Below are 57,671 nucleotides of genomic sequence, written 5' to 3'. Positions count from 1 at the left end.
TGCGGTACCGGTGGGGTTGTTGCCTGCTGAGTTGTGCCCGGTTTTTATACACAGGTTATTGTTTGCAGGCCGCCCGAATTTCAAACGACTGGTATTTCAAATGACTAGTAACAACGGATTGATTGCCAAAAATAATTTGCAAAAAATGCTACTTGTTCAAAGACTACTGTTTAAATTACCAATACAAATACGTCATGGTAGCCTGCTATATTAGCAGTCCTTTATGAGCATGTCAAGCTAAATTATTGATATATTTCATTATTTTCTCAGGCGCCGGCAGTTGCCCGGATTTCCCCATAGCGCGCTTCTAGTTCCTGGCGCAGCGAACGCCGCATTTTTGCCGCTTCATAACGGCAACGATCCAGACCATTGTCGGGGGTCAACGCCGGAATCTGAACGGGATTGCCATTGTCATCAACGGCGACCATGGTAAAAAAACAGCTATTGGCGTGGCGAATTTGCTTGCTGCGGATATTTTCGGTCACCACCTTGATGCCGATTTCCATTGAAGTGTTACCAGTGTAGTTCACTGAAGCCAGAAAAGTGACCAGTTCCCCAACGTGGATAGGCTGGCGAAACATGACCTGATCGACGGACAGCGTGACGACATAGCGGCCGGCATATCGGCTGGCACAGGCGTACGCGGCCTGGTCAAGCAGCTTCAGAATGGTGCCGCCGTGGACATTGCCCGAAAAATTGGCCATGTCAGGCGTCATCAAGACAGTCATGGTAAGTTGGTGATTAGGCAGATCCATGTCGGCAGTCCGGTAAAAGTAGGGAAGGCGTCAGTTTACCCATATTGCCGGGCTGGCGCCATATGGACGTTATGATTGTCTGCCAGAAGGGTCTCGGGCCGAATTTGACCCTGAGATCGACATGAGCATCAGACGCTTGACCTTCCCATCATGGTAAGCTTTACAGTGAAGATTATAAACTGTTTGCGCTGTCAATATTGCCCGGCTGACCGCGTTGACAGACCCGTGCCGCGCTGGCCTGGGCGATGCCACTATCGACCCAAATGTACCACAAGCGGCGGTTTTTCTTCGAAAGGACGCTAATCATGAGCTCTACAACCCTATCCCGCGGTGTGGCGGGCCATCCTGCCCCCAGGGCAGATAATGAAAGCCGGCTGATAGAATTGTCGGTGGCCGGCATGACCTGCGCTTCCTGCGTGCGGCATGTTGAGAACGCCCTGTCTGCCGTGCACGGCGTACAGTCAGCCAGTGTCAACCTGGCTACTGAAAGGGCGCAGGTGCGTGCGCCGCTGGACCTGGACAGCACTTTGCTGACCCAGGCCGTGGTGCGCGCCGGCTATGAGGCCCAGGTGGTCAGCAATCCTGCGCAAAGCAGCAATACAGAAGCAGTCCGGCGCGAGGCCGACAGGCTTGCACTCAAGCGTGATCTGCTGTTGGCCGTGCTACTGGCGCTGCCGGTGTTTATCCTTGAAATGGGCGCTCACGCAGTACCGGCATTCCACCATTTTGTGGCAGAAACCATTGGCACGCAGAACAGCTGGTATCTGCAATTTATCCTGACCAGCGCTGTTCTGGCGGGCCCGGGACGTCGTTTCTTCGTCAAAGGGATACCGGCTCTGCTGCGCTTGACGCCAGATATGAACTCTCTGGTCGCCGTGGGCACGACCGCTGCCTATCTGTATTCGGTGGTGGCCACATTCGTTCCTGCCTGGCTGCCCAGCGGCACCGTGAATGTTTACTACGAAGCGGCGGCGGTGATTGTCGCGCTGGTGCTGCTTGGGCGTTATCTTGAGGCGCGGGCCAAGGGCAATACATCGGAAGCCATCAGACGGTTGGCCGGACTGCGGGCAAAAACGGCTAGGGTACGGCGCGGTGAGCAGGTGAGCGAAATTGCCATCGAAGAGGTGGTGGTGGGTGATCTGGTTGAGCTGCGTCCTGGCGAGCGCATTCCGGTTGACGGGCAAGTGACCGATGGCAATAGTTTTGTAGACGAGTCCATGATCAGCGGCGAGCCGATGCCGGTTGAAAAAACGCCTGGCGCGACTGTTGTGGCGGGCACAGTGAACCAGAAGGGGACATTGAATTTGCGCGCCACCGGTGTCGGTGCAGATACCGTGCTGTCGCAGATTATCCGCATGGTTGAACAGGCGCAGGGCGCAAAACTGCCGATCCAGACCATGGTCGATCGCATTACCATGTGGTTTGTTCCGGCGGTCATGTTGATTGCGTTGATCACATTTGCGATATGGCTGGTATTCGGACCGCAACCGGCGCTGGGTTTTGCCCTGGTCAATGCGGTCGCCGTGCTGATCATTGCCTGCCCTTGCGCGATGGGCCTGGCAACGCCCACCTCTATCATGGTGGGTACGGGTCGCGCAGCGCAACTGGGTATTTTGTTCCGACAGGGCGAAGCGCTGCAAACATTGATGGATGTGCGGGTGGTTGCGGTCGATAAAACCGGCACGCTGACTCGTGGTTATCCCGAGCTGGCCGATCTGACCGTGGCCGACGGTTTTGATCGTGACTACGTACTGGCATTGGTGGCTGCTGCCGAAAGCCGTTCCGAGCATCCTATTGCACGCGCCATTGTCGCCGCTGCAGAGAAACAGAACTTGCCCATCGCGCCGGTCCACAATTTTGAGTCCCTGACCGGGCTTGGCCTTCGCGCCCAGGTCAATGCAAAACAGATTCTGATCGGTTCGGACCGGCTGATGACACAGCACAAGCTGGATCCGGCGGTCTTTTCGTCAATTGCCAGCAAGCTGGCCGATGAAGGCAAGACGCCACTTTATGTTGCGATCGACGACAAACTGGCTGCCGTCATCACGGTTGCCGACAGTATTCGCGAGACGACGCCTGAAGCGATTGCGGCCTTGCATGAACAGGGGCTCAAGGTGGTCATGGTCAGTGGTGACAACCAGCGTACGGCACAGGCGATTGCGCGACAGTTGAATATCGATGAGGTGATAGCAGAGGTCATGCCCGACGCCAAGGCCGATACGGTCAGGCGGCTGCAGCAAGCCCACGGGCCGGTCGCCTTTGTGGGGGACGGCATTAACGATGCGCCTGCACTGGCGGTTGCCGACGTTGGGATCGCTATCGGGTCAGGGACCGATATTGCGATGGAGTCGGCCGATGTGGTGCTGATGTCTGGCGACCTGACTCATGTGTCTGACGCGATTGCCATGTCGCGGGCGACCATGCGCAATATCCGGCAGAACCTGTTCTGGGCGTTTGCCTACAATGCGGCGTTGATCCCGGTCGCCGCAGGTGTGCTGTATCCCTTCAATGGGGTGCTGTTGTCGCCCATATTTGCCGCGGGCGCCATGGCGCTTTCCAGTGTGTTCGTGGTTACCAATGCATTGCGGCTGCGCCGTTTTGCCGCCTGAGTGAAGATGATCAGGGAGAATGCAATGAATATCGGAGAAGTGTCGGCTGCCACCGGTGTGAGCGCCAAGATGATTCGCTATTATGAAAAAATCGGCTTGATAAATGCAGTCAACCGCAGCGATGCGGGTTACCGGCAATATACGGTTCAGGATCAGCGCATGCTCGCCTTTATTCGGCGGGCACGCGAGCTGGGATTTTCACTTGAACGCATTAAAACCCTGATCGGCCTGTGGGAGGATACCTCGCGACACAGCGCCGATGTGCGGCAACTGGCGCGCCAGTATATTGGCGAGCTGGATGACGATATTGCCAAATTGCGTTCCATACGCAATGAGCTGGCCTATCTGGCGGATCATTGCCATGGTGACAACAGGCCTGATTGCCCCATTATTGAAAGGCTGGCCAAGGGGGGCTGACCTTGGCGTATTCCCTGCGGTGACCAGGTGTGCTACAGTAAATCTGCTGGTGCATCTTGCACCCGGCCTCTGGCTGTTGCGCGATATCAGACCACATTAGCGATGTCGTGACAATAGGCCATGTTACCAGAACGTAATAACAGGCCACATTATCACGCCACGATATCAGGCCGTGACAGCAGTGACAAGCAGGCTGTGTATTGTGATCCACTAGCTAACGGAGGTTCACATGGTTACCACGACATTCATAACGCCGGATAATCAGGTTCCGGATCTTGAAGACTATAATCTATTCAATTGTGATCCGGCGCTGCGCGAGGCGCTGGATGCGTTCTCTGCAGCAGACGCGAAACAAGCGTGCCAGAGCTATGGCGAGCGCCTGGGTTCAAAGCATGTTTTGCAGCTGGCGCAGCTTGCCAATATAAACGGGCCGCAAGCGGCCATCTTTACCCGCACCGGCGAGCGACAGGATGTGGTTACCTTCGATCCCGCCTGGCATTCCCTGCTGGCGATGCTGTTCGACATGGGTGTGCATTCTGCCGCCTGGCAGGACGGCCAGCATGTGCGGCGCGCGGCGCTGTTTTATTTGCATGCGCAAACCGAAGCCGGCAGCCTGTGTCCGGTCACCATGACCTTTGCCGCCGTTGCGGCGTTGCAGGATCAGCCTTTGTTCGGACAACTGGCACCCTTGCTGTACAGTCGTGATTATGATGGCGCCAATGCCCCCATCTCGCAAAAGCGCAGCATGATGATCGGTATGGGAATGACCGAGAGGCAGGGTGGGTCCGATGTGCGCAGCAATACCACACGTGCCGTGGCCATCGGTCACTCAGAGCCGGTCTATGAATTGCATGGGCACAAATGGTTTTTTTCCTCTCCCATGTCGGATGCGCATCTGGTGCTGGCCTATGAACAGGCGCAACTGAGCTGTTTTTATCTGCCGCGCTGGCGACCGGATGGCAGCATGAATACGGTGCATATCCAGAGGCTGAAGAACAAGCTGGGCAACCGTTCCAACGCCAGCGCGGAAGTGACCTTTGATGGCGCGTGGGCGTTACGGGTAGGCGAGCAAGGGGCAGGCATTCCCACCATCTTGCGCATGGTCAATCAGACGCGGCTCGATTGCGTGCTTGGCAGTGCCGGATTGTTGCGCCAAGGGCTGGTGCAGGCCATGCATCATACCCGCTATCGCATGGCATTTGGCAAACGGCTGGCAGATCAGCCACTGATGCAGGCTGTGCTGTGCGACCTGGCCATTGAGAGCGAAGCTGCGCTGTGGCTCGGCATGGCGTTGGCTCATGCGGTGACACAACAGAACGACCCCATACAGAAAGCATTTTTGCGTATCGTTGCGCCCGCGGCCAAGTTCTGGGTCTGCAAGCGCAGTATCGCGGCCATTGCCGAATGCATGGAGGTATGGGGTGGCAATGGCTACATCGAAGATGCGCCGCTGGCGCGACTGCTGCGCGAAGCGCCCGTCAATTCCATCTGGGAAGGCTCTGGCAATGTGATGTGCCTTGATGTCTTGCGGGCGCTTTCGCGGGATCCTGATGGGGCGGCGCTGTTGCTGGAACACCTTGCCGACGATTGTCGTGCCGATCCGGTGTTGTCGCAGGCGATGGTACAACTGAAACAATGGCTGTCGGAGTCGGGAGATGTGCAGCAATCGAGGGCCCGCGCGATCACGCAGCGCCTGGTGCTGCTAGTGGAAGCCACATTGCTTTATCGGCATGCGCCTGCATGGCTGGCAGAAGCGTTTGTACGCGCACGTTTCGAAGAAAGCGCAGGTGTGTTCGGCGCCTCCATCTACACAGATGCGGTCGCGATACTGGAGCGGGCCTATCGCCCGGTATAAGCAGCGGCGGTTATGGCTGCTGGTGCGAAACAGTTAATGCAGCTTGACTTTGGGTGAGCTGCGTTTTAGCAGCAGGCGACCCAGGGCGACCGCGCCGGTACGGGCAATACCCAGAATCGCCATGTGATGCATCAAATGCAGGCTCATGTACATCAGGCGTGCCAGCAAGCCTTCGACAAAAAGGCTTTTGCCGGTCAGCACGCCCATCAGGCTGCCCACGCCCTTGTTATGACCTATTGAGACCAGCGACCCGTAATCCTTGAACACAAACGGCTTGCCGCTGCTTGCCGTGCCGTTTATACGGGCCGACAGTTCGCCAATCAGATAGTCTGCCTGCTGGTGGGCCACTTGCGCCCGGGCAGGCAGATAGCGACCCTGTTCCCATTCGACCTGGGCACAATCGCCCATGGCATAGATCGCCGGGTCGCTGGTGCACAGGGTTTTATCGGCAATAACCTGGTTGATTTTGTTGGTTTCCAGGCCCAGTTCCGTCAGAAAGGCCGGCGCCTTGATGCCTGCCGCCCATACCGTCAGGTCGGCCGGATACCGGTTGTCGTTGGAGTCGGTCAGGCTTTTTTCCTGCACGGCCGCGACCAGCACTGATGTCTTGACGGTGATGCCGCGTTCCTTGAGCAGTTTTGTGGCTGCTGCCGATGTTTTTTCGGGAAGGGCCGCGAGTATGCGAGGGCTACCTTCGAGCAGCGTGATGTGAATATCTTCTTCAGGATTCAGTTCGTTGATGCCATAGAATCCCAGATTCTTTCCTGCTTCCAGCAGTTCTGCGGCCAGCTCCACACCGGTTGCCCCGCCACCGACAATGGCAATATTCAGAGAGTGGGTGGGGTCGGTTTTTTTACGCTGATCGGCGGCAACCAGCTCGCGCAGAAATTTCAGGCGAAATTTTTCGGCCTGTTCCGTGGAGTCCAGCGCGGTAGCGTATTGTTCGGCGCCCGGTGTGTTGAAAAAATTCGAGCGGCTGCCGACGGCGAGCACCAGGGTGTCATAAGGCAGGTCTCTGGCTGCAAATACTTCCTCCCCTTCGTTGTAGACCGCTTTGACGTGAATGCTGCGAGCCTGCCGGTCGATGCCGTCCATTTCGCCAGGTACGAAAGTGAATCCGTGGTCCTTTGCCAGCATGGCATAAGACAGCCCTTCACGGTGAATATCCAGCGTACCCGATGCCACTTCATGCAGCGACGGCTTCCATATATGGAACACGCCTGCATCTACCAGAAAGATGTGTCGAGGACCGAACTTGCGTCCGAGTTTGGCAGCCAGTTCCAGGCCGCCCGCGCCACCACCGACTATGATGATCCTGTGTTCCGGTATTTGCATCGTGATTTCCTGATGTTTCAGTTGAAATAGAACGAACTTTGTTTCATTCTAGTAGAAAAACGCCAGGACAGGCACATAAAAGCCGGCCTTCGTGCGTGTTGGCCGGCCTGGCTATGCCTGGATCGGACCAGTTATTTGGCTTGCAACAGTTCGGGTGTTTTCAGCAGGATGAGCTCATTGTCATCCTGCTTGTTGGGCTCTCGGCTGGACGAAAATGGAAAGTTGTTATCGTTGCCCACAACGATATGCTCGCCGTCAACAATATCTACATTCTCGATGGTAAAGAACGGGAACTGCAGCACGCCGTCGGTCAGGGGTTTGCGCGCCACTTTGGATGGATCGGCAATGTTCAGCAGGTCAATGTATGCGACTTTGCGTACCGGCTTGCCTGCATTTTCAGGACCGAACTGGACTTTGTAAACCCGTTTGAATTTGGGCAGATCGGCAAAGCACGCTTGCGGATTTTCGCCTTGTTTGCATGCTTTGTCTGGTGTGCCTTCACCATTGTCCCGTTCGATGATCAGGCCCGTAGTGGCGTCGATCATATTGAAGTCGCCAATCGCGTGGTGCGCCGCCTCCAAAGGATATAACCAGGAGCGGCCTGTCCATTTTTCAGCAGCAACATCAAATTCAAGGACCCGCAGCACGGTCTTGCCATCTGCCGATTCCCAGGCTTTCTGGCCTTCATCCCAGACCGGCCCTTCCAGCAGCGGATAGAGATACTTGCCATCGGACGAGGCAGCCATTCCTTCGAATCCCTTGGAGCGTTTCAGATTGACATCTTTGTAGCTTTCCCCGGGCGCGCCGGGCGTGGCGACCAGATAATTGTCGGGAGATTGAATTTTACGACCGTCAACTTCTGTTTCGAAGACGGCCTGAACTTTGCCGTCAAGATCTGCCTTGATGAGAAACGGACCGAATTCTTCGCCTATCCACAGCGTGTTGTCGATAATCTGAAAGCTTTCCGTATCAAAGTCGGAACCGGTCAGATAGCGTTGCGGCGTACCTTCATGCACAATACGAAAGGGTACTTTTTTGTCAGGGTCGCTCAAAAATACAGATTTCAGATGCTTGAAATCACCAGACTTCCAATCGATGGTGTATTGATTCAGATACAGCATGGAGTCTGGCGAGTTTGCTTTGTTGCCCGAGCCGTTATCGGTCAGGATCCAGACACTGCCGTCTTTCATTACCTGAATGCCAGAGTGGCCCTGCAGGGGCTGGCCCGAGATCGGCAGGCTGATGCCAGTCTCGCGACCGTTTGATTTGCCCATGACGGACGCCAGTTGTTCAACGCGGCCGCGCGTGGTGTATTTTCCAGCAGATTTAAGATCTTCCGGCGCATCATCCGGCGCCGCAATGGTGCTGTCGGCCGGCAATATGGCGTGCCCTGCGAGAACGGCGGGCATTTCGGTCTGCGCCTGGGCGATGCTGCTGGCTGCGGCCAGACCAAGCGCCAGTGCCAGCGCCGAAAAACGGTATCGGAATGTCATGGAGTGCTTCCTGCATGAAGTTGGAAAGCCGCAAGAATATAGGACGAGTATGACAGGTGTGTGTAAGTTAAATTGAGGGGGCAGTTGCACTGGCCATCAAGGTGCTCTGATGACATGTCAATATCTGAACCGTTTGCCTGCGGTACGATCTGTGGTCCCCGTGAGGGCGCTGCTGCCTGTCATGCGCCTTATGCGCTATTTTTTGCCTATTTTTTGCGTAGGGTGAGCTTTATCCTCGCTGCCTGATGCATTAAGACAGGCGTGTCAGCGGCAAGGGACGAGATTTCACGCCAGGACTTGGCAACCATCTCTATTCCGTGCTCGCAAGAACCGGTCCGCAGGCAGCCAAGTTTCGGATGAACTATTATTTTTTTATATATTGAGCGGCGAGCGCATCCAGTTCCCTGCTGTTGAACAGATCAATGCATTTCATCGACTCATAGCTGCCGCCGGTAGAGCCGCTGCGCGTGGTTGACTTAAGAAATTTTTCAATAAGGGCCTGGGCAGCTTCATTGGCTTCTAGGGGGACTGTGGAGTACTCCAGATATGCTGCAGCGGTGTTGCTCCAGTCTTCTTCGAGCGCCGCGCTGCCAGCCTGTTTGCTTAGCGTTGCGCCACAACGGGCCAAAGCCCAGTATTTGAACAGCTTGACCTGATTATCGTAGCTTTTCAGCGCTTGTTGGGTCAGTTGGGTAAACGATTGCAACTCACCGGCCGGCTTGGCAGCGTCAGTTGCCTGAGCCGCGCCCCCAGTCATGAAGCCAATGGTGCAAAGCATCGCTGCAAAGAATCGTCTGCTGTTCATTTCAATTCCCACAGGTAGGCTTTTTCCGGAACAAAGGTCCCGTTGTCCGGATCGGCATACAAATGGCAGGAGTCGGCGCACTGCGTGCCGTTCCAGAGTGTGACATGGCCTGCCGCATTATCCCAGCCATGGCCCTTGACCACAAGCAATCCTTTTTTACCAGCCAGTTGAGCTGGTGTGGGAGCGCCATTGATGACAATGTCCGCCTTGCCGAATGTGCTTTCCAGAAAACGGATCATGTCGTTAACGCGGTACATGTACCATTGGCCATCGGCGCCACTGCTGGCTGCGTAGCCGGCTGCGTTCGACGGAATAGAGATGCCGCTGCGGTTGAGCACATAGCTCATGCGGATGGGGCAGGCATTACGAAAAATCAGACTGTCGGTATTGAATTTGACCTTGCCGCCGATCATCTCGCCCACCATTTTGACTGGTTTGTTCACCTGCGCAAAGGTGTTCCATGCGTGGTCGAATTGTGGTCTGGTGGCCATCGGACAGTCTCCGGTCAGTGTGCGTTCGTAATTGCTAGAGTTTCGCATATTGTCGTTGCAATAAATTTAAATTGCAGATGTCATTTTGTTACTATGTGTTTGATTGTCTGTATCCAATTTTCGAGGGATCAAGGTAAAAATGAATACGAATGATGTCGCACAGCAGTCTTTACGGCAGGCCTGGATGCTGCAGGCCCGTCAAAGTCCGCGAGTCACAGCGGGTCTGCTAATCGCGGGAGCATGCCTGTTGGTGCTGTTGCTGACCGGCACCTATCGTGCCGTGACGTCGGTTGACGATACCGCCTTTGACTATGCGCTGATCGGCGGTTTTGCCGGGTTCGGCGCCACCGCGCTGGGCGCGCTGGCTGCATTCGGCTTGCGCAGCATCCCGGTTCGCACTCAGGATACGATGCTTGGGTTTGCCGCCGGCATGATGCTCGCAGCCAGTTCTTTTTCCCTTTTACTGCCTGGGCTGGAGGCAGCCCAGGAGATTACTGGCAGTGCGTTGCTGGGATCGTCAGTAGTCGTGCTGGGATTGGCCTTTGGCGTGCTGCTGATGTTGGGGCTGGATTATTTCACGCCGCATATGCATCAGGAGTTGGGCACGCAGGGGCCCGAGTACAAACGTCTTAACGGCGTCTGGCTCTTCGTGCTGGCCATTGTTTTGCACAATTTGCCCGAGGGCATGGCCATTGGGGTCAGCTTTTCCAAATCCGATATGTCGGTTGGGCTGCCCCTGACAGCGGCGATTGCCATTCAGGATATTCCGGAAGGCCTGGCCGTGGCGCTTGCGCTGCGGGCTATCGGGATACCGGTAGGGCGGGCAGTTTTGCTTGCCGCAGCTTCCGGCGTGATGGAGCCGCTCGGCGCCATTGTGGGGGTGGGGATGTCCAGCGGTATGGCCGTGGCCTATCCAATGAGTCTTGGGCTGGCAGCAGGTGCAATGATATTTGTGGTATCCCATGAGGTCATACCGGAAACGCATCGCAACGGCCACCAGACTTTTGCAACCATCGGACTGATGGCCGGGTTTGCGGTCATGATGTTTCTGGATACCGCGCTGGGTTGACCAGCTGCCGATATCCATAGATCACGACTACGGTTTGATGATGTGCCAGACGTCCTTGACGCCATCGCCGGTCATGTCGCCGGGTTTGCTATCTTTCTTGAACAGGTATAGCGGCTGTCCCTTGTATGTCCATTGTGATTGGTCGTCATCACGTTTGATCACATCATAATCGCCGGATTTTTTATCTTCCGCGGTGGCCATCAGCGGTGGCCAGTTCTCTGCGCATTGGCCCGAGCATGCACTTTTCCCCGGGGTTTCTTTGTCCTTGTCAAAGGTGTATAACGTCATGCCTTTGCTGTCGACCAGTATGTCATTTTCTGTTTTGACCGGTGGTTCGGCCGCTAGGGCTGCGTTGCCGACAAATCCCACACCGGCCAGGGCCAATATGCAGGACAGTAGTGCTTTGTTCATGAGAATCTCCTTGAAGATGATCGCCGCCGCCGGCGATACACTGCAAAGGATACGCCTTATCGGATTAATTGCATACAGCATGGCAAAGACCGGGTGAGTATTTTTCTAGTGTGGAAGGGCCGCACTGTTCCAAGTGCCTGCTATATTTCAATTGTTATTTATGCGGGCAGCTCCTGTCTTGCCTGCATAACGAACTGCGCGGTTTCCTGTCACAGGAAGGTAGTGATAAAGGCGTAGTATAGTAGGCCTTTGTTTCCTTTTGCATATTGTTTTTCTGGAGAACCTGCCGATGCCCTCTCATGATCCCCACCACATTGGCACCATAGAACAACTGACCGCTTTGTTTGGTACGCCCGGCGCCGCGTCACTGAAAAAGGAAGTGGACCATATACATCCATTGTACCGGCCGCTGATCGAGGCCTCTCCATTTGCCATTCTGGCCACCAGCGGCCCGGAGGGTCTGGATGTTTCACCGCGTGGCGATCCCGCCGGTTTTGTCCAGATTGAAGACGAGCGAACGCTGTTGCTGCCTGAAAGGCGGGGTAACAATCGCATCGATAGCCTGCGCAATTTGCTCACCGATCCGCGTTTGGCTGTCCTGTTTCTGGTTCCCGGCATGGGGGAAATGCTGCGCGTTAACGGTACTGCACACATCAGCGTCGCGCCGCCGTTGTTGGAGCGCCTGGCCATGCGCGACAAGCCGCCGCAATGCGTCATTGTCATGAAAGTAGAGCGGGTCTTTTTTCAGTGTGCCCGTGCTATCCAGCGCTCTGGTTTGTGGAATCCTGCGCCGGAACGAGACCAGTTGAACGTACCAACAGCGGGCGCAATTTTGGCGGGCCTGACTCACGCGCAGATCGACGGGGAAAAATATGATCGGGAGCTGCCGCAACGGCAGCGCGATACGCTGTATTGAATGCTTCAGGCTGGCGCAAGCCCCAACAGGCGCTTGCCGGCATTGACGCTCCTGCATCAAGCGGGCCTTGCCAGTCCCTGCGCGAGTATTCCCGATGCGTTCAAAATAAACCGACAGATTCACCCGACAGCCCTTTGTGCGTGACGTCTATCGCAACAGTATCACCCGTGGACAGGCATCCCCCTTGAATCAGGGTAATTACTATGTATTTCAATCATCATACGTATTATGATTGTGATCATGATACCTAGACAAACAATACACGATGACGTTCTGAACCGCCTGGGCGCAGATATCTGCACTGGGATATACCCCGCCGGGACAGTGCTGCCGCCGGAGCCGGACCTGTGCGAGCTGCTGGGTGTAAGCCGCATTGTCGTACGGGAAGCGGTCAAGTCACTTAGCGCACGCGGCCTAGTGTCGGTGCGTCGCCGTACTGGCACCCTGGTGCAATCCCCAGAGAACTGGCAGCTTTTCGATCCCAAGGTTGTTGTCTGGCGAGCCAGCACGGGCATGGTCGATGAAAAGTACATTGCCGATCTGATGGAGCTGCGGCGCGTGATTGAGCCTGCGGCCGTTCGGTATGCGGCGCAACGGGCCAGCGCAGAAGATCTTGCGGCCATGCGTCACCATCTGGACGCCATGACACGTGCAATTAATGGCAAGGGCGAGTATGTGCCGGCAGATCTGGCTTTCCATGGCGCCATTCTGGATGCTTGTCATAACCAGTTCTTGCGTCAAATGCAGCAGGCGATTAATGCGATTCTTCAAGTCAGCTTTGATCTGTGCATACAGGTGCCGGACGGACCAGCCCGTTCCCAGCCTTTGCACGAAGCGCTGCTTTCGGCTATTGCTGCGCGCAATCCTGAGCGGGCGGAACGAGCTGTGCTGGAAATTATCGAGCGTGCGGAAAACGATTTGCATGCCAGTGTAAATAGATTCAATGGTCATCGATCCTTATGAAAATCACCAAAATTGAAACGCTGCGTACTCAGGAGTTTTTCAACGTCATCTGGGTGCGCATTCATACCGACAGCGGTGTGGTGGGCCTGGGGGAAACGTTCTATGGCGCAGGCGCTGTGGAGGCGCACATTCATGAAACCCTGGCCATTCGTTTGCTGGGGCAAAATCCATTGCATATTGAGGCCTTGCATAAGGAAATGCTGAACCTGCCCATGGCGCAGTCCTCGACCGGCGCGGAATACCGGGCGGCTTCGGCCATCGATATCGCGCTTTGGGACCTGTTTGGCAAAGTTTGTAATCAGCCTGTGCACCAAATGCTCGGCGGCCTATGCCACGACAAAATCCGGGTGTACAACACCTGTGCGGGCTACAACTATGTAAGAGCAAAAAATATCAAGCCGGTGTCCAACTGGCAGATCAATAAAGGACAGGTGCAAGGTCCTTATGAAGATTTGGACGGTTTCATGAATCGTGCAGATGAACTGGCGCTGGACCTGCTTGAACAGGGCATCACCGCCATGAAAATCTGGCCGTTCGATCCACCGGCCATTGAAAATAAAGGCTTGTTCATTGACGCCCGGCAAATGAAAAAATCACTGGAACCGTTTGAAAAAATTCGCAAGGCGGTCGGTGACAAAATGGAGATTATGGTGGAGTTTCATTCCTTGTGGAATTTGCCCGCCGCCAAAGAAATCGCGCGTGCCATAGAGCCGTATGCGCCACGCTGGTATGAGGATCCCATTCGCATGAATTCACCGCAGGCATTGGCCGAATATGCAAGATCTACGCCGGTCTGGGTGTGTGCGAGCGAAACCCTCGGTTCCCGTTATCCATACAAGGATATGCTGGAGCGTGATGCTATGCATGTGGTGATGGTAGACCTGTGCTGGAGTGGTGGATTGACAGAGGGCCGCAAAATAGCCGCGCTTGCCGAGACCTGGCATCGGCCATTCGCTGCGCACGATTGCATCGGGCCGGTGGGCTTTGCGGCCGCTGTGCATTGTTCGTTCAGTCAGCCCAATACGCTGATACAGGAGTCGGTGCGCGCGTTTTACAAGGGTTGGTACAACGAACTGGTGACCGCAGTGCCGCGGATTGAAAACGGCTATGTCTTTCCGATGGAGGGACCCGGCCTGGGCGTGGAGTTGCGCGACGACGTATTCGAGCGGGAGGACTTGACCATTCGCGTCAGCATCCCGGAATCACTATAAGAGTAGAGAAGAAAAAATCATGTCTGAATTATTCAATTTAAATGGAAAGACAGCGCTTGTCACCGGCTCTTCGCGTGGGCTGGGATTTGCCTTTGCCCAGGCACTGGCAGAACATGGCGCCGATGTCATCCTTAATGGCACCCGCGTAGATCGCCTTGAACAGGCGGCACAGCTGCTTGCCGACCGGGGCTTTGCTGCCGACGCACTGGCTTTTGATGTGGCAGACGAACATGCAGTGGTCGCCGCCTTTGAGTCACTGGACCGCCAGAACAGGCAAGTGGACATACTCATCAACAATGCAGGCATTCAGCTTAGAAAACCGTTGACAGAGCTGGCGGTGGCCGAATGGCATCGCGTACTTGACACCAATCTGACCAGTGCTTTTCTGGTGGGGCGTGAAGCGGCAAAACGCATGATCACACGTGGCAAGGGCGGAAAAATCATCAATATTGGTTCGCTGACCAGTGAGTGCGCCCGTGCGACGGTGGCGCCCTACACTGTTTCCAAGGGCGGCATCAAAATGCTGACACGCGCGATGACAGCTGAATGGGCCGCACACAAGATTCAGATCAATGCCATTGGTCCCGGGTATATGGCAACCGATATGAACGAAGCGCTGTTGAGCAATCCGCAATTCGATGGTTGGGTAAAGAGCCGCACGCCGGCCGGCCGTTGGGGTTTGCCGGAAGAGCTGGCTGGCGCTGCCATCTTTCTGGCCTCACGGGCTTCCGACTATGTGAACGGTCAAATCATTTATGTGGATGGAGGGATGCTGGCCGTCTTGTGAGGCCGTTAAGGCTGAACAAGGACCCTGTGCTGCCATTGTGGCTACGCGCTTTGTCTCTGCGACCTGTATCCTGTTGCGGGCGTATTGTCTTGAACGCTGCGGCGCACCGGCCGTAGCGCGCCCTGATGGTCAGCCAGCCCGGTAATCCGCCTGCCTTGATTCAGGGCTGCAGGCACCCGGCAAACATCTGATTACAACTTCCTGACGGTTCTTGATGTTCAATTGATGTCCGTTGCCAATATAATGCACTTTGTCAACAAACTATTATAAGTGCATGATTTTTCGCATATTAAATATTCTATACGTGTTTGCTTTTTTTGGGTGCCGGGGTGTTGCGCCACACCCTGGTCGCGCCGGCTTCCTGCGCCGCTATTGCATTGCATTCAAGCTGCTGGGTATGTCGCTTGTGATGGGGCTGGCGGGCTGTCAGTCGCTGGTGCTGGAGGGCTCTTCGGCTGGTGCCGGGATTGCCGGCGCCGCGCTTGCCCAAAAAGTCACCGATAACGCGGCGGTCACAACCGGTATCGGCGTTGGCGTTCAGGCGGCCACCCGTTCTGCCGTGCAATATGTGCAGCGAGAAATGCATGGCTATACCCAGGAAGTGATTGCCACTGCGGCCGGCAGCCTGAAAGAAGGTGAGGTGGCCAACTGGAAGTCGATTCATTCCATCCCCATGGAGCCCAATGAACAGGGCCGGGTGACGGTCAGTCGTGTGATCAGCCAGGGTTTGCTGGAATGCAAGGAAATTGTCTATTCGGTCGACAGTGAAGAAAATTCGATGCCTCGCAACGAGTTTTATGTGGCCTCGATCTGCAAAGACGGACCACGCTGGGCATGGGCCACTGCAGAGCCGGCAGTCAGCCGCTGGGGGGCCTTGCAGTAATGCAGTTACGTGCCAATCTTGCAATAATCACACTTGGCGTTTGTGCCGTGGGCAGTCTAGCCGGTTGTTCTGTGATTGCGACCTTGCCGGGTATTACTGCCGGTGCGGCAACATCATCGGTAACGGGCAATCCCGCGCTGGGCCTGACTGTGGCCGTTGCCACCAACGCTGCGGTGGATGCCGGCGTCAAGTATGTAATGAAGCGGTTCAGTGCAGCAGAACAGCAGGAAATTGCAAATGCAATTGCGCAGAGCGTACCCGGGCAGGAGCGACGCTGGCGGGTTGAACAGCCAATCCCATACGGAAACAACAAGGGCCGCACAATTGTTGTCAGCGAATCGGTTAATGCACTAACAACCTGCAAAAAGGCCTTGTTTTCAGTAGAAGGCACTGTAGATGGCAAGCCAGCCGAGCACTGGTATACGCTGGATGTCTGCAAGAACGGACAGTATTGGCTATGGGCGCAGGCAGAACCATCGGTCAAGCGCTGGGGATCGCTGCATTGATGGGTCATGAAGCCCGGGTCATGTAAGAGCCTGACATATTTTATCCGGCGCGCGCATTGCAAGCTGCGCGCTTGCAATGCGGCCAGGCAACATCGCCGGTCTGAAATAGCTGCGTCTGCCGGGCAAACCAGCTATTTATCCAACCGCAGCCTGTGCGCGGGCGCAATAAAGCACCCGGCAACTATCAGCTGCTTTTTCTCTTTTTTTTGCAATCTGCACGTTCCTGTCTCAGTCCGACAATTCGATGTATATTGTTATAGTCGTGTCTGCCAGGGTCGTTTAGAACCGCAACAAAGTCACAGTATAAAAAATACCTCGCGTGCCAATTACGCCGCGGTAAAGTACAGAGAACGGAACATGTTCATTGAGGAGGTTCACATGTTACGCAAATCAGTCATGCTGATCAGTTCTGTCATGATCATCTCGCTGTCCTCGCCCTCGCTGGCTGGGGTCGATGCGCCTGCCTGGGATAAGGTCAACAGCAGCTTTTTTGCCGGGAAAAAACTGGAGGACGGCCCCTTTATTCATATTGCCGCGCCCAAAAGGGCAGCCAGCGGCGCACAGGTGCCGTTTGCATTTTCCATCGACTATCCGGCAACCAAGGACGACTACATCAAGAATGTGACACTGGTTGTCCCGGAAAATCCTGTGCCGCTGACCGCTGTCTTTCACTTTACGCCGGAAAGTGGCAAGGTCGATATTGCTACTCGCATTCGGCTTGAAGTAGATGACTACGTTCACGTTGTCGCCCAAACCAGCGATGGCCGCTATTTTCGCAACGCAGTACCGGTCAAGGCATCGGGCGGCTGTGGTGGCACGGTCGGTGGCGATGCTGATGCAGCCAGAAAAAACGCCGGGCAAATGAAACTGGCCGCTGTCGATCCGGTTCATGCGGGAAAACCAGCGCAAGGACGTTTGATGATACGCCATCCCATGAACACAGGTTTGCAGCGCGACCTGATGACTCAGGGTTTTCGTCCGGCCTATTTCATCAAGAAGATAGACATCCGCTATAACGATAAACCAGTCATGCAGGCGGACACTTATATCGGTATCAGCGAAGATCCGAATTTCCGGTTTTTCTTCGTGCCCGATAAAAGTGGGAAACTGACGGTGTTCGCAGAGGACAACGAAGGCAAACACTTTCGTCATGAAACAGATGTGACGGTGCAGTAATGCGTTCCGGGATTTTTCGGCTCGCGCTGCCATGGTTGATGGCATTGGCCTGCGCCGTGGCCACTGCAGCACCGCTGCAAATGCATGAGGTGGCTCCGGGCGTATACGTGCATCAGGGGGCGCATCAGGATTTTGATGATGCTGATTACGATGGTGATATTGCCAATATCGGGTTCGTGGTTGGCAAACAGGCAGTGGCAGTGATCGATACGGGTGGCTCCTTTGACATCGGCAGCGCGCTTGCGCAGGCCGTGGTAAAGACCACCGCGTTGCCGATCCGCTATGTCATCAATACGCATGTGCACCCTGATCATATCCTGGGCAATGCGGCGTTTGCCGACGGCAATGTCCGGTTTGTCGGACATGCCCAACTGGCGCAGGCCATGTATGAAAGCCAGGACGCCTATCTGCGCGCGGCGCCAGCCCGCGCCGACGGCGGCAAGAATACGATTGTCCTGCCAACCATCAAGATCTCCAAACCGCAGCGGCTGGATCTGGGCGGGCGAACCCTGTTGCTGCAAAGCTGGGGCTCCGCGCATAGCACGACAGATCTGACTGTTCTTGACGAACAGACAGAAACGTTATGGACCGGCGATCTGCTGTTCACCGAACGCACCCCTTCGGTTGATGGCGAGGTCAAAGGCTGGCTCCAGACGATCGATATCATCAAACAAAAGCCGGTGGCGCGATTGGTGCCCGGGCATGGTCCCAGTCCGAAAGACCAGGCCGCGGCCTGGGATGCGCAGCAACGCTATTTGCAGACACTGCAGTCCGATATTGCGCAGGGCATCGATCAGGGGCAGGACATGAGCCAAGTGATGCAACACGCGGCTGTGCAGGAAAAGGATAAATGGCGGCTTTTTGATGTGATCAATCCGCGCAATGTGAATTTGTTGTTTCCGAAAATGGAGTGGCAATAGGGTTGAACATGATTACATGGACCGGTATCACAATGCGTTTATGGACTCTGGTATTGCTATTGGACGCCACGCAGGCAATGGCGCAGGCGTCACAATCTGATCTGCATATCCGTGTCCTGGCCGCGTCCTGTGCGGCCTGCCATGGTACGAACGGGGTCAGTGTGTCGGAGACACCAAGTTTGGCGGGGATGTCTTCAACCCAGTTTCTGTCACGCATGATGGCGTTTCGCACCAGCAAGACAGACACCGATGTCATGACGCAACACGCCCGAGGCTTGACCGCAGATGAAATCGATCGCTTGGCCGTCTATTTCTCGGCCTTGCCCGCGCCCCGATGAGCTGCTTCTATACTCAGTTTATTTCAAATGAAATAAAGATCGGGCTGCATCATGACTTGCGGTATTTCAGCATACAGACGGAACATCAACGATGAAGCGCAGGCAATTTATCAATACCTTGGGGGCGGCCTGGCTTGGCGCCGGTGTCTGGCCGTTGAGCGCGAGCGCCGCGCGCAGCTTGCGGCAGGCGCATGTTGTCATTGTGGGGGCAGGCTTTGCGGGGGCGACAGCGGCAAAATACTTGCGCATGTGGAGCCAATACCAACTGTCGGTCACGCTGATTGAACAAAATGCGCAGTTTGTTTCCTGTCCTACTAGCAATTTGGTGCTGGGCGGGTCTGTCCCGCTATCGGCGATTACCCGCTCTTATGACAACCTGATTCGCAAGCATGGCGTGACAGTGCGCCAGGAAACGGTACTGGCCGTAGACCCCGACCGCAAGCAGGTGCGTACTGCAGCCGGGCCGGTCTCCTATGATTATCTGATTATGGCGCCCGGCATCAGTTTTGACTATTCGCAGTTGCCCATGACGCAGACCGATGCGGCAAAAGCACGTGTTCCTCATGCGTGGAAAGCCGGCCCCCAAACGCAGGCACTGGCCCGGCAACTACAGCACATGCGCAAGGGGGGCGTTTTTGCCATCACGGTGCCGCCGCTACCGTATCGCTGTCCGCCCGGACCTTACGAGCGGGCCTGTCAGGTGGCGTGGTATCTCAAACAGCATAACCCCACAGGCAAGGTGCTGGTGCTGGATGCCAACCCCGGCATTACGTCCAAGCGCGCATTGTTTGAACGCAATTGGGCCGAGCAGTACGCGGGGCTTATAGACTACCAGCCGGGTAGCGAGCTCTCGGCCATTGATGTTGACACCGGGACGGTCAAAACAGTATTCGATACCTGGAAGACCGATGTATTGAATGTAATTGCACCCCAGGCTGCAGGCCGGCTGGCGCTCGATACCGGATTGTCCAACGAAGAGGGCCGCTGGTGCGATGTGGATTTTGTGACGTATGAATCGCGCAAGGCGCCTGGTATTCATTTGCTGGGCGATTCCGTCGATTCGGGGCTTCCCAAATCGGCTCATATCGCCAACTCCCAGGCCAAGGTGTGCGCCAGCAGCATGATTGCGCGACTGGCCGGCGCTCAACCTGATCCGCTGCCGGTCTTTGCCAATACCTGCTATAGCTATGTCGACGATACATCGGCCATGCATGTGGCCAATGTCTACCGTTACGACCCGGAAAAAATGGACATGGTTTCGGCCCAAGGGGGCGGCCTGTCCGCGCATCCTTCCGAAAAAGAGGGCGCCGATGCGCGTTCCTGGGCAAAAAATATCTGGAGCGATACGCTGGACTGACTGGACTTATGCGCGTTCATTGTCCTGTTTCTATCCGCTGGCGCTGCGCCGAAATAGCGCAGCGCACAACCGGCGCGCGCCTTGTGCACCGTCAATGAGCAGGCTGGTACGCTGCAATGCTCAGCCGCTTTGTACTGGCGCACAACTGTGCCATTGTGGCTCATTGCGGGCCGCTGGATCTGGACTCAACGAAGTGCGGAAACTGGACCTAGACCGTCAGGCAAACTTCTTCTATCTTTGATTGAAATATCAAAGCAGGAGAATGCAAAATGAGTAACGCGGTAAATATCCAGACCCTTGAAGCCTTTTCCCAGGCGTGGAACGACCATGACATTGAAGCCCTGATGTCGTTCATGCACGATGATTGTGTTTTTGAAACCGTGGCCGGCGATCAGGTTTGCGGCAACCGGATCGAAGGGCGTGAGGCTGTAAGAAAGGCTTTTCAGGCTGCCTGGGAAAACATTCCAGACGCACAATGGCGCAATGGCAAGCACTGGATCAGTGGCGATCGTGGGGTATCGGAAACGACGTTTACCGGCACTCAGAAAGACGGCGCTCGCATTGAAGCCAATATGGTGGACCTGTTCACATTCAAAGACGGAAAGATTCTTGTGAAGAATGCATTTCGCAAGAGCCGTCCTGCAATTGCGGCTGGAAAATAGGCGGGAGCATCGTCATGGCAACTTTGATGCGCGCATACGATCCGCTGTTTGATCCGCTTACCGATACCCCAACGCAAGGCCAGCAGTATGCTCCGACGTACTGGGTTGCCACTGCAGGTGAGCCGCCGCCCGATGACGGCCCGGCCCCGGACGGACTGATTGCAGATGTAGTTGTGGTAGGTTCCGGTTTTACCGGGCTGTCTACTGCGCTGCATCTGGCTCAGGACCATCAGGCCGAGGTTGTGGTGCTGGAGGCCAATGCCGCCGCCTGGGGATGCACCAGTCGAAACGGCGGGCAGGGACAGAATGCCATGGGTCGCCTGTACCGTTCCCAATGGATTGCCAAATGGGGTGAGCAGACGGCCAAACGGCTGGATGCAGAAATACGCTCCGGTTTCGAGTATTGGGAGTCACTGGTGGCGCAATTCGATTGTGATGCGCAAACCGGTGGCCATCTATACACGGCGCATCGAGACAAGAAAGTCGATTTTCTACGCAATGAAAGCCGGTTGATGAATGAGGTCTTCGGCTACAAGACGCGCATGCTTAGCCGGGACCAATTGTGTGAAGAATATGTGAACGACCAGGAAGCGAAGGCGGCCTTATGGGAGCCCCAGGGCGTCGGCGTACACCCGCTGAAGCTGGCTTTCGGTTATCTGCGACGTGCACGGCAACTTGGGGTCAAGGTGCATACGTCCAGCCCGGTCATGAAAGTGGAAACGCGCGATGGCCTGCACCATTTACATACGCCGGGCGGTATCGTCAAGGCGCGCAAGGTGGCTTTCGCCACCGGCGGCTATACAACGCAGGGGGTACATACCACGACGCGTTCCAAGCTGATGCCGATCCAGTCCAACTCCATGGTGACCCGTCCGCTGACCGCGCAGGAACTGGCCGAGGCCGGACTCAAATCGACTGTGTTCATTACCGACACCCGTACGCTGCGCTTTTATTATCGGCTGTTGCCCGATGGTTCAGTACAAATTGGCAGTCGCAGTGCGATTACCGGCAAGGACGCGGCCAATCCCAAGCATCTGGATTTGCTCAAAAAAGGTCTTTACCGCAAATTCCCATCGCTCGAGGGAGTGCCCATTGCGTACAACTGGAGCGGGTGGGTCGATGTCAGCCACGATATGATGCCGCGTATCGTCCAGCCCGATCCTTCGTTGTCGCTGTATTATTCGTTCGGCTATGGTGGTAACGGCGTGTCTTCCTCGGCATGGGCGGGGCGACGCCTGGCGCAGCGCATTGTGGGACAGGACGGGGCCCAATGGGATCTGCCCATCTACAACTCGCCGCTGCCCGGACATCTGTTTTCTCCTTTCCGGCGCCTCGGACAGGCCATGCTCTATCACTGGTATTACCTGAGAGATGAGGTGATCTGATGAACCTTCGGCACTGCTTACGTCGCAAGTCTATTGGCCTGGCTCTGGCAGCATTCGCTTTTCTGATGCTGTATTCAGTGATACCGCCAGGCGCCCGAGCGGCGCGGGCAGAAACGCTGGTGGTTGCCACCGATACCGCTTTTTTGCCATTCGAGTTCCGTGAGAACGGCAAATATGTAGGCTTTGATATGGACCTGCTGGACCTTATCACACGCGAAATGGGCGTGTCCTATTCCCTGCTGCCCATGGATTTTTCCAATATCTTTGCGAATCTGACGGCCGGCAAGGTGGATATGGCCATCGCCGGCATCACCATTACGCAAGATCGGGAACGTAGCGTAGATTTTTCCGATCCTTATTTTCGCAGCGATATTTCCTTGGTGGTCGCCAATGGTAATACCGATATCAATGGCTTTGCCGATCTGGCCGACAAACGGGTGGGGGTCAAGCGCGGCACCGAAGCGGCCGACTATGTCAACCGCATGCTCCCGCAGGCGAAGGTCATGTACTTTCAGAACATGGATGCCGGCTTTCCGTATCTGGAGGTGGCCGCCGGCAGACTGGATGCGTTGGTTCACGACACGGCAAATGTGCGTTATTACAGCCAGAACAAAGGCCAGGGTCTGATCAGGGTAGCGGACAGTCTGGCCACTCCCAATAATTTCTACGCAATAGCCATGCCCAAGAACAGTGCCCTGACGCAGCGGGTCAACGCCGCGCTGCGCAAGGCGATCGAATCCGGGAGTTACGCCACGATCTATCGCAAATGGTTTGGCGTGGCGCCCGATCCGGCAAAGTTGATGATTCGCTGACTTTGCCACCAGCAGGACCATGAGGTAATACAGGAGGTAGCAGTACCGCAGCAAGAGAGACCCCCGACAAATGCAATTTTAATAAATTCATAGCAAAACATCGTCGCGCCTACCTGGCGCACCTACTACAACGTTGTAAACCACCACTCGTGGAGTCAAACATGAAAAACACGTTTCTGAAAACATTGTTGTGCACTTCGGCAACCGTGGCAACGCTTGCCTGGTCCACCCACGCAGCGGCGCAGGAAGAAGTCACCATTGGCTACCAGCAGATCGTTGGGCCCTATGTGTCGGCCATTGCGATGAAAAAATTCGACGAGCCGCTCAAGGCCGCAGGCTATACCGTCAAATGGCGCCAGTTCAGTTCGGCCGGTGATATTTCCAGCGCCCTGGCTTCCGGCGGCATCCCTATCGGCGTGCTTGGCTCGACCGGGATTGCGGCCGCAGCGACGCGCGGCGTGAATATGCAGCTGTTCTGGATTCTTGACAACATCGGCCATTCCGAGGCGCTGGTGGTCCGCAAGGAGTCGGGCATCAGCAAGCCGGAAGACCTCAAGGGCAAGCGGATTGGCGTGCCGTTTGTCTCGACCTCGCATTTTCATTTGCTGGTTGCGCTCAGCAAGGTGTGGAAAATGAATCCGCGTGATGTGCGTATTCTGAATATGCAGCCACCGCAGATCGTGGCAGCCTGGCAGCGCGGCGATATCGACGCGGCCTATGTTTGGCCTCCGGCACTGACCACGCTGCTCAAGGATGGCACGGTTCTGACCGATTCCGAGGAAGTAGGCAAGGCCAGTGTCCCGACGTTTGACGGTATTGTGGTCGACAAAGACTGGGCGCAGAAAAATCCCAAGTTCATGCAGGCCTACACCAGGGTCCTGGCCGATGCCTATGACGACTATAAACAGAATGGCGCCAAGTGGACGCAAAGCAGTCCAGAGGTCAAGGGCATTACTCAGATGATTGGCGGCGACTCAAAGGATATTCTGGAAGCGATGAAAATGCTGGTCTTTCCGACAGCGGCAGACATGGCCTCCAATACCTGGCTGGGTGGCGGCGCCAGTTCCGGTGCGGTCAAGGCGCTGACCGAGAGCGCTGCGTTCCTCAAGGAGCAAAAACAGATTGACTCTGTGCTTGCTGACTACAGCGGCGTTGTGAATGCCAGTTGGGTAGAGCAGGCCGCAAAGCAGAAATAATTGCGGCTGTCATAAGCTGAAAGGTGGCATTCCACCTTTCACAGAACGAATGTGTAGTTGGAGACAATCGCAATGCAAACTGTAGCCGAGAATTTATATGTAAAAGACGTCAATGTGGTGTATCCCGGGATTCGCCAGAATGACAGTGTGGTCGCGCTCAAGGATGTCAACCTCACCATCAATAAGGGCCAGTTCGTGGTAGCGCTCGGCGCCTCGGGCTGCGGTAAAACAACCTTTTTAAATCTGCTGGCCGGCTTCATGTCGCCATCGTCCGGTTCGATCATGCTGGGTAATGAGCCGATCTCCGGTCCCAGTGCGGATCGCGGCGTGGTGTTTCAAAAGCACGCGTTGCTGCCCTGGCTCAATGTCATAGAGAATACCGAATTCGGCCTCAAACTGCAGGGTGTGTCCAAGGCCAAGCGGCATGAGATCGCAGCACGCAATCTGGAGCTGGTGGGGCTCAAGGACTTTCATCAACATATGATTTATCAGCTTTCCGGCGGGATGCAGCAGCGGGTGGGAATCGCCCGCATCCTGACCTGCAATCCGGCCATGTTGTTAATGGATGAACCCATGGCGGCACTGGACGCGCTGACCCGCGAAACCATCCAGGAATTGTTGCTCAAGGTGTGGGAAGTGACCCACAAAATGTTCTTTTTTATTACCCATAGCGTAGAAGAAGCACTCTTTCTGGGCTCCAAGCTGATTGTGATGTCACCACGGCCGGGCCGCATTACCAACACCTACGACCTGTCATTCAACCGGGAGTTTCTGGCGGGAAAAAATGCCAGGGAAATTAAATCAAGCCCCGAATTCATCCGTATGCGCGAGACAGTGCTGAACATCATCTACAGCGACGAACGGGAAGGAGGCCACCATGCTTAATAAACTGTTCGGCAGAGCTGCTGCTGTACCGGGGCAAGTTTATGGAGCGCCGGGGGCGGGGGCCAGCGTGTTTATCAGTATCGCAACTGCGATTTCATTGCTGGTGGTCTGGTCCATCATTACGTATTTTGGCTGGGTGAAGCCGCTGTTTCTGCCGTCGCCTGTAGCGGTGTATAACAAATTCATCGTGGGTATGACAGATGGCATTGCCAATGCGACGCTTGTCGAGCATACCGTGGCCAGTCTGACCAGGGTGTTTTCGGCGTTCGCTCTGGCGCTGCTTACGGCCGTACCGGTGGGCATCATGATGGGGGTCAATCGCGTCGCTCGCGGGCTGTTCGATCCGGTCATCGAGTTCTACCGGCCCTTGCCGCCGCTGGCCTATTTGCCGCTAGTCATCATCTGGTTCGGTATTGGCGAGTTTCCAAAGGTTTTCCTGATCTACCTGGCTATCTTTGCGCCCATGGCGATTGCCGCCAGGGCCGGCGTCAAGTCGGTGTCAATGGAGCAGATCCATGCTGCCTACTCCATGGGCGGCTCAAACAGACAGATTGTCTGGTATGTGATATTGAAGTCGGCCCTGCCGGAAATATTCACAGGCATGCGCATTGGTATTGGGGTGGGCTGGAGTACACTGGTCGCTGCCGAGATGGTGGCGGCCGATCGCGGCCTGGGTTTCATGGTGTTGAATGCCGCGCAGTATCTGGCCAGTGATACCGTCATTATGGGTATCATTATTATTGGGTTTTTTGCGTTTATTTTTGACGCCCTGATCCGCTATATAGAGAAGGCCATGGTGCCCTGGAAGGGCAAGGTATAGATCGAACCTGTACATGCCAGATTTGCCGACATGGATCGCCTTTGCATGGCGGCCATGTCCGTTTCAGGGATAATCGCAAGCTTCTATTGCATTTGAAATTATCGTGATCCGGCACACGGATACACCCATCACTTGCCGGATCACGCCATCATTGGCCTGTTACAAGAAAAAAGCAATGAGTAATTACAGAAAACGTGTCAGCCCGGGATTGGACAAGGTCAGCGCGCCCAGTCGGGCAGCCCTGAGTGCGCTGCTTTGGGAAAAACTGTTTCGTGAGACCAGTGAATCGCTGGGGCTGCAGGGCCGGATCCGGCAGATGCTGGTGGCCGCCATTACGCAGGGGCACCTGACGCCGGATGCGCCGGTGCCTTCCAGCCGTTTCCTGTCGGATACGCTCAAGGTGGCACGCAATACGGTTGTGTTTGCCTATCAGGAACTGGTCAGCGAAGGCTATCTGGTGACGCGCAATCGTAGTGGTCATTTTGTGGGGCAGGCAGCGCAGCAGCGCAATATGCTTGATATTATCGCCAGCGCCGGTGGCGATGACGAAACCGATTTCTGGCACGGACGCATTCATGCGCGGCCCAGCCAGCAACGCAATATCCGCAAGCCGGCCAACTGGCAGACCCAGCCCTATCCCTTTGTGTACGGTCAGTTTGATCCCGCCTTGTTTCCCACTTCCGAGTGGCGTGAATGCTGCATGAAGGCGCTGTCCATTGTGGACATTCGCAGCTGGGCCCAGGACCTGATCATGATGGACGACCCGGAGATTATCGCCGCGATCCAGAACCAGGTCCTGCCGCGACGGGGTTTTTCGGCGACCAAGGATGAAATCATGGTGACAGTGGGGGCTCAGCACGCGCTGTATCTGCTGGCCGATTTATTGGTCAGGCCGGGCAATAAAGTGGGTATGGAAGAACCCGGCTATCCGGACGCGCGCAATATTTTTTCCAGCCGCACCCGTCACGTGGTGCCGGTGCCGGTCAATGAAGAGGGCGTCGATGTCGCGGGTATTACCGTTGACATGGATATGGTTTTTGTCACGCCAAGCCACCAATGCCCCACCGGGGTCACCATGTCCATGGCGCGGCGCCAGGCGCTTCTTGAAAAAGCCAATGCCTGCAATACGGTGATTGTCGAAGACGATTTTGAATTTGAAAACAGCTTTATTGATAAACCCTTTCCGGCGCTCAAGAGTCTGGACCAGAACGGGCGTGTGATTTATGTAGGCAGTTTGTCAAAAACATTTGCACCCGGCTTGCGGCTGGGATTCATTGTTGGCCCCAAGCCGCTGGTCGACGAGCTGCGTGCACTGAAACGGCTGATGTTGCGACATGCCCCTTCTTTTCTGCAACGGGCCTTTGCCCTGTTCGTCTCGCTGGGCCATTACCAGTCTTTTTTGCGCAAGCAATCACAAATCTATGGCCAACGCGAACGGGCGCTGCGCGATGCGCTAAAGGAGTATCTACCGACGTTTCAGATCATCTCCTCGCCGGGCGGATCATTCTGCTGGGTAAGGGCGCCGGAACATATCGACACCACTGCGCTGACGGCAGTGGCGTTGCAAAACGGAATTGTCCTTGAGCCGGGAGAAGTATTCTTCAGCAGGGTATCGAAAGGCACCCGACGCTACATTCGTTTTGGTTATGGGTCCATTGACGAGCCCAAAATTGCAGTTGGCATTAAAACCCTGGCTGAACTGGTTGCGCAGCATTTTCCTGTCATTTCAAGAAAACGTTGATCAATATTCCGGTTATTGGTATAATTTATTTCAGTATTTGAAATAAATTGCAAAATAATTGGAATAAATGGCGATTTCTATGGATATGATCGAATCTGAACGTGTCGAAGGCAACACCCCAACGCTACGGCTGTTTGCGCTTCTTGAGGTCATTGCCGAAAAAGACAGTTATTTTTCGCTGCAAAGCCTCAGTGAAGAGCTGGGTATTCCCAAGCCAACCCTGCACCGTATGCTACAGCAACTGGAAAGCGCAAGGCTGATTATTCGCGACGGCGATGGCAGGCAGTACAGCACCGGTCGTCGCTTGCACCAGATGGCCGAAAAGCTGCTGCTGAACAACACTATTCACGGCTCACGACGTGCAGTCTTGCGGCACTTGGTTGAGGAAATCGGTGAAAGCTGCAACATTACCGCCTGCACCGGCAACGAGGTGTTGTATCTGGATCGGGTGGAAACGGTCGCGCCGCTTCGGTTCTATCTACACCCGGGCTCGCGCGTCCCCTTGCATTGCTCGGCCAGTGGCAAACTGTTTCTTGCGCAAATGTCGCCCTCGCAGTGTCGTCGTCTGCTGGAAGCAGCCCCACTGGAACAGTATACCCCGAATACCCTGACGCGCTATGACGCGATCGAACAGGAAATAGAACAGGTGCGACGGCAAGGTTACGCCATGGACAACGAAGAGTTTTTGCCCGGCCTCATTTGTATTGCTGTGCTGGTCCCGGGAGAAAATGGCAAGTCGAACATGGGCATCGCGGCGCAGTCTCCCATCATGCGCATTACCCGTGAAAAGGCATTGGGATTTTTGCCGGTATTGCGTCGTGCAGCCGATTCGCTGGCAGAAATTGAAAAAGCCAACGCGGCAGCGTAAATCATTCACGCGCAGTGGTCCGCCATTGCGATCTGCAACGGAGGCAGTATTTCATGACCACCCCGCAAGATTCACACCGCGCCATCCGCGAGATTTCCGTCAGGCAAGTCTTCGGCCTTGATACCGACCTGACCGTCCCCGCATTTTGCGAACCCACGGAACATGTGCCGCAGATCGACACCGCCTATCATTTCAATCATGATGTCACGCTTGCCATCCTGGCCGGCTTCATTCAGAACAGGCGGGTATTGATTCAGGGCCTGCACGGCACCGGTAAATCCACGCATATCGAACAGGTCGCCGCCAGGCTGAACTGGCCTTGCGTGCGGGTCAACCTGGATGGCCATATCAGCCGCCTGGACCTGGTCGGCAAGGACACCATTGTGTTGCGAGAAGGGCGCCAGGTCACCGAGTTTCAGGAAGGTATTCTGCCGTGGGCGTTGCAGCAACCCATGGCGCTGATCTTTGACGAATACGATGCCGGTCGGCCCGATGTCATGTTTGTCATTCAGCGGATTCTGGAGCGCAACGGTCATTTCATGTTGCTGGACCAGAACCGCAGCATCGCCCCGCACGCCGATTTCAGGCTGTTTGCGACGGCCAATACGCTGGGGTTGGGCAATTTGAACGGCCTGTATCATGGCACGCAATCGCTCAATCATGCGCAGCTGGATCGCTGGAATATTGTCGCTGCTCTCAATTATCTGCAACCCGAGGACGAGGTGCAGATTACTGCAGCCAGAGTGCCGCAGATGGACAATGCTCAAGGGCGCCAGACAATTCGCAAAATGGTGGATCTGGCCAACCTCACGCGCAAGGGGTTCGAGGCAGGTGATATTTCCGTGCTCATGTCGCCTCGCACCGTGATTACCTGGGCAGAGAACCGGCAGATTTTCGGCGATACCGGCCTGGCATTTCGATTGTCATTCCTGAACAAATGTGATGACGCCGAGAAAGAACTGATTGCCGAATATTATCAGCGCTGTTTCGAACAAGAGCTGCCCGAAGCATTTATGGGTACCATGCTGACGTGAACGATATTGCGCACAGCATATTCCAGCAACATACCGACCAGTTGTGCGGCGCTGCCGTGCGTGCCATTAGCGGACGCACCAATGCGCATTTCAGGAAGGGCAGACTGTATCTGGATGACAGTCTGGTGCCGGTGCTGGCGCCACATCTGCGGCTGGATCCCGACAATCAGACCTTCAAGGATTTTCGTGCCGTGGCCGACGGGCTGGCATTGCGTCTGCTTGCCTGCGATCCGACCATCTATGAACAGGCATGTCCGCAAGATGAGACTGCCCGGCTTCTCTATGATTTTTTCGAACAAGTGCGTCTGGAGGCGACGGTCGCTTCAGACTGGCCAGGGGTGCGCGCGAATGTGCAGACGCGCTTTCGTGCCTGGGCCGAGGCATTTGAACATTCGGCCTTGATCGAGTCCAGCCAGGGTATTTTGCTGTTTACGGTCATGCTTACCGTGTGGTCAAGAGTAACCGGGGGCGTGCTCAGCGAGGCCCAGCAGGATCTGCTGGAAGCCACGCGCGCTGGTATGGCTGGTGAAATAGGCGAAGAGCTGTATGCCTTGCGCCGTCTGCGCAATGATCAGGCAGCCTACGCTGCGATGGCTGCACGGCTTGCCGAAAAGGTCAGCTTGAATCTGGCGGCGGAAATGGCGCTGGATCGCCGGCCAAAGGATTCCGATAAAAATAGCCGGTCGCTGTTTTCCCTGCTGCTCACACCGGATGCGCAGCCCGAAGATGGGTTTGATGTGGCACCGTTCGGCCAAAGCCGGGTATTCGATCAGCACCAGGCCAGCTACCGCGTATTCACCCGTCGCTACGACCGTATTGAACTGGCAGCCTCGCGAGTAAGGCGAGCAGAGCTTAAGCAGTTTCGCCAGCAAATGGACGAAGATCGTGCTTCATTGTCAATCGGCGTGGCTCAACTTGCCAGGCTGTTTCGCCGCATCTTTCGCATGCCGCAGGACGACGGCTGGATATTCGGCCAGGAGGAGGGCATTCTTGATGGCCGTACGCTCAGCCAGTTGATTGCCAGTCCTGCCGAGACACGGATATTTCGCCAGGACCAGGTCATTGAGCGGGTCGACCAGGCGGTTACTGTTTTGCTCGATTGCTCCGGTTCCATGCGCACGCATGCGCGCCGCCTGTCGGTATTGCTCGATACCTTGTTGCGGGCTTTGGGAATGGCAGGCGCGAAAACCGAATTGCTTGGCTTTACGACCGGTGCCTGGAATGGCGGTCGTGCCATGAAAGACTGGCAGCGCCAGGGCAAGCCGGCTCATCCCGGGCGCCTTAATGAGCTATGTCATTTGCTATTTAAGCAGGCCGATACGAGCTGGTCGCGCGCGCGTCTGGATATCGCTGCATTGCTCAAGCATGATCTGTATCGGGAAGGGGTGGACGGTGAGGCGGTCCTCTGGGCCTCGCAGCGGCTGCAGGAGCAGCCGGTCAGGCGCCGCACCCTGATTGTGGTCTCTGACGGTTGCCCGATGGACAGCGCCACGCAATATGTCAACGATGATTATTATCTGGCCAGCCACCTGCAACAGGTCGTGCGGCAATCCATCAGCCAGGGTATTGACGTTGTCGGACTGGGTGTGGGGCTGGATCTGAGTTCGTATTATCCAAGAAGCCTGGCGGTAGATCTGCAGCAAGCATTGACGCCTGCTGTCTTTTACGATATTGCGCGATTACTGGCCGGCGGACACCGACGATAATTCACTGGCATGGGTTTGCAGTTGCTGCTGTTGTGCCTGTACGCAAGTGACGGCAATGACATTGTAAACGTCGTCGGCACTACAGCCCCGCGACAGGTCATTGGCCGGTTTGTTCAGTCCTTGCAGCAGCGGGCCGATAGCGATGGCGCCCCCCAGTCTTTCGGCAAGCTTGTAGCCAATATTGCCGGCATTCAGGTCCGGAAAAATCAACACATTGGCGCGCCCATGAATCTGAGAATCACTGAGTTTGCGTGATGCGATGTCGGGAATAATGGCGGCATCCAGCTGCACTTCGCCGTCGATCAGAAGATCCGGCTGCGCTTGCTTGACCAGACTAGTGGCGTGCTGGACTTTGGTCACGTTGACATGTTGCGCACTTCCCAGGGTCGAGAACGATAACATGGCAATGCGTGGCGCCTCGCCCAGCAGCGCGCTTGCGCTTTTTGCCGAGTCAAGGGCAATACGTGCCAGTTGTTGTGCATCCGGATCGATGACCAGGCCGCAATCGGAAAAAATCATGCCACCCTTGGTTGGGTGGTGCTCGTGTTCAAAAATCATCAGAAAGAAACTGGACACGATGCTGCCGGCAGAGGCGCTGGCGCCCACCACCTGAAGTGCAGTGCGAACCACATCTGCTGTCGTGTGAACGGCACCGGCGACCGAGCCGTCGGCGTCACCCATCTGCAGCATGAGATTGGCAAAGCACAGCGGTTGTGCAATGGCTTGCTGTGCCTGTTGCAGTGTCATGCCTTTTTTCTCGCGCAAGCGGTACAGCTGTTGAGCATAATGTTCACGCGCTTGGCTGGTCGCTGGGTCGGTAATGGTCATGCCCGAGATATCCAGGCCATGCTGGCTGGCGATCGCGGCGGTTTGCACCGGATCGCCCACCATTATGACATCAGCAATACGGTCCCGCTGTGCCCGTATTGCTGCTTCAAGCACGCGCGGATCCTGGGCTTCGCACAGCACGATGCGTTTCGGGTCGGCTTTCGCCGTTTCGACGATGCGTTGCAAAACGCCCATGATGTGCTCCTCAGGTTGCGCTAGTGGATTAGACGTAGTCTTTGTATTTGTCCAGGAACCGTACAGGTTTGGACAACGCATCGCGGCGGAACGGGTCACCCAGTTCACGTGTACACATGATTTCAATGACGCAGGTTTTGCCTTCGTTCATCTGCATGTCCACGGCTTTTTTCAGGGTTGGGCCCACGTCTTCCAGTTTGTCGACCACGAAACCGGTTGCACCCATGGCTTGCGCAATCTCTGCAAAGCTCTGGTTGTCCAGTTCGCCGGCAACAAAGCGGCGGTTATAGAAATCCACCTGGTTTTTCTTCTCTGCACCCCACTGACGGTTATGGAAGACCACTGCGGTGACCGGAATGTCATGGCGTACGCAAGTCATGATTTCCACCATGCTCATTCCCCAGGCGCCGTCTCCGGCATAGGCGATAGCAGGACGATCCGGAGCGGCCACTTTGGCGCCGATGATCGTGGGCAGGGCATAGCCGCAGTTGCCGAAACTCATGGGAGCAAAGAAGCTGCGCGGTTTTTCGAAACGCAGGTAGCTGTTGGCCACAGAGTTGATGTTGCCGATATCGGTCGAGACCATGACGTTTTCCGGCATGGCTTTTTCCAGTTCACGCAGCACCTGACGTGGATGCAGATATTTGCCGCCTTCTTTTTTGGCTTCTTCGATCATGTCCAGGCTGTACGCATCTTTCTCGTGCGTCCATTCATCCAGCTCTTTTTCCCATGCCGCTTTTTCGTCTGCAATGGTTTTGGCACGCGCTTCTTTGGTTGCATCCGAGGCCAGCGTCTTGTCCTGCAGGCGCTCCAGCAGAGCGACGGCCGCGGCCTTTGCATCGCCACAAATGCCAACTGAAATTTTCTTCACCAGGCCGAGCATTTTGTTGTCGGCATCAATCTGGATGATCTTCGCTTCCTTGGGCCAGTAATCCATGCCATGTTGTGGCAGGGTGCCGAATGGGCCCAGGCGTGAGCCCAGCGCCACCACGACATCGGCCTGTGCGATCAGCTTCATGGCTGCCTTGGAGCCCTGGTAGCCCAGCGGACCGGCCCACAGCGGATGGCTGGCGGGGAACGAGTCATTGTGCAGATAGCTGTTGACCACGGGCGCGCCCAGCCGCTCGGCCAGTGCTTTGCATTCTTCGACGGCATCGGCCATGACAACGCCACCGCCGGAAAGGATAACGGGGAATTTGGCGGTAGCCAGCAGTTCGGCCGCTTCGTTCAGGCTTTTTTCACCACCGGCACCACGATCCAGGCGCTGCGGCTGTGGAATTTCGGTTTCGATTTCACCATAGAAATAATCACGCGGAATATTCAGCTGGGTCGGGCCAATTTCGGACAGAGCCCGGTCAAAGCAGCGGGCGGTATATTCGGCCATGCGTTTCGGATTATTGACATGTCCCTGGTATTTGGTGAATTCCTGGAACATCGGCAGTTGGTTGGCTTCCTGAAAGCCGCCCAGCCCCATGCCCATGGTGCCGGTTTCCGGTGTGATCATCACGACAGGAGAGTGTGCCCAATAGGCAGCGGCAATCGCTGTCACGCAGTTGCTGATGCCCGGTCCGTTCTGGCCGATCACCACGCCATGGCGGCCGCTGACCCGCGCATAGCCGTCTGCCATGTGCGCGCCGCCTTGTTCGTGAACCACAGGAATCAGCCGGATGCCCGCCGGGGCGAAGATATCCATGGCGTCCATAAAGGCGGAGCCCATGATGCCAAAGATATTGGTGACGCCATTGGCGACCATGGTTTCAACAAAAGCCTCCGATGGTGTCATTTTCTGGACGCCGGTAACGGCTTTCTGGTGGGACTGCTGGGGTGTTGACGTGTTCATGATTGACGTATCCTCACGTTGTTCGTGTAAATATGAATATTCGGTATGAAAGGTTCCGATTTTTGTTAATGATACGAGGCAAACTGGGTTTTGGTCAATATAAATTTTAAAAAACGAGATAAATAATCTCGTAATATAGAATTTTTATATCCGCCTATAGTAATATGTGCAGGTCAAAGGAGGAGTAAACATGTCGCCATCTATATCGGACAATGCTGAGATACGCATTTATCGTGCGCGCAGTATTATCACCATGAATCCTGCGCAGCCGCGGGCCACGCATGTGGCGGTCAGGGATGGCCGCATTCTTGGCGCCGGCGATCTGGCTTCATTACAGGGCTGGGGCGGCGCGGTGGTGGACGACCGGTTTGCGGATAAATTCATCATGCCCGGCTTGATTGAAGGGCATAGCCATCTGCTAGAAGGCGGCATGTGGAGTTTTGTCTATGTGGGGTTTTATGACAGGCGCGGTCCTGACGGGCGCCTGTGGAAAGGTCTGAAAACGCTGCAAGCGGTTGTTGCGCGCTTGCAGCAGGCCGAGCAGGCCATGACAGACCCCGCCAAAACGCTGTGCGCGTGGGGTTTTGATCCGATTTATTTCCAGGGTGAACGGATAACCACCGAACACCTGGACCAGGTCTCCCCCAGCCGGCCGGTCGTGGTGCTTCATGCCAGTATCCATTTGATGAACGTAAACACAGCCATGCTGCAGATGGCCGGGATCACCGCTGATTCGGGTATCGATGGCGTCGAGTGTGACGACTCGGGCAAGCTGACGGGCCAATTGCAGGAATTTGCCGCCATGTATCTGGTGTTCCGCAAGATTGGCAATGTCTATTTTGATGAGGGACAAACTTCCCATGGCATCTGGAACTTTGCCCGGGTTGCGCAGCTGGCTGGCGTCACGACAGCGACCGACCTGGTTAATGACCTGAGCGAGGAAACACTGGCCAGCCTGGCAGAGACTACCGGCGGCGATACGTTTCCGCTGCGCCTGGTGCCGGCGTATGCGCCCTTGCGTGACCCGCAAGGTAAGGGCCTGGATCGGGTCCTGCCCAGCATTGCGCGCAACACGGACAAACTCAGTTTTGGCATTGTCAAACTAATCGTGGACGGCTCCATTCAGGGCTTTACCGCCAGGCTGCGTTGGCCGCATTACTACAAGCCACCGGCAGGTGCGCAGGAAAACGGCATCTGGGTGATTCCGCCGCAACAGTTGCGCGAGCTGATCCAGATCTATCACGACGCCGGGCTGACCGTGCATATCCATACCAATGGCGACGAGGCGACCGACGTGGCGCTCGATGCCTTGGAAGCGGTGCTTGCCGCCAGTCCGCGCCGCGACCACAGGCATACCCTGCAGCACTGCCAGATGGCCAGCACGGCGCAGTTCCGGCGCATGGCCAGCCTGGGTGTGTGCGCCAACTTGTTTGCCAACCATCTGTACTATTGGGGCGATGCCCACTATGAAATGACCATGGGCCCCGAGCGCGCCAACCGCTTGAATGCCGCGGCGACGGCACTGGCTGCCGGCGTGCCGATTTCATTACATTCGGATGCGCCTGTCACCCCCATTGCGCCCCTGTTTACGGCCTGGTGCGCCGTCAACAGAATGACGGCGTCTGGTCGCGTGCTGGGCGAGGAAAACAGGATTTCGGTGCAGCAGGCTTTGCATGCCATGACGCTGGGCGCAGCCTATACGCTTAAGCTGGATGACCGGATCGGCAGTATCGAGACCGGCAAACAGGCCGATTTCGCCATCCTTGAAGAAGATCCGCTGGCGGTTGATCCGACCCGGCTCAAGGACATCAGGATTTGGGGCACCGTGCTGGGTGGCACGATATTTCCCTGCCCGCAGATAGAAACATGAGCGAGGTCATCGCGCTGACCGTGCTGGGTGGCTTCCTGGGGGCCGGCAAAACTACGGTCCTCAATCACCTGCTGCAGGCGCCTCATGGCTTGCGGCTGATGGTATTGGTCAATGATTTCGGCGCCGTCAATATTGATGCTTCATTGATTCAATCGGTCAGTGGGGATGGCGTCATCTCGCTGCGCAACGGGTGTGTGTGCTGCTCCATGGGGGGCGAGCTGATGAACGCGCTGATGGCGATTGAAAAGCAGGCCGCCAATCTGGATGGGCTGATTATCGAGGGCAGCGGAGTGAGCGATCCCAAAAAGATCGCGCAGATCGGCGCGCTTGGCCAGGGATTTTCCTTGCAGTCCATTGTCACCATAGTGGATGCAGCCGCCGTGCTTGAACAGTGTGAGGATCGACATACTGGCGAGATGGTGAAAACGCAGATTGCCGCAGCCCATATGATTTTGCTCAATAAAATTGATCTGGTGGATGCGGCGCGCCGCAAGCAGGTGCTGGCCTGGCTGCATGAGACGGCGCCGGGTGTTCCGGTGTTTGCCGGCAGCAACGGCCAGTTTGACTGGACACTGCTGTTGTCTCGCACAGGGCAGCATGCCTTCCAATCACAATCGCCAATGGCCGGCGGCGCTGATACCGGGCTGTTTACCGGCCGGCAGGCAACGGCGCCAGCCGCGCAGTCATTTGAGTCCTATCGTTTTGACAATGCCGGTGCATTTGATGAGCAGCGGTTACGTGCTGCTTTCAGCCAAATGCCGGCGCCGGTTCTGCGCGCCAAGGGCATTGTATTGCTGGGACCGGAAAAAAGAATGTGCGTGTTGCATTATGTGCGAGGCCAGCACGTGAGCCTTGAACCGGCAACGCCGACAATTGCCGCCGGGCCGCTGGTTTTTGTCGGCACAACGCAGTTGGACAAGGTGGCGCTGCAAGACGTACTCTGGCAGGCGGTACTGGCCTGAACCTGTCAGGTCATTTGTCGTGGGCCCAGGGCGCTTGCATGAGGCGCCTGTTATTTTGACGGACGGAAAGCGCCCTCGCCAGGCACGCCCCAATTACGACAGATCAACTGCCGCATCGAATCAATTTGCCTTGAAGCCAGATTCCTTGATAATCGGCCCCCAAACTTTATTTTCCTTCTCCAGTAATGCTTTCATGCTGGCTGCCGATTCGCCGGTTAGCTCCAGGCCCAGCTTTTCGAAGTTCTTGCGCAACTCGGCATTTTTGGCAATGGCGATAAACGATTCTTCCAGGCGGGCGACGGTTTCCGGTGGCGTGCCTTTTGGCACATAGGCGCCATACCAGATTTTTACGTTCTCGAATCCTTCGATGCCCTGCTCATGCAGGGTTTTGACGCCAGGCAGGAAGCTGACCGGCTGGGTGCCTGCCAGCCCCAGAAAGCGGATTTTTCCGGCGCGATACAGTTCCATCTGCGCACCGGCCGCGTCCACGCCCAGCGGGACATGGCCGCCCATTTCATCATTGACCAGTTGAGGGCCGCCGGAATAGGAGGCCGGTTCGAGTTTGACGTTCTGGTGCTTGGCCATCTGCAATACGCCAAAGTGCGTGGGGCCACCCAGCCCGGCCAGGCCGACCGCGCCAAGCGCCGGGTCAGCCTTGACTGCTGCCATATATTCCTGAATCGTTTTGTACGGTTGGACGCTGCCCGTAGACATCACAATCGGCACGTTGGCCAGGTTGGCCACGGGCACCAGATCGTTGGGTGAGTAATTGAGCTTGGCATAGGTGTAGGGATAACTGGTAAACGGCATGGAGTGTGAGAGCAGGACGGTGCGTCCATCGGGTTTGGACCGTGCAACTTCCGTTGCCGCCATCATGGTAGAGGCGCCTGGCTTGTTTTCGACATAAGCCTGGCCGTTGCCGGCTTTCCTGTACTCTTCGGCGACAGCACGGGCCAGCGCATCAAGAATGCCACCTGCCGGATAACCGACAACGATTTTAATCGTGTCGTTTTGAGCCCAGGCCTGGGAAGGCAGGCCCGGGACAAGTGTGACAGCGGACAGGACCAGGGAACGCAAAAAAGGACGTTTGTTCATGAGATCACCTATAGATCAGTTGTTTAAGGCAGTGGAGTACGGCTGTGGATGGAAGGGAGAAAATGGATTGTCATGGGATTTCGATATCCTGTCTGTCGCCGGGCTTTGCATTGCCGGCCAGCACCTGACCCAGCGCCAGGGCAGTGTCCTTCATCAAGCTGGAGAAAGTGAACAGGTCGGAAAATGAATGCGTGGCGGTTGGGGCGTGGCAGGCGACAGCCGCGATGACGCGACCGCGGTCGTTCTGAACCGGCACGGCAATGGCGACCATGCCCTTGACGAACTCTTCGTTGTCAGTGCCGATTCTTTGTTGCGCGATCAGTCCCAGTTCATGTGCAAGACGCAGCCGGTCTGTAATGGTTTTGGGTGTCATGACCGGTAGCGGCAGGGTATCGAGCAGGCAGTTGCGGTGCACATCGGGCATCATCGCCAGAAACAGCTTGCCGCTGGCGGTGCAGTGCAACGGTACATGGGCGCCAGTGCGCAGATGCAGTTGCAGGCGCATGTCGCTCTCGGGTTCGACACGCGCCAGATAATGCACCTGATTGTCGATCAGCGCGGTCAGATTGCATGTTTCGCCGGTGGCAGCCACCAATTTTCCAAGCAACAGCCGGCACATGCGATCAAAGTGCGTGGAACTGAGCACGGACAGCGCCAGTTGATGCGAGCAGGCGCCCAGCACATAGCCACGATCATCGGGTAGTCGCGTCACATAGGCAGCCTCCTGCAACTGCTGCAAAAGCCGCAGGACACTGGCCTTGGGCAATGCGGTTCGCTGGGCGATCTGTGCCAGTGACAGCGGATAACTGGCGCAAGCCAGGTGCTCTATCACAGTCAGAATACGCAGATGTTTTGATTCTTGATTTGTCATGGTCATGGTTGTCTCTATATTTATTGTGGAATAAAAAACATTAAATATCCAACAATTTGAAACTATCTGTTCCGGTAAATGAAATGAAAATGGCGGTTATCGTTTCAAAATTGAAATGATTGGTGTATACCCCTAACAAATAGCGGCTCGCCAGACGCACACTTGACCCACCAAATCAGAACTGGCAGGCAGACAAGACTATGCAAGAGAGTGTGGATTATGTAGTGGTGGGCGGCGGCTCGGCCGGGTGCGTGATGGCCAACCGGTTGAGCGAGAACGGCAAATATTCAGTGTGCCTGCTCGAGGCAGGACCGGCTGATCGCAATATGTGGATTCATATTCCTATCGGTTATGGCAAGACCATGTTCAATCCGCGGTTGAACTGGGGCTTTTATACCGATCCCGATCACAATATGCTGGACCGCCGGATTTACTGGCCGCGCGGTAAAACGCTGGGCGGCAGCAGCTCCATCAACGGCCTGATCTACATACGGGGGCAAAAGGAAGATTATGACCACTGGGAAGCGCTGGGCAACAAGGGATGGAGCTGGGATGCCTGCCTGCCGTACTTTCGTAAACTGGAAAATAATGATCTCGGGCCCGGCCCGACCCATGGCACGGATGGTCCGCTCAATGCCACGTCGATTCCGACCCGTCACGAATTGGTCGATGCGCTGATCGGCGCGGCCAACAGTCTTGGCATACCGTCGCGCAAGGACTTCAATACGGGCGACCAGCGGGGGGCCGGATATTATCAGTTGACGACCCGCAACGGTCGGCGCTGTTCTACGGCAGTCGCCTATCTGAACCCGGCCAGGCGACGCCCGAACCTGCGTATCGAAACCGAAGCGCAAGCCATGCGGATTCTGTTCCGTGGAAAAAAAGCGGCAGGGATCCAGTATCGCCAGCACGGGAAAATCAAGACATTAAACGCAAACCGCGAAGTCATCCTGTGCGCGGGCGCCCTGCAGTCTCCGCAGCTATTGCAACTGTCGGGTGTGGGTAATCCAGCGCACCTGAGTCCGCTGGGCATTCCCATGGTGCACGCGCTCGATGGTGTGGGCGAGAATCTTCAGGACCATTTGCAGTTTCGGCTGATCTACGAAGTGAACAAGCCTATTACCACCAACGATCTGTTGCGCAGCTGGAGCGGCAAGGCAAAGATGGGCTTGCAATGGGCGTTATTGCGGGGCGGCCCGCTGGCCATTGGTATCAACCAGGGCGCCCTGTTCTGCAACGCCTTGTCTGATACCGATGCGCGTCCCGATGTGCAGTTTCATTTTGGCACGCTGTCGGCCGATATGGCCGGTGGCAAGGTCCATGACTTTTCGGGCTGCACCTTTTCCGTGTGTCAGTTACGTCCCGAATCGCGGGGTTATCTGCGCATCCGTTCGACTGACCCGTTCGAGGCGCCGGCGATGCAGCCCAATTACCTGGCAACCGACCTGGATCGCCGCACGGCGATTGCCGGGGTGCGGTTAACCAGAAAGCTCGCAGACGCCCAGCCGATGCAGTCCTTGATGAAGGGCGAGGTCAAGCCTGGACGCGATGTCCGCAGCGACGATGAGATTCTGCATTTCTGTCGCGAGAATGGGGCCACGATTTTCCACCCATCGGGCACCGCGAAGATGGGGCCCGCAGCGGACCCGATGGCAGTCGTCGATCACCGGCTGGCGGTCAGGGGCCTGCAGGGGCTGCGTGTGGTTGACGCGTCGATTATGCCTACGTTGGTATCGGGAAATACCAATGTGCCGGTGGTCATGGTTGCTGAAAGGGCGGCGGCTTTTGTGCTTGAGGATGCGCTGGCCGGTGATCAGGCCATTCAGGTGCAGGCCGTGGCGTTGCCCGGCGACAACAGGGTGCCGGCCGAACCCACGACAGTAGAAAGTCTGCAGGAAAGCTAGCAGGCGGTAGAAGCGACGAGGCGACGTGCAATTGCAAATGAAATATGTCGGTTCGAAATGAAAGCTGTACATAAATCAATATATGGAGACAACAATGAGTGACAAGAAAGGATTGCGCAGGGTCGTAGCTGCCTCGCTGGTAGGTGCGACGATTGAATGGTACGACTTTTTTCTATATGGCGTGATCGCCGGCCTGGTGTTCAACCAACTGTATTTTCCGGGTGAAGATCCGTATATCGGGACGCTGCTGGCGTATGCCACATTTGCGGTAGGCTTTCTGGCGCGGCCGCTGGGTGGGATCATTTTCGGTCATCTTGGCGACAAGGTCGGGCGCAAAAGCGCATTGATCATGACGCTGATGATCATGGGTGTGTCCACCGTGGCCATCGGGCTGATTCCTTCGTACGACAGTATTGGTATCTGGGCGCCCGCATTGCTGCTGTTTTTTCGCGTGTTGCAGGGTATAGGCCTGGGGGGCGAATGGGGTGGCGCCGTGCTCATGACCTATGAGTATGCGCCGCCAGAGAAAAAAGGACTTTATGCGTCCCTGCCGCAAATCGGTCTTTCTCTGGGGTTGTGTCTGGCCTCGGGTGTGGTTGCGCTGCTATCGTCGTTGCTGACCGATGCGCAGTTCCTGAGCTGGGGCTGGCGAATCGCCTTTCTGTTGTCGTCGCTGCTGGTTTTCGTAGGCATGTACATCCGGCTGGCCGTCAAGGAGAGCCCGGAGTTTGAGCAGATCAAGGCTAAAAATGCGGAAAGCAAGATTCCGTTTGTGGATATGATCAAGAACTATCCAATGAACATTCTCAAGGGCATGGGTGCGCGCTATATTGACGGTGTGTTTTTTAATATTTTCGGCGTCTTCATTATCAGTTATCTGACCAAAAACCTGCAGATGTCGCGTACTGACGCGCTGACCGGCGTGATGATTGCCGCGATTGTGATGTGCGCTTTCATTCCTTATTTTGGGGCCATGTCCGACCGGCTGGGACGTACCCGTACTTATTTCTGGGGATCTCTGATTACCGGTTTTTCCGCTATTCCGGCATTCTGGCTCATGACAACCTTTTCGGACAACGTATTTGTCGTCTGGCTCTCGATTGTGATTCCTTTCGGCATCCTGTATGCCATGGTGTACGGTCCGGAAGCGGCTTTGTTCTGCGAATTGTTTGACACGCGGGTGAGGTATACGGGTATTTCATTTGTGTATCAGTTTTCCGGCATCTTTGCTTCGGGTATTACGCCGCTAATAGCCACTGCACTATTGCGCGAGAATAACGGTCAGCCTTGGCTGGTGGTGGCCTATACTGTCATCGTAGGCATTATCTCCGCCGTCAGTGCGGCGTCCATCAAAACAGTCAGAAAAGACCGCAAGAGTGTCGAGGCGCGCTCTACGGTTGCTGCTGGCGCGGCTGCACGCTGATCGGTGATTTTCATACCGCAGGCCCGCAGACTGGCAAAACTGCCTGCCTGCGGGCTTCAAATGCAATTGTGCGATGCATCATTAAATGGCCAGTCAGGGCTATTTCAATTGTGATGTGGTTATGTGCAACTGCGGAAAATGACATTCGCAAACGTTGTTGCCGTTATGCATGCTGCGTGCTGTCTGGAACGTAACACAGGCAACAAGTTGAAACGCCGAAAGGAGAAAGCATACACATAATCGTCATGCGGTATTAGAATGAGGCATTATTCCGGACTGTTTTGCTTGCCTGCGCACTGGCGGGCCCGGTCCGGCGCCATACGACATCGTTTCAACAGACGCCTTCAAAGGAGGCGTTTTTGCATTTGCCAGAATACGGAGACCTAAACCCTATGAATGCAGCTCGTCCCGAACCTTCAATTCAAATCAATGCGCCCGAATGGGTGCAGCACGCAGGCCTGAAAGCCTGGGTGGCGCAAATCGCCGCGCTGACCCAACCCGATCGTATCGAATGGTGCGATGGCTCCCAGGAAGAATATGACCGCCTGTGTGCGCTGATGGTTCAATCCGGTACCCTGCGCAAACTGAACCCTCAGAAGCGTCCCAACTCTTATCTGGCCTGGTCTGATCCGGATGACGTGGCGCGCGTGGAAGACCGCACCTATATCTGCTCCGAAAAGGAAGAAGACGCCGGTCCTACCAACAATTGGAAAGCACCTGCGCAAATGCGCGATACGCTTGACGGCCTGTTCGATGGCTGTATGCGTGGCCGTACCATGTATGTGATTCCGTTTTCCATGGGGCCGCTGGGCTCTCCCATTGCCCACATTGGCGTCGAGTTGTCCGATTCTCCCTATGTGGCTGTCAATATGCGGCTGATGACTCGAATGGGGCGCAAGGTGTACGATATTCTGGGCAGCGATGGCGAGTTCGTCCCTTGCGTGCATTCGGTTGGCAGCCCGCTAGCACCCAATCAGGCCGATGTCTCCTGGCCCTGCAACAAGACCAAATATATCGTGCATTATCCCGAGACCCGTGAAATCTGGTCTTATGGTTCCGGCTACGGCGGCAATGCGTTGCTGGGCAAGAAATGTTTTGCCTTGCGCATTGCCTCGAACATGGGACGTGACGAAGGCTGGATGGCCGAGCATATGTTGATTCTGGGTGTCACCTCGCCCGAAGGAAAAAAAATGCACGTCGCTGCCGCGTTCCCTTCGGCCTGCGGTAAAACCAATTTCTCGATGATGATTCCGCCGGATTCGCTGCCAGGCTGGAAAATCACAACGGTGGGCGACGATATTGCCTGGATCAAACCTGGTGCAGACGGTCGCCTTTACGCGATCAATCCTGAAGCCGGCTATTTTGGCGTTGCACCTGGCACCAACGAGAAAACCAACTTCAACTGCATGGCCTCGCTGCGGGAAAACGTGTTGTTTACCAATGTCGCGCTCACTGATGATGGCGATGTGTGGTGGGAAGGCATGGGCCCCGCGCCCGCGCACCTCATTGACTGGCAGGGCAAGGACTGGACCCCCGACTCGGGACGCAAGGCCGCCCATCCCAATGCCCGGTTTACCGTAGCGGCAACCCAGAATCCGGTGATCGATCCCGAATGGGACAATCCGGCAGGGGTGGCGATTGACGCTTTCTTGTTTGGCGGTCGCCGATCCGACACCGTGCCGCTGGTGACCGAGGCGCGTAACTGGGTAGAGGGCGTCTATATGGCTGCCACGATGGGCTCAGAAACCACTGCCGCTGCGGCGGGTACACAGGGCGTGGTGCGTCGCGACCCGTTCGCCATGTTGCCGTTTTGCGGTTACAACATGAGTTCCTACTTCCAGCACTGGCTCAATCTGGGTCGCACGCTCGAGCAGTCTGGCGCAACGTTGCCTCATATTTTCTGCGTGAACTGGTTCCAGACCGACGATAATGGCAAGTTCATCTGGCCTGGCTTTGGCGAGAACATGCGTGTGCTCAAGTGGATGCTGGAACGCATCGACGGCACGGCCCAGGGAGAGGAAAATCTGTTCGGCGTATCGCCGCGTTTTGAAGATATTACCTGGGATGGCCTGTCGTTTGACGCTGCGCAGTTCAAGCGCATTACCACCATTGAGCAGGAACAATGGCGCCGTGAACTGGGTCTGCATGAGGAACTGTTCAACAAACTTCAACAGCGTTTGCCCGCGGAGTTGTCACAGATTCGCGAGCGACTGGACAGCCACCTCGCCTGATCGTCAGTGCGGCTGGGCTGCCACAATGGGCCGTCCTGCCAATCCGCGCCCGCCATGCATCAGTGCACGAGCGGGCACGCGAGCGCCTTTGCCTGCGGTGGCTGGATGCCGGCTTGCCGGTCACATCTCGAGCCTGCAATACATAGAAAGATAAATGACCTACAGAAAAGAAGGTTACCTTTGTAGTTTTCCTTTTGATCTGCTACCATGGCACTATGGATATTAAACCGTTGAGCCCCGAACAGGCGCGGGTATCAGAACTGGCTGCAGAATTGCGCATTCTGATTTCCTCGTTCACACGCAAGCTGCGTGCCCAGGCCAGCGCAGGGGATTTCACCCCTTCGCAGCGTTCGGTATTGTTGCGACTGGAGCGCGACGGGTCTACCACAGTGACCGCCTTGGCGCGCGCCGAAGGTGTCCGGCCGCAATCGATGGGAGCAACGGTATCTGGTCTGGAAGCTGCAGGCCATATCAAGGGTACGCCCGATCCGGCCGATGGTCGCCAGACCATTCTTTCACTGACACCGCGGTTTCTCACGATGATCCAGGCCAGTCGCGCCGCCAGGGAAGACTGGCTGGTGCGGGAAATTTATGCCTGCTACAACACAAAAGAACAGGAATCGCTGGCAAAAGCCATAGAGCTGCTTAAGCGACTCGTCAATCACTGACCGCAACAGCGGCAGCATTTACGCGCAGCACCATCGCCGACGACCTCGCGTCGCCTGTCGTGCCTACTTGAGGGGGACGACAGCGCCCCCGTCTCGTCAACCTTCTGAACCATTTTTCGGCATAGCCAGAGGACGTTGTGGGTACCATCAAAAGCGGCACATTCAGATCTCTTGCCATTCGGAATTATCGAATCTGGGCGGGGGGCGCCATTGTGTCCAACGTTGGTACATGGATGCAGCGTACCGCACAAGACTGGCTGGTGCTTACTTACCTGACCCAAAATAATGCCACGGCTGTGGGTATTGTGATGGCGCTGCAGTTTGGTCCGCAGATTTTTCTTCTGCCTGTTACCGGTCTTGCCGCCGATTACCTGGATCGGCGCAAGTTGTTGATTGCGACCCAGGCAGCCATGGGCATGCTGGCGCTCGGCTTGGGGTTGTTGACGCTGACCGGGCTGGTGCAATTATGGCATGTGTATATCTTTGCGCTTTTGCTGGGCTGCGTCACGGCTTTTGACGGCCCGGCGCGCCAGACCTTCGTGTCCGAACTGGTTGGCGAGACCGATCTACCCAATGCAGTCGCTCTGAATTCGGCTTCGTTCAATGCCGCTCGCATGATTGGCCCAGCCGTTGCCGGTTTGCTTATCGCCGGCGTGGGTACCGGTTGGGTATTCCTGATCAACGCCATCACGTATCTGGCTGTGATTGCCTCGCTGTTTCGTCTTAAAGAGCAGGATCTTAATCGGGCCAAGCGGGCACCGCGTACTGCGGGTAGTCTGGTCCAGGGGTTTCGTTATGTGTGGAGCCGGCCGGATCTCAAAGCGCTGTTCATGATGCTGTTTCTGATCGGTACCTTCGGATTTAATTTTCCCATTTATATCTCGACCATGTCTGTGACCATTTTTCAGGTTGGCGCCAACGAATACGGTCTGCTGTCGTCGACCATGGCCATCGGGTCGGTCTGTGGTGCGTTGCTGGCAGCGCGCCGAACGCGCCCGAGAATTGCATATGTGTTGACCGGTGCGGGTATCTTCGGTTTCGGTTGTGTACTGGCTGCCGTCTCGCCCAATTATTGGGTCTTTGGCGTGGTGCTTGTGGTGCTGGGGGTTGCCGCTCAGACTTTTAATACAACCGTGAATAGTACCGTGCAAATGTCCACCGATGCAGCCATGCGTGGGCGGGTGATGGCGATTTACATGGCTATTGCGTTGGGAGGCACGCTCATTGGAGCACCCATCGTAGGTTGGGTTGCCGATGCGTTTGGCCCCCGCTGGTCGCTGGGCGTTGCGGCAGCGGCAGGCATACTGGCCATGCTGGTGGGGTTGCGGTATATGTTCAAGTATCGAGCCCTAGCCGTAAAGCTGGTGCAGTATCGTGTGCAGTTCAGCCTGGATGGCCATGAAGTTCAGTTGCGCGAACAACGCCGGCGCCAGGCCCGTATTCAGGCCAAGTAGCCGGACAGGGCCAGTGCGCTCAAGTACAGGGCAAGAGTAAATACCACATGGTTGACGATGGTACGCAGGCGCATGCGTAGCGGATCAGGCGTTTTACGGGCGGCCACACCCAGACCCAGGCCCGGCTGCATCAGGAACCAGGCGGCGCAAGTTGCCAGCACCAGGCCAATCAGCAACGGAGCAAACAGGGTCGGGTAGCTGACATTTTGGAAGAACCAGATCGTCACGACCAGGATGCCGTACACAATACCAACCACGTAATGGGCTATCCAACCGATAGCCAGTTCGCCGCGAACAGGCAAGGCGTCTGCAATATTGTCATGCCGGTAGACGCCATTTTTCATATGGGCAAACCAGCGCCCGGCCAGCGCCCAGTTGGCCGGGGCCGCATCGTAAGCACGTTTTGCCACAAGGGCCCAGATGTCCAGGACAAGGGTTGCGGCAATGCCGATAATGATGCCGTGTAGAAAGAGAGTGGATATGCTGTACATGGAATGGTTGCCGTCGTCAAATAAGAATAAGAAGGATTGGTCAGAGGGTTTTGGCGCGCACCAGGCCGCGTGGGACCGGTGCTGGCTCGAACTTGTGCCTGGCGTGCTTATTGCAGGGCGACGGCGTCAAAACTGGCCACAATATTGCCGCTGGCGTCCAGCATATCCAGATGCTCTGCGCTGATTTTATAGCGTGCGACCGTCAGCAGGGCATTGAGAAATGCGGTTTCCACTTCCATCCCTTGCGGGCAGGCCATCATGGTGCCGGCTACCTGTTTCAGCTTCAATTGATCGCCTTTCTCTTCGAATCCACCCATCATATGATTGCAGCCGCTGCTCCCGGAGAGCCGATCGTCGCTGGCCGAAAACACGATATGCGCTTCACGTTGCTGATCGTGCGCAGTCACGGCCTTGCCATGCAGGGAGACCAGCTTCCAGTAGGTATTGCGCAAGGGGCTGTCGGGCTTGGCTGCTGCCTTGGCCGGATCCTGGCTCGCTACAGGCGCAACGGACGAGGCTGCTGGCGACCCCGTGTGTTCCGGTGCGCCTTTTCTCATCAAAATCATGATCGGCTTGCTGTCTGCCTGGGGCAGTGTAACCGGTGCGGCACCGGAAAAAATGACACGGTCCTGCGCCGATAGAGCCGTGCTGACACGATATTGCTGTCCGGGCTGGATAGTGGCGTCGTAGATAATTTCAAACTTAAACGGTGTCTGGCCTGCAGGGTTCAGGGCCGCGTGACCTACCACGGGTTCCGGTGTGCCGTCGGGCTGTATTTGCTGCAGACTTGCTTCGAATATCGCATCGGCTGGCGCGGCAATACGTTCGCGATAGATTGCCGTACCCTGGAGCGTTGCCGCCTGTGCATATGAACCGATCACACATGTCATAGCCAGCAAGGGTCGAAGAAAAGCCTGAATCATGATTCTGTCCTTGTGAGTCAATTGGGGGTTGCCGTCATCATAACCGGGCGGGCAGTGTTCACACAACGAATAGCGCAAAGGCGGCGGTCACTGCGCGCGATGCATGCAGGGCTGAATGCAAACCGGAGTGTGTACCGTGATGTGACAGGGCGGCGCACGACGCCATCCATTCGGGCGGTTTCCAAGGGTTTGTACTAATATGGGGCGTTTCTTACCCAATTACCTGCAGATTGATGCGGGCGGCTACCGTAAAAACCTGGCACGCAATTTGCTGTATATCCAGTGAGAGGTTTCGACAGGATATTTTCTTTTCTCGCCGCAACAGCTCGAATCTGTGTATTTTTCTTGTAAAGGGGTATTACTATGCACCGCCATCATTTCTACAGCGATATGTTCGATTCTGTCCTGGACAAAATCTGCTACGCAGTCACCCTGCTGGGAACCATGAAGAGCGGCCAAAGGGAAACTTACTGGGATTAAGAGCGAGACAAGGACCGTGATCGTACCGTTTGAACGCGGTTTATAAAACTCTGGTAAAAAAGGGTAGTGCCCTGATCTATTGCCTATGCAACAGATCAGGGTTTTTTATTGCCGGTCTCGCTTGATGTGCGGTGCCTGGCTGCGTAAGCAGGTTGGTGCTGCAGGGGCGATTTTGCGCTTATGATTGCTTATGATTATGCCCATGATCGCGTTTATCACCAGCCCGACGCAGGCGGTTGGTGGGCAAGACGGACTGGTGCCGACCTTCCATGCCGGTTATCACAAAAAAAGCAGGCGCGGGACGAGCGCCAACGGAGCCGCTCTCCGGTCCATACGCGGCAACTGCCGGACGGCACTGATCTGGTAAACTTTCCTGTGTCAGGCGCGCTGGTGTCGCATGCCGGCGCCAGTAGCGGCGCCGTTCAAACAGTATGGAAGACGCTCATATGAGTAACAATATCGATATGCTCACGCTGGCGCCCGAGATTGATCGGCTGCATCGGGAGTGCCTTAGCCTGATCATGGCAACGACCAATGCAGCGCACGCCCCCTGCGCCAGTTATACGCCCTTTGCGACTATGGATGGATTGTTTTATATCCTGGTTTCTGCGCTGGCTATTCACGGCCAAAACCTGAAGGTGCAGCCTGATCTGGACATCCTTCTGATCGAAGATGAAAGTAGAGCACGCAATATTTATGCGCGCCAGCGCTTAAATTATCAAGTGACTGCGTCTCCGGTTCAAAAGGGTTCTGCCGAGTATGGCGAGGCGGTTACGCTGCTTGGTCAGCGGGCGGGCAAGACGGTCGCGTTGCTAGATGCTCTGGATGATTTCACCATGTATCGTCTGACGCCGGTGCGCGCAACGCTGGTGCAGGGTTTCGGAAAGGCATTTGTTTTTGATCCTAGGGATCTGTCTGAAGGCGCGGTTGCGCTGAACGAGAAAAATATCGGCCAGTATCGTTGATCGCCTGGCTGGGCCCGTACATAGACTATCGGGTTGTGGCTGCACAAAGCGGAGCTTTCAGCACAGAGCAGGGTCGGTGGAGACCGGCCCTGATGCTTTCTTGTTGTGACATGCGCGCCGCAGGTGCGCTTATTTTGGCAGGCACTTGTGTACTTGTGTCGCGGCGAAGCGTCCGGGCTTGCAGCAGTCATAAAGACTGCTGCGTTGCCTCTGGTATGCGATTATGGCAGTTCGCCACTTTTACGTTTGGCGATAAAGTCGCGGGTTTCCTTGACAATTACCCCCGACAGCAATACCAGTGCAATCAGGTTGGGCACCGCCATCAGGCCGTTGAAGGTATCGGCAGCGGCCCAGACCAGGTCCAGGCTGGCAATCGTACCGATCATCACGCTGGCCACATAAATAATGCGATAGGGCAGTACAAACCACTCGCCCAGCAGATAGGACGCACATTTCTCGCCGTAATAGCACCAACCCAGAATCGTGGAATAGGCAAAGAAGACCAGACCAATGGTGACGATCCAGCCGCCGGGACCCGGCAGCAACAGATTGAATGTCTGGGTGGTCAGCGCAGCGCCGGTCACGCCATTCGTGTAGATGCCGCCCATGACCAGCACCAGGCCGGTTATGCTGCATACGACGATGGTGTCCAGGAAAGTGCCTGTCATGGAAACCAGCGCCTGGCGCACCGGATGATCGGTTTTCGCTGCGGCAGCGGCAATAGGCGCGCTACCCATCCCTGCTTCATTTGAAAACACGCCCCGTGCCACGCCATAGCGAATGACGGTGCCAATGGCGCCACCTGCGACCGCTTCACCACTGAATGCATCACGAAAGATTGTGGCAAACGCAGGGCCCAGCAGATCCAGATGCATGAAGATAATAATCAGACCGCCAGCAACATAGAGGATAGCCATGATCGGCACAATGAACGATGATGCGATGGCAATGCTTTTGATACCGCCCAGAATCACGATCGCGGTAAAGACGGTGAGTACGATTCCAGTAATCATGGGATCAATGGCAAAACTGGCCTGGATGGATTGGGCGACCGAATTGGACTGCACCGAGCTGCCGATGCCGAACGACGCCAGGGTGCCGAACAGGGCAAACAGAATGGCAAGCCATTTCCAGTTCAGCCCGCGCTCAATGTAATACATCGGCCCACCGGATATCTGGCCGCGCTCATTGACTATCCGGTACTTGACCGCCAGCACGCCTTCGCCGAATTTGGTGGCCATGCCGAAAATGGCGGTGATCCACATCCAGAAAACGGCGCCAGGGCCGCCCAGAACCACCGCAGTCGCCACGCCGGCGATATTACCGGTACCGATGGTGGCAGAAAGCGCAGTCATGAGTGCGCCGAAATGGGAAATATCTCCCTGGTTCTCGCTGCCGTCGCGATTTTTGGCATGTGGCGTAAACGCCTGTTTTAGCGCGAAGGGCAGCATGGTAAATTGCAGAAATGCCAGTCGCAGGGTCAGATAGACACCCGTTCCCACCAGGAACACTAGCATGACGGGCCCCCACACCCAACCGCCTACGGTATCAAAAAATGCTTTCAGTACGTCCAAATACTGCATCGTACTTCACTCCTTTATATTGAATTGATTTTTAGTGAAGGCGTCTCCCCACCTTCGCAGGCTCAAGAATACCTGATTCTTTTTCTGCGGAAAAGGACTGGGTGAACAGATAATGGCGACGGCAAGTGCTGAATTCATTGACGACACATTATGTTATGTTATAACATAACCAGAATTGAATTCCCTATACCTATACATTGCCTGCCGCGCGAGGCCGCGCGGCCCCATTTCTTATCCAGAGGTTTCACGTGCACATTGTGTTCAAGCAGCTTTTCATTTCCGGCGCCATCGGCATGGCTTTCATCAGTGGCGCCAGCGCCGCGCCATTGAATGTCGTGACCAGCTTTTCCATTATCGATGACTTTGCCCGCCAGGTGGGTGGGGATCGTGTCACGGTCAAGTCCATTGTTCCAGCCAATGGTGATGCGCATGCCTACGAACCCAAGCCGGCCGACGTGATTGCGTTAAAGCGCGCGGACCTGGTGCTGGTCAATGGCTTGCAGTTCGACACGTTTATGCAGCGACTGGCAAAATCGAGCGAAACCAAGGCACCGGTGGTAGAGGTGACCAAGGGCATTGAACCCCTGAAAAATGCCGAAGATGAGCATGGACACGGCGGGGAGCCGGCTCATGATGACCACGACCACGACCATGGTCATGAACATGATCATGGCGAGTATGACCCTCATGCCTGGCAGTCTGTGCCCAACGCCATGATTTATGTGAAAAATATTGCTGATGCCTTGTGCAAGGTCGACAGTGCCGGATGCGAGTCATACAAGGCAAACGCCAGTGCGTATACGCAAAAACTGCAGGCGCTGCATGAGTCAGTTAAAGCGGCGTTCTCCGCATTGCCCAAAGACAAACGTACGCTCATTACCTCGCATGATGCCTTCGGCTATCTGGGTGCTGCCTATGGCCTGACTTTGCTGGCGCCCGAGGGCACTTCCTCGGCGACCGAAGCGACTGCCGCGGATGTTGCTGCGATTATCCGCCAGATCCGGGAAGACAAAGGATCTGCTGTGTTTATGGAAAATATCAGCAATCCGGCCCTGATCAAGCAAATTGCCGCGGAAGGCAACGTGGCTGTAGGCGGCAAACTATATTCGGATGCACTGTCCGGCCCGGACGCACCGGCCTCGACTTATCTGAAGATGATGCAATACAACGCGGATACCATTACCAAGGCCATTCTGAAAAAATAGTTGCTGCCGCGGGGTAGGTGCAGGCTGGTGCACGCCTTGCGGATCTTGAACTGGCAGTTAAACAGGGGCGGCGCAGGGTCGCCCCTTTTGCTTTTGACGATGTGGAGCGCGCGATGCAACGATACCTTAATGAAATGACTGTGCTGGGCGACCTGCTTGATGATCCGTATCTGCGCTATTTTCCCGACGGCACGGCCGTGTTGCGCATCACACTTGAAACCCGCAGCGAGCAGCATGACGTATATACAAATGAAATAATCATATGCAGCGAACATCATGACGCTGTATTGTACGGAACTCAGGCGGAGCAGGTGGCCTGGTCTATGCACCAGGGAGACTCGCTGTGGTTATGCGGTCCGTTGCGGCGCCGGTATTTTCGGGACGGTATAACGGGTCGCAGTGGAACGGTCTGCGAGATTGAAACGAGGCAGTTCAAAATTTTGCGGGTAAAACAAAGTTATCGCTTGCCGCTTTCAGCAATCTGCCATGGCTGGGTGTTCAACAACGGCCAGATGGGTAACGGCTTACGCAGCCCGACCCCGGTATCGGGCAGGACTGCGTAAGTAAAAGAAAGAATCAGGCAGGTAGCGGTCTTGTGCCTGATCCGGGTGTGCTAGCGCTCCAGCACACTGCGGGTGACATCCGGTTCAAATGTCTTCTCGGTGCGCCAGTATCTGGACAGCAGAAAGCCAAGTGCGCAGATGACAAGACTGACCAGGCCGAACCAGAACGCCTTTTTCTGCTCAGGTAAAAACGCCATGGCGCCCAGGATGCTGAGCATGCCGGCGATGGCCAGATAACTCAGATAAGGGAAGCACCACATGCGAACCCGGATGCGTTCGGGGCAGTTCTGTTCCATTCTTCTGCGCAACCTGATGTGGGATACGGCAATCAGAATATAGACCACCAATGCCACCGTTCCATAAGACTCCACGAGAAACGGGAAGATACCGTCGGGCGAGTAGTAAGAGACGACAATGGCCGCATAGCCAAACAGAGTGGAAAAAATAATGGCGCGTATTGGCACACCGTTTTCCGACACGCGGGCCAGCGCCTGTGGCGCATCACCGTTGCGAGTCAGTGCGAATATCATGCGGGAAGCGGCATAGAGGCCCGAGTTAAGGCATGAGAGTACAGCCACCAGAATGACGGCGTTCATGATGTGCGGCGCGTAGGGAATCTGCATAGCCTGCAATGCACTCACATAAGGCGTGGATATGGCCTCGGAGTTCCAGGGCACCAGGCAGACGACGAAAAATACCGAGCCCACATAAAAGAACAGCACCCGGCTGATGACTGAATTGGTCGCCTTTGCCACGGACTTGGCCGGGTCGGCGGTTTCTGCGGCGGCAATGGTGACAATTTCCGCGCCAAAATAAAAGCCCGTTGCCGCTACAGCGCCTGAAAGCACGGGACCCCAGCCATTGGGCATGAAGCCGCCGTGATTGAGCATCTCACCCAGGCCCATCGCCTGATGGTTGGGCCACATGCCCAGCAGGAACAGCCCGCTCAGAAACAGAAACACCACAATCGCGGCAACCTTGATCGAGGAGAACCAGAATTCGAATTCTCCATAGGATTTGACCGAGAAAAGATTGGTGACGGTCAGAACGGCCATCAGCGTGAGACTGATTTCCCATGAAGGAATATTGGGCAGCCAAAACTGGATGAGTTTGGCGCCAGCGATCGCTTCGATCGCCACCACAATGACCCAGAAGTACCAGTACATCCAGCCGGTCATGAAGCCGGCAAATTCGGCCTTGCCAGGCTGCTCGCGAAAAGCGCTGCGGGCGTATTCGTAGAACGAGCCGACAACCGGCAGCGAGGAAGCCATTTCGCCGAGCATGCGCATGACCAGAATAATCAGGATGCCGGTAATCAGAAATGAAATAAGGGCCGCCGGACCTGCATTTTTTACCACTACTGAACTGCCAACAAACAGTCCTGCCCCGATTACACCGCCAAGTGCAATCATTGACATATGCCGCGGCTTTAATGAGTGCTGCAGCTGGTTTTTACTATCAATATTCATCAATCGTCTCCTGTATACACACTTTTATTATTTTTGCTTTGGGAGACGAATGTACAGGTAATAAGGTACTAGATACAGAGCCAGATGGTCGCAATCTATGGGTCCACGCAGTCGCTTTGCCAGTGGGAGTAGGGGTATTTGCTAGGGGGAACCAGGTCGATAAAATCTGTCCGCGATCGAGGCGTCGCCTGGCGACCGAGATGCCGGTCGTGCGCTTGAGCCTTCAGTGTTCATCGCGGTTGTAAATGAATTTGGGCATATTCCACTTAAATCGCAAGGCCAGCATGCGCAAGGTCAGGCCCGATAGCAGCGCAGTGCTCATGACCAGCTCATGATTAAGACCAAGATGCAGGCCGGCAACATACAGCAGACCAGTCACGATCGATACACTTGCGTACAGTTCGCTGCGAAAGAGAAGCGGGATATCGTTGCACAGGATATCGCGCAGAACGCCACCCACGCAGCCAGTAAGCATTCCTGAAATAATCACAATCATCAAAGGCAAATTCAACTCCAGCGCTACATTGCAGCCGATGATGGTAAATACGACAAGCCCCACGGCATCCAGAAACAGAAAGAGGTGGTACAGGCGGTGCATGATGCGCGCAACCGCAATGGTGGCCAGGGCGGCCACTGTTGTGATGACAAGATAATGCGGATGCGCAACCCAGGTCAATGGGTGATGGTCCAGAACAATATCCCTGATTGATCCGCCGCCCAGCGCAGTAATGCATCCGAGCAGGCAGACGCCGACCCAGTCCATGCTGCGACGGCCAGCCGCCAGCGCAGCGGTCATGGATTCGGCAACAATAGCAATGACATAAAGTACGGACAGAATAATCATATGACCCGGATGCGCTACCAGGGCATGTTGTGCCCTGACTTGTTGATTACGTTGTCCGATTATATCCCGGGATGCGCAAGCCGCTGCGATATACAGCAAGCGCGGCTATTGCGCCCGTCATAAAGCCTGATCCGCCGCTGATGCTGTCCGTGCCTTCACGCTCTGCCCGGATGGAGCTAGTTGTGTGCCGGGTCCATGGCAGGCTGTGCGGTCAGTGACAGGAGCCCACTGCGACGGCAGGTGCCGGTGCGAATCATCGCAGTGCGAACTTGCCCGGGCAATTGCATCTTAGGCGGCAAGCAGTTCGTCGGTCGGGCCGAAGAATTCGTAATGAATGCGCTCCGCAGGTACGCCGTTGGCTGCCAGCCCGTTGACAAATACCCGCATGAATTCCTTGGGTCCACAGATGTAATAATCCGCGTCCTGCAGCGGTGTATTGCGGGTCAGCCAGTCAAGCGAAATCATGCCCGATACGTCGTGGTTTTCTCCAGCCTGGTCGGCAGCCTGCGGCTCACTATAAAAGGTCGATACTTGTGTGTGAGCCAGTTGGTGGGCCAGCGTCTGCACGTGCTGACCCATGGCATGGGTCTGGCTGCTCATGGTGCTGTGTACGTAATGCACGTGTAATTGCGGGTGTTGTTGATAAATGGTCTCAAGCATGCTGACCATGGGTGTCAGGCCGACACCGCCAGACAGCAAGACAACCGGCCGTTCGGGGCTGTCAGGCAGATAAAAATCGCCTGCCGGTGGCGTTATTTCAAGTGTGCTGCCAACCTGAACGTGATCATGCATGAAGCGCGAACCCCCCTGGCTGTCTTCTGCGCGTTTGACGGAGATGCGATAGTACTGGCCATTGGGGGCGCAAGAAATGGAATAGTTGCGCTTGATGCCGGCCTGTTCCGGTGCGTTAAAGCGGAATGTGATGTATTGACCGGGTTTGTGGCGAATGACCGGCCCACCGTCAACCGGACGCAAAATGAATGAGGTAATGGTGCTGCTTTCGCGAATCTTTTCGCTAACCACAAAGTCGCGCCAGCCAGTCCAGCCGCCAGGCGCCTGTTCGATGGCGTCGCGCAATGCGCTTTCCCTGTTTTGCAGGATGCCAGCCAGGAACCAGTAGGCCTGACCCCAGGCCTGAAGTATTTCATCGGTAGCGGCCTCGCCCAGTACATCCTTGATCGCACCCAGCAGCGCCGTTGCCACGTAGGGATAGTGCTCCGGCAGGATGTGAAATCCGACATGTTTCTGTGCAATTCGCTCGACTGCCGGCAGTAATGCGCCCAGATTGTCGATATTTTCCGCATAGGCCAAAATGGCCCCCGCCAGCGCATTGATCTGTTGACCATTGGCTTGGTTCGCATGATTGAACAGGTTACGGATATGTTCATCCCTGAAAAGCCGCTCATACATTTTTGCAGTAATGGCCGCGCCATGAGTCTGCAAGGCGGGAACGGTTGCCTTTACGATGCGTGTGGTGTCGGGATCCAAAGAGGTAACGGCGGGGTGAGACATGGCGGGAGCTCCTGTAGTTGGTTGGGGTGTGGCTCGGCCTGGCAGATTTGCTGCCGGGCGATCAATGAAAATAGGGGATGCAAGGACAATGACCGATGTGAAAATTTCAAATGTGGCAATTTCAGATAAGGCACATTTCAGATAGGACCCATTTCAAATGTGTTGGCGGCGCATGTTTGAAACTGAGCGCCGGCATTGTCTTTATAACATTCATTTTAAATGCATCTTATTGCAAATAATTTTAATATGCAAGTAAGATGAATGTTATATTGCATATTTATTGCAGCACTCAAAGCGCATCCCGAGGTCTATATGAGACTGACTCAATACACAGATTACGCATTGCGGGTACTGATTTTTCTGGGCTCGCGCGACGAAGGGCTTTCGTCCATCGCTGAAATTGCGCGCGCCTATGACATTTCCCAGAATCACCTGATGAAGGTGGTGCAGCATCTGGGACAATTGGGCTATATCGAAACGCTGCGCGGCCGCAACGGGGGGATCAGGCTGGGATTGCCGGTAGAGCAAATCGTCATAGGCCAACTGTTGCGTCATACCGAAGGCGATATCGATCTGGTCGATTGTTCGTCCTGTGCCATCGCGGGTCCCTGCAGACTGCCGTCGGTGTTTCGTGAAGCAACCCAGGCATTTCTGGCCGTGCTGGATAAATACACATTGCACGACTTGCTGGCCCAGCGTAACGAGCTGCGCGATTTTCTGAACCTGTCGACAGCCGAACAACCGTTAAGGCGAGCGCCCAGGCAGGCCGTTCACTAAAATTGTTGGCAACAAGCAACAAGCAACAAGCAACAAGCAACAAGCAACAAGCAACAAGCAACAAGCAACAAGCAACAAGCAACAAGCAACAAGCAACAAGCAACAAGCAACA

The 57,671-nt window shown here is 55.7% G+C and carries 52 protein-coding genes; 36 read left to right on the top strand and 16 right to left on the bottom strand.

The genetic code is table 11. The features are described 5' to 3' along the window. Positions 1 to 266: 266 nt before the first annotated feature. The gene (locus tag INT32_RS19215; protein ID WP_193090322.1) at positions 267 to 755 is read right to left on the bottom strand and encodes an acyl-CoA thioesterase; all 489 of its coding nucleotides are present in this window, start codon (positions 753 to 755) and stop codon (positions 267 to 269) included. Between the two features lie 305 nt (positions 756 to 1,060). Here INT32_RS19215 and INT32_RS19210 point away from each other — a divergent pair, with 305 nt between their 5' ends. The 3 genes from INT32_RS19210 to INT32_RS19200 all read left to right on the top strand — a co-directional run bounded on the left by INT32_RS19210 (position 1,061) and on the right by INT32_RS19200 (position 5,636). Next, positions 1,061 to 3,364 carry a heavy metal translocating P-type ATPase gene (locus INT32_RS19210; protein ID WP_193090321.1) on the top strand — a complete coding sequence of 768 codons (2,304 nt, stop codon included), beginning with the start codon at positions 1,061 to 1,063 and terminating at the stop codon, positions 3,362 to 3,364. A 24-nt stretch (positions 3,365 to 3,388) separates the two neighbouring features. Next, entirely contained in the window at positions 3,389 to 3,781 is a 393-nt protein-coding gene (gene cueR / locus INT32_RS19205; protein ID WP_193090320.1) for a Cu(I)-responsive transcriptional regulator, read from the top strand. Positions 3,782 to 4,010: 229 nt separating this feature from the next. Next, entirely contained in the window at positions 4,011 to 5,636 is a 1,626-nt protein-coding gene (locus tag INT32_RS19200; protein ID WP_193090319.1) for an acyl-CoA dehydrogenase family protein, read from the top strand. A 33-nt stretch (positions 5,637 to 5,669) separates the two neighbouring features. On the opposite strand, the gene INT32_RS19195 is transcribed toward INT32_RS19200, so the two are convergent. The 4 genes from INT32_RS19195 to INT32_RS19180 all read right to left on the bottom strand — a co-directional run bounded on the left by INT32_RS19195 (position 5,670) and on the right by INT32_RS19180 (position 9,760). Next, a complete protein-coding gene (locus tag INT32_RS19195) occupies positions 5,670 to 6,971 on the bottom strand; it encodes an NAD(P)/FAD-dependent oxidoreductase (protein WP_193090318.1) in 1,302 nt (433 codons plus the stop codon). Between the two features lie 131 nt (positions 6,972 to 7,102). Then, positions 7,103 to 8,464, bottom strand: a complete 1,362-nt coding sequence (locus INT32_RS19190; RefSeq protein WP_193090317.1) for an esterase-like activity of phytase family protein — start codon at positions 8,462 to 8,464, stop codon at positions 7,103 to 7,105. 364 nt (positions 8,465 to 8,828) lie between these two features. After that, complete coding sequence (locus INT32_RS19185) at positions 8,829 to 9,269, bottom strand: T6SS amidase immunity protein Tai4 family protein (protein WP_193090316.1); 441 nt, start codon at positions 9,267 to 9,269, stop codon at positions 8,829 to 8,831. Then, positions 9,266 to 9,760 (bottom strand): type VI secretion system amidase effector protein Tae4, encoded by a 495-nt coding sequence (locus INT32_RS19180; protein WP_193090315.1) that lies wholly within the window; start codon positions 9,758 to 9,760, stop codon positions 9,266 to 9,268. Before INT32_RS19180 ends, INT32_RS19185 begins: the two co-directional genes overlap by 4 nt. Positions 9,761 to 9,899: 139 nt before the next feature. On the opposite strand from INT32_RS19180, the gene INT32_RS19175 reads away from it, so the two are divergent. Then, positions 9,900 to 10,829, top strand: coding sequence for a ZIP family metal transporter (locus INT32_RS19175; RefSeq protein WP_193090314.1), 930 nt, complete (start codon positions 9,900 to 9,902; stop codon positions 10,827 to 10,829). A gap of 27 nt (positions 10,830 to 10,856) precedes the next feature. Here the strand turns inward: INT32_RS19175 and INT32_RS19170 are convergent, their stop codons facing one another. Then, positions 10,857 to 11,240 carry a hypothetical protein gene (locus INT32_RS19170; RefSeq protein ID WP_193090313.1) on the bottom strand — a complete coding sequence of 128 codons (384 nt, stop codon included), beginning with the start codon at positions 11,238 to 11,240 and terminating at the stop codon, positions 10,857 to 10,859. 289 nt (positions 11,241 to 11,529) lie between these two features. On the opposite strand from INT32_RS19170, the gene INT32_RS19165 reads away from it, so the two are divergent. From INT32_RS19165 to INT32_RS19070, 20 genes are all read left to right on the top strand, one after another. Continuing rightward, positions 11,530 to 12,156, top strand: coding sequence for a pyridoxamine 5'-phosphate oxidase family protein (locus INT32_RS19165; protein ID WP_193090312.1), 627 nt, complete (start codon positions 11,530 to 11,532; stop codon positions 12,154 to 12,156). 240 nt (positions 12,157 to 12,396) lie between these two features. Continuing rightward, on the top strand, positions 12,397 to 13,119 hold the full coding sequence (locus INT32_RS19160; protein WP_193090311.1) for a FadR/GntR family transcriptional regulator: 723 nt from the start codon (positions 12,397 to 12,399) through the stop codon (positions 13,117 to 13,119). Then, positions 13,116 to 14,330 (top strand): mandelate racemase/muconate lactonizing enzyme family protein, encoded by a 1,215-nt coding sequence (locus INT32_RS19155; protein ID WP_193090310.1) that lies wholly within the window; start codon positions 13,116 to 13,118, stop codon positions 14,328 to 14,330. Before INT32_RS19160 ends, INT32_RS19155 begins: the two co-directional genes overlap by 4 nt. Before the next feature lie 19 nt (positions 14,331 to 14,349). After that, positions 14,350 to 15,117, top strand: a complete 768-nt coding sequence (locus tag INT32_RS19150; protein ID WP_193090309.1) for an SDR family oxidoreductase — start codon at positions 14,350 to 14,352, stop codon at positions 15,115 to 15,117. A 397-nt stretch (positions 15,118 to 15,514) separates the two neighbouring features. Then, positions 15,515 to 16,000, top strand: a complete 486-nt coding sequence (locus INT32_RS19145) for a hypothetical protein (protein WP_226817288.1) — start codon at positions 15,515 to 15,517, stop codon at positions 15,998 to 16,000. Next, positions 16,000 to 16,506, top strand: coding sequence for a hypothetical protein (locus tag INT32_RS19140; RefSeq protein ID WP_193090307.1), 507 nt, complete (start codon positions 16,000 to 16,002; stop codon positions 16,504 to 16,506). The genes INT32_RS19145 and INT32_RS19140 overlap by 1 nt, the downstream gene beginning before the upstream one ends. A 378-nt stretch (positions 16,507 to 16,884) precedes the next feature. Further along, positions 16,885 to 17,682 (top strand): quinoprotein dehydrogenase-associated SoxYZ-like carrier, encoded by a 798-nt coding sequence (locus INT32_RS19135; RefSeq protein ID WP_193090306.1) that lies wholly within the window; start codon positions 16,885 to 16,887, stop codon positions 17,680 to 17,682. Continuing rightward, complete coding sequence (locus INT32_RS19130) at positions 17,682 to 18,602, top strand: quinoprotein relay system zinc metallohydrolase 2 (protein WP_193090305.1); 921 nt, start codon at positions 17,682 to 17,684, stop codon at positions 18,600 to 18,602. The genes INT32_RS19135 and INT32_RS19130 overlap by 1 nt, the downstream gene beginning before the upstream one ends. An 8-nt stretch (positions 18,603 to 18,610) precedes the next feature. Continuing rightward, positions 18,611 to 18,940: a c-type cytochrome gene (locus tag INT32_RS19125; protein ID WP_193090304.1), complete on the top strand. Its 330-nt coding sequence runs from the start codon at positions 18,611 to 18,613 to the stop codon at positions 18,938 to 18,940. A gap of 91 nt (positions 18,941 to 19,031) precedes the next feature. Beyond that, positions 19,032 to 20,297 carry an FAD/NAD(P)-binding oxidoreductase gene (locus INT32_RS19120; protein WP_193090303.1) on the top strand — a complete coding sequence of 422 codons (1,266 nt, stop codon included), beginning with the start codon at positions 19,032 to 19,034 and terminating at the stop codon, positions 20,295 to 20,297. Positions 20,298 to 20,566: 269 nt separating this feature from the next. Beyond that, a complete protein-coding gene (locus tag INT32_RS19115; RefSeq protein WP_193090302.1) occupies positions 20,567 to 20,959 on the top strand; it encodes a nuclear transport factor 2 family protein in 393 nt (130 codons plus the stop codon). Between the two features lie 14 nt (positions 20,960 to 20,973). Continuing rightward, positions 20,974 to 22,344, top strand: a complete 1,371-nt coding sequence (locus tag INT32_RS19110; RefSeq protein WP_193090301.1) for an FAD-binding oxidoreductase — start codon at positions 20,974 to 20,976, stop codon at positions 22,342 to 22,344. After that, a complete protein-coding gene (locus INT32_RS19105; protein ID WP_193090300.1) occupies positions 22,344 to 23,156 on the top strand; it encodes a transporter substrate-binding domain-containing protein in 813 nt (270 codons plus the stop codon). Before INT32_RS19110 ends, INT32_RS19105 begins: the two co-directional genes overlap by 1 nt. A 161-nt stretch (positions 23,157 to 23,317) precedes the next feature. Continuing rightward, on the top strand, positions 23,318 to 24,352 hold the full coding sequence (gene tauA, locus INT32_RS19100; protein WP_193090299.1) for a taurine ABC transporter substrate-binding protein: 1,035 nt from the start codon (positions 23,318 to 23,320) through the stop codon (positions 24,350 to 24,352). A gap of 72 nt (positions 24,353 to 24,424) precedes the next feature. Next, positions 24,425 to 25,237 (top strand): taurine ABC transporter ATP-binding protein, encoded by an 813-nt coding sequence (locus INT32_RS19095; RefSeq protein ID WP_193090298.1) that lies wholly within the window; start codon positions 24,425 to 24,427, stop codon positions 25,235 to 25,237. Continuing rightward, a complete protein-coding gene (locus INT32_RS19090) occupies positions 25,230 to 26,057 on the top strand; it encodes an ABC transporter permease subunit (RefSeq protein WP_193090297.1) in 828 nt (275 codons plus the stop codon). Before INT32_RS19095 ends, INT32_RS19090 begins: the two co-directional genes overlap by 8 nt. 175 nt (positions 26,058 to 26,232) lie before the next feature. After that, positions 26,233 to 27,798, top strand: coding sequence for a PLP-dependent aminotransferase family protein (locus INT32_RS19085; RefSeq protein ID WP_193090296.1), 1,566 nt, complete (start codon positions 26,233 to 26,235; stop codon positions 27,796 to 27,798). Positions 27,799 to 27,877: 79 nt separating this feature from the next. After that, the gene (locus tag INT32_RS19080; protein WP_226817284.1) at positions 27,878 to 28,666 is read left to right on the top strand and encodes an IclR family transcriptional regulator; all 789 of its coding nucleotides are present in this window, start codon (positions 27,878 to 27,880) and stop codon (positions 28,664 to 28,666) included. A 53-nt stretch (positions 28,667 to 28,719) separates the two neighbouring features. Further along, the gene (locus INT32_RS19075; RefSeq protein WP_193090294.1) at positions 28,720 to 29,700 is read left to right on the top strand and encodes an AAA family ATPase; all 981 of its coding nucleotides are present in this window, start codon (positions 28,720 to 28,722) and stop codon (positions 29,698 to 29,700) included. Continuing rightward, positions 29,697 to 31,406 (top strand): cobalt chelatase, encoded by a 1,710-nt coding sequence (locus tag INT32_RS19070; protein WP_193090293.1) that lies wholly within the window; start codon positions 29,697 to 29,699, stop codon positions 31,404 to 31,406. Before INT32_RS19075 ends, INT32_RS19070 begins: the two co-directional genes overlap by 4 nt. Here INT32_RS19070 and pta read toward each other — a convergent pair. Further along, complete coding sequence (gene pta, locus INT32_RS19065) at positions 31,380 to 32,429, bottom strand: phosphate acetyltransferase (RefSeq protein WP_193090292.1); 1,050 nt, start codon at positions 32,427 to 32,429, stop codon at positions 31,380 to 31,382. The two genes, INT32_RS19070 and pta, sit on opposite strands and share 27 nt — an antisense overlap. 28 nt (positions 32,430 to 32,457) lie before the next feature. Beyond that, entirely contained in the window at positions 32,458 to 34,269 is a 1,812-nt protein-coding gene (gene xsc / locus INT32_RS19060) for a sulfoacetaldehyde acetyltransferase (RefSeq protein WP_226817283.1), read from the bottom strand. A gap of 190 nt (positions 34,270 to 34,459) precedes the next feature. On the opposite strand from xsc, the gene INT32_RS19055 reads away from it, so the two are divergent. Further along, positions 34,460 to 36,139, top strand: coding sequence for an amidohydrolase (locus INT32_RS19055; protein WP_193090291.1), 1,680 nt, complete (start codon positions 34,460 to 34,462; stop codon positions 36,137 to 36,139). Next, positions 36,136 to 37,101 carry a GTP-binding protein gene (locus INT32_RS19050; protein ID WP_193090290.1) on the top strand — a complete coding sequence of 322 codons (966 nt, stop codon included), beginning with the start codon at positions 36,136 to 36,138 and terminating at the stop codon, positions 37,099 to 37,101. Before INT32_RS19055 ends, INT32_RS19050 begins: the two co-directional genes overlap by 4 nt. 120 nt (positions 37,102 to 37,221) lie before the next feature. Here INT32_RS19050 and INT32_RS19045 read toward each other — a convergent pair whose 3' ends face one another. Together INT32_RS19045 and INT32_RS19040 are read right to left on the bottom strand one after the other, a co-directional pair. Next, a complete protein-coding gene (locus INT32_RS19045) occupies positions 37,222 to 38,196 on the bottom strand; it encodes a tripartite tricarboxylate transporter substrate binding protein (protein ID WP_193090289.1) in 975 nt (324 codons plus the stop codon). Between the two features lie 70 nt (positions 38,197 to 38,266). Continuing rightward, positions 38,267 to 39,073, bottom strand: a complete 807-nt coding sequence (locus INT32_RS19040) for an IclR family transcriptional regulator (protein ID WP_193090288.1) — start codon at positions 39,071 to 39,073, stop codon at positions 38,267 to 38,269. Between the two features lie 194 nt (positions 39,074 to 39,267). On the opposite strand from INT32_RS19040, the gene INT32_RS19035 reads away from it, so the two are divergent. From INT32_RS19035 to INT32_RS19015, 5 genes are all read left to right on the top strand, one after another. Then, entirely contained in the window at positions 39,268 to 40,971 is a 1,704-nt protein-coding gene (locus INT32_RS19035) for a GMC family oxidoreductase (RefSeq protein ID WP_193090287.1), read from the top strand. A 94-nt stretch (positions 40,972 to 41,065) separates the two neighbouring features. After that, positions 41,066 to 42,394: an MFS transporter gene (locus INT32_RS19030; protein WP_193090286.1), complete on the top strand. Its 1,329-nt coding sequence runs from the start codon at positions 41,066 to 41,068 to the stop codon at positions 42,392 to 42,394. Positions 42,395 to 42,786: 392 nt separating this feature from the next. Next, positions 42,787 to 44,625 (top strand): phosphoenolpyruvate carboxykinase (GTP), encoded by a 1,839-nt coding sequence (locus tag INT32_RS19025; RefSeq protein ID WP_193090285.1) that lies wholly within the window; start codon positions 42,787 to 42,789, stop codon positions 44,623 to 44,625. Between the two features lie 215 nt (positions 44,626 to 44,840). Then, entirely contained in the window at positions 44,841 to 45,293 is a 453-nt protein-coding gene (locus INT32_RS19020; RefSeq protein ID WP_193090284.1) for a MarR family winged helix-turn-helix transcriptional regulator, read from the top strand. 137 nt (positions 45,294 to 45,430) lie between these two features. Further along, positions 45,431 to 46,747 carry an MFS transporter gene (locus INT32_RS19015; protein ID WP_193090283.1) on the top strand — a complete coding sequence of 439 codons (1,317 nt, stop codon included), beginning with the start codon at positions 45,431 to 45,433 and terminating at the stop codon, positions 46,745 to 46,747. On the opposite strand, the gene INT32_RS19010 is transcribed toward INT32_RS19015, so the two are convergent. After that, complete coding sequence (locus INT32_RS19010) at positions 46,735 to 47,238, bottom strand: DUF2938 family protein (RefSeq protein WP_193090282.1); 504 nt, start codon at positions 47,236 to 47,238, stop codon at positions 46,735 to 46,737. The two genes, INT32_RS19015 and INT32_RS19010, sit on opposite strands and share 13 nt — an antisense overlap. A gap of 107 nt (positions 47,239 to 47,345) precedes the next feature. After that, entirely contained in the window at positions 47,346 to 48,161 is an 816-nt protein-coding gene (locus tag INT32_RS19005) for an META domain-containing protein (protein ID WP_193090281.1), read from the bottom strand. A gap of 660 nt (positions 48,162 to 48,821) precedes the next feature. On the opposite strand from INT32_RS19005, the gene INT32_RS19000 reads away from it, so the two are divergent. Then, positions 48,822 to 49,091: a hypothetical protein gene (locus tag INT32_RS19000; protein ID WP_193090280.1), complete on the top strand. Its 270-nt coding sequence runs from the start codon at positions 48,822 to 48,824 to the stop codon at positions 49,089 to 49,091. Further along, the gene (locus tag INT32_RS18995) at positions 49,088 to 49,606 is read left to right on the top strand and encodes a HugZ family protein (protein ID WP_193090279.1); all 519 of its coding nucleotides are present in this window, start codon (positions 49,088 to 49,090) and stop codon (positions 49,604 to 49,606) included. The genes INT32_RS19000 and INT32_RS18995 overlap by 4 nt, the downstream gene beginning before the upstream one ends. A gap of 221 nt (positions 49,607 to 49,827) precedes the next feature. Here INT32_RS18995 and INT32_RS18990 read toward each other — a convergent pair whose 3' ends face one another. Beyond that, on the bottom strand, positions 49,828 to 51,189 hold the full coding sequence (locus tag INT32_RS18990) for a sodium:alanine symporter family protein (protein ID WP_193090278.1): 1,362 nt from the start codon (positions 51,187 to 51,189) through the stop codon (positions 49,828 to 49,830). A gap of 257 nt (positions 51,190 to 51,446) precedes the next feature. Between INT32_RS18990 and INT32_RS18985 the strand changes: the two genes are divergently transcribed. Then, a complete protein-coding gene (locus INT32_RS18985) occupies positions 51,447 to 52,394 on the top strand; it encodes a metal ABC transporter substrate-binding protein (protein WP_370540260.1) in 948 nt (315 codons plus the stop codon). A gap of 113 nt (positions 52,395 to 52,507) precedes the next feature. Then, entirely contained in the window at positions 52,508 to 52,957 is a 450-nt protein-coding gene (locus INT32_RS18980) for a single-stranded DNA-binding protein (RefSeq protein WP_193090277.1), read from the top strand. Positions 52,958 to 53,007: 50 nt separating this feature from the next. Here the strand turns inward: INT32_RS18980 and INT32_RS18975 are convergent, their stop codons facing one another. From INT32_RS18975 to hmpA, 3 genes are all read right to left on the bottom strand, one after another. Then, positions 53,008 to 54,426 carry an amino acid permease gene (locus INT32_RS18975; RefSeq protein ID WP_193090276.1) on the bottom strand — a complete coding sequence of 473 codons (1,419 nt, stop codon included), beginning with the start codon at positions 54,424 to 54,426 and terminating at the stop codon, positions 53,008 to 53,010. A gap of 223 nt (positions 54,427 to 54,649) precedes the next feature. After that, complete coding sequence (locus INT32_RS18970; RefSeq protein ID WP_193090275.1) at positions 54,650 to 55,270, bottom strand: trimeric intracellular cation channel family protein; 621 nt, start codon at positions 55,268 to 55,270, stop codon at positions 54,650 to 54,652. Between the two features lie 288 nt (positions 55,271 to 55,558). Next, on the bottom strand, positions 55,559 to 56,782 hold the full coding sequence (hmpA, locus tag INT32_RS18965) for an NO-inducible flavohemoprotein (RefSeq protein WP_193090274.1): 1,224 nt from the start codon (positions 56,780 to 56,782) through the stop codon (positions 55,559 to 55,561). Between the two features lie 312 nt (positions 56,783 to 57,094). Here hmpA and INT32_RS18960 point away from each other — a divergent pair, with 312 nt between their 5' ends. Beyond that, on the top strand, positions 57,095 to 57,559 hold the full coding sequence (locus tag INT32_RS18960; RefSeq protein ID WP_193090273.1) for an Rrf2 family transcriptional regulator: 465 nt from the start codon (positions 57,095 to 57,097) through the stop codon (positions 57,557 to 57,559). Positions 57,560 to 57,671: the final 112 nt, after the last annotated feature.

It is taken from the genome of Advenella sp. FME57, from assembly GCF_014897675.1.
Classification (GTDB): domain Bacteria; phylum Pseudomonadota; class Gammaproteobacteria; order Burkholderiales; family Burkholderiaceae_B; genus Advenella.
The sequence above is the reverse complement of the archived record's forward strand: the minus strand, read 5'-3'. Positions and strand labels throughout refer to the sequence as shown.

Bases quoted from the DNA above. Each gene is read 5' to 3' on its own strand.
- INT32_RS19215 (WP_193090322.1), bottom strand. From the start codon at position 755: ATGGATCTGCCTAATCACCAACTTACCATGACTGTCTTGATGACGCCT.
- INT32_RS19210 (WP_193090321.1), top strand. From the start codon at position 1,061: ATGAGCTCTACAACCCTATCCCGCGGTGTGGCGGGCCATCCTGCCCCC.
- cueR (WP_193090320.1), top strand. From the start codon at position 3,389: ATGAATATCGGAGAAGTGTCGGCTGCCACCGGTGTGAGCGCCAAGATG.
- INT32_RS19200 (WP_193090319.1), top strand. From the start codon at position 4,011: ATGGTTACCACGACATTCATAACGCCGGATAATCAGGTTCCGGATCTT.
- INT32_RS19195 (WP_193090318.1), bottom strand. From the start codon at position 6,971: ATGCAAATACCGGAACACAGGATCATCATAGTCGGTGGTGGCGCGGGC.
- INT32_RS19190 (WP_193090317.1), bottom strand. From the start codon at position 8,464: ATGACATTCCGATACCGTTTTTCGGCGCTGGCACTGGCGCTTGGTCTG.
- INT32_RS19185 (WP_193090316.1), bottom strand. From the start codon at position 9,269: ATGAACAGCAGACGATTCTTTGCAGCGATGCTTTGCACCATTGGCTTC.
- INT32_RS19180 (WP_193090315.1), bottom strand. From the start codon at position 9,760: ATGGCCACCAGACCACAATTCGACCACGCATGGAACACCTTTGCGCAG.
- INT32_RS19175 (WP_193090314.1), top strand. From the start codon at position 9,900: ATGAATACGAATGATGTCGCACAGCAGTCTTTACGGCAGGCCTGGATG.
- INT32_RS19170 (WP_193090313.1), bottom strand. From the start codon at position 11,240: ATGAACAAAGCACTACTGTCCTGCATATTGGCCCTGGCCGGTGTGGGA.
- INT32_RS19165 (WP_193090312.1), top strand. From the start codon at position 11,530: ATGCCCTCTCATGATCCCCACCACATTGGCACCATAGAACAACTGACC.
- INT32_RS19160 (WP_193090311.1), top strand. From the start codon at position 12,397: ATGATACCTAGACAAACAATACACGATGACGTTCTGAACCGCCTGGGC.
- INT32_RS19155 (WP_193090310.1), top strand. From the start codon at position 13,116: ATGAAAATCACCAAAATTGAAACGCTGCGTACTCAGGAGTTTTTCAAC.
- INT32_RS19150 (WP_193090309.1), top strand. From the start codon at position 14,350: ATGTCTGAATTATTCAATTTAAATGGAAAGACAGCGCTTGTCACCGGC.
- INT32_RS19145 (WP_226817288.1), top strand. From the start codon at position 15,515: ATGTCGCTTGTGATGGGGCTGGCGGGCTGTCAGTCGCTGGTGCTGGAG.
- INT32_RS19140 (WP_193090307.1), top strand. From the start codon at position 16,000: ATGCAGTTACGTGCCAATCTTGCAATAATCACACTTGGCGTTTGTGCC.
- INT32_RS19135 (WP_193090306.1), top strand. From the start codon at position 16,885: ATGTTACGCAAATCAGTCATGCTGATCAGTTCTGTCATGATCATCTCG.
- INT32_RS19130 (WP_193090305.1), top strand. From the start codon at position 17,682: ATGCGTTCCGGGATTTTTCGGCTCGCGCTGCCATGGTTGATGGCATTG.
- INT32_RS19125 (WP_193090304.1), top strand. From the start codon at position 18,611: ATGATTACATGGACCGGTATCACAATGCGTTTATGGACTCTGGTATTG.
- INT32_RS19120 (WP_193090303.1), top strand. From the start codon at position 19,032: ATGAAGCGCAGGCAATTTATCAATACCTTGGGGGCGGCCTGGCTTGGC.
- INT32_RS19115 (WP_193090302.1), top strand. From the start codon at position 20,567: ATGAGTAACGCGGTAAATATCCAGACCCTTGAAGCCTTTTCCCAGGCG.
- INT32_RS19110 (WP_193090301.1), top strand. From the start codon at position 20,974: ATGGCAACTTTGATGCGCGCATACGATCCGCTGTTTGATCCGCTTACC.
- INT32_RS19105 (WP_193090300.1), top strand. From the start codon at position 22,344: ATGAACCTTCGGCACTGCTTACGTCGCAAGTCTATTGGCCTGGCTCTG.
- tauA (WP_193090299.1), top strand. From the start codon at position 23,318: ATGAAAAACACGTTTCTGAAAACATTGTTGTGCACTTCGGCAACCGTG.
- INT32_RS19095 (WP_193090298.1), top strand. From the start codon at position 24,425: ATGCAAACTGTAGCCGAGAATTTATATGTAAAAGACGTCAATGTGGTG.
- INT32_RS19090 (WP_193090297.1), top strand. From the start codon at position 25,230: ATGCTTAATAAACTGTTCGGCAGAGCTGCTGCTGTACCGGGGCAAGTT.
- INT32_RS19085 (WP_193090296.1), top strand. From the start codon at position 26,233: ATGAGTAATTACAGAAAACGTGTCAGCCCGGGATTGGACAAGGTCAGC.
- INT32_RS19080 (WP_226817284.1), top strand. From the start codon at position 27,878: ATGGATATGATCGAATCTGAACGTGTCGAAGGCAACACCCCAACGCTA.
- INT32_RS19075 (WP_193090294.1), top strand. From the start codon at position 28,720: ATGACCACCCCGCAAGATTCACACCGCGCCATCCGCGAGATTTCCGTC.
- pta (WP_193090292.1), bottom strand. From the start codon at position 32,429: ATGGGCGTTTTGCAACGCATCGTCGAAACGGCGAAAGCCGACCCGAAA.
- xsc (WP_226817283.1), bottom strand. From the start codon at position 34,269: ATGAACACGTCAACACCCCAGCAGTCCCACCAGAAAGCCGTTACCGGC.
- INT32_RS19055 (WP_193090291.1), top strand. From the start codon at position 34,460: ATGTCGCCATCTATATCGGACAATGCTGAGATACGCATTTATCGTGCG.
- INT32_RS19050 (WP_193090290.1), top strand. From the start codon at position 36,136: ATGAGCGAGGTCATCGCGCTGACCGTGCTGGGTGGCTTCCTGGGGGCC.
- INT32_RS19045 (WP_193090289.1), bottom strand. From the start codon at position 38,196: ATGAACAAACGTCCTTTTTTGCGTTCCCTGGTCCTGTCCGCTGTCACA.
- INT32_RS19040 (WP_193090288.1), bottom strand. From the start codon at position 39,073: ATGACCATGACAAATCAAGAATCAAAACATCTGCGTATTCTGACTGTG.
- INT32_RS19035 (WP_193090287.1), top strand. From the start codon at position 39,268: ATGCAAGAGAGTGTGGATTATGTAGTGGTGGGCGGCGGCTCGGCCGGG.
- INT32_RS19030 (WP_193090286.1), top strand. From the start codon at position 41,066: ATGAGTGACAAGAAAGGATTGCGCAGGGTCGTAGCTGCCTCGCTGGTA.
- INT32_RS19025 (WP_193090285.1), top strand. From the start codon at position 42,787: ATGAATGCAGCTCGTCCCGAACCTTCAATTCAAATCAATGCGCCCGAA.
- INT32_RS19020 (WP_193090284.1), top strand. From the start codon at position 44,841: ATGGATATTAAACCGTTGAGCCCCGAACAGGCGCGGGTATCAGAACTG.
- INT32_RS19010 (WP_193090282.1), bottom strand. From the start codon at position 47,238: ATGTACAGCATATCCACTCTCTTTCTACACGGCATCATTATCGGCATT.
- INT32_RS19005 (WP_193090281.1), bottom strand. From the start codon at position 48,161: ATGATTCAGGCTTTTCTTCGACCCTTGCTGGCTATGACATGTGTGATC.
- INT32_RS19000 (WP_193090280.1), top strand. From the start codon at position 48,822: ATGATTGCTTATGATTATGCCCATGATCGCGTTTATCACCAGCCCGAC.
- INT32_RS18995 (WP_193090279.1), top strand. From the start codon at position 49,088: ATGAGTAACAATATCGATATGCTCACGCTGGCGCCCGAGATTGATCGG.
- INT32_RS18990 (WP_193090278.1), bottom strand. From the start codon at position 51,189: ATGCAGTATTTGGACGTACTGAAAGCATTTTTTGATACCGTAGGCGGT.
- INT32_RS18980 (WP_193090277.1), top strand. From the start codon at position 52,508: ATGCAACGATACCTTAATGAAATGACTGTGCTGGGCGACCTGCTTGAT.
- INT32_RS18975 (WP_193090276.1), bottom strand. From the start codon at position 54,426: ATGAATATTGATAGTAAAAACCAGCTGCAGCACTCATTAAAGCCGCGG.
- INT32_RS18970 (WP_193090275.1), bottom strand. From the start codon at position 55,270: ATGATTATTCTGTCCGTACTTTATGTCATTGCTATTGTTGCCGAATCC.
- hmpA (WP_193090274.1), bottom strand. From the start codon at position 56,782: ATGTCTCACCCCGCCGTTACCTCTTTGGATCCCGACACCACACGCATC.
- INT32_RS18960 (WP_193090273.1), top strand. From the start codon at position 57,095: ATGAGACTGACTCAATACACAGATTACGCATTGCGGGTACTGATTTTT.